Annotated in this window: 47 protein-coding genes and 2 pseudogenes (1 of these 49 cut by a window edge); 27 read left to right on the forward strand and 22 right to left on the reverse strand. The window is 60.9% G+C overall.

Translation table 11 applies throughout. The features are described 5' to 3' along the window. Nucleotides 1-68: 68 nt before the first annotated feature. Together fumC and B2246_RS13565 are read right to left on the reverse strand one after the other, a co-directional pair. Nucleotides 69-1,472: a class II fumarate hydratase gene (gene fumC, locus B2246_RS13560; RefSeq protein WP_286882396.1), complete on the reverse strand. Its 1,404-nt coding sequence runs from the start codon at nucleotides 1,470-1,472 to the stop codon at nucleotides 69-71. A 165-nt stretch (nucleotides 1,473-1,637) separates the two neighbouring features. Continuing rightward, nucleotides 1,638-1,988, reverse strand: coding sequence for a four-helix bundle copper-binding protein (locus tag B2246_RS13565; protein ID WP_008643972.1), 351 nt, complete (start codon nucleotides 1,986-1,988; stop codon nucleotides 1,638-1,640). A 210-nt stretch (nucleotides 1,989-2,198) separates the two neighbouring features. Here B2246_RS13565 and B2246_RS13570 point away from each other — a divergent pair, with 210 nt between their 5' ends. After that, nucleotides 2,199-2,570 carry a hypothetical protein gene (locus B2246_RS13570; RefSeq protein ID WP_008643973.1) on the forward strand — a complete coding sequence of 124 codons (372 nt, stop codon included), beginning with the start codon at nucleotides 2,199-2,201 and terminating at the stop codon, nucleotides 2,568-2,570. A gap of 87 nt (nucleotides 2,571-2,657) precedes the next feature. Here B2246_RS13570 and B2246_RS13575 read toward each other — a convergent pair whose 3' ends face one another. After that, the gene (locus B2246_RS13575; RefSeq protein ID WP_035882878.1) at nucleotides 2,658-4,646 is read right to left on the reverse strand and encodes a sensor domain-containing diguanylate cyclase; all 1,989 of its coding nucleotides are present in this window, start codon (nucleotides 4,644-4,646) and stop codon (nucleotides 2,658-2,660) included. Between the two features lie 18 nt (nucleotides 4,647-4,664). Between B2246_RS13575 and B2246_RS13580 the strand changes: the two genes are divergently transcribed. Beyond that, nucleotides 4,665-6,410: a putative bifunctional diguanylate cyclase/phosphodiesterase gene (locus B2246_RS13580; RefSeq protein ID WP_317915399.1), complete on the forward strand. Its 1,746-nt coding sequence runs from the start codon at nucleotides 4,665-4,667 to the stop codon at nucleotides 6,408-6,410. A gap of 180 nt (nucleotides 6,411-6,590) precedes the next feature. Here the strand turns inward: B2246_RS13580 and B2246_RS13585 are convergent, their stop codons facing one another. Further along, entirely contained in the window at nucleotides 6,591-6,926 is a 336-nt protein-coding gene (locus B2246_RS13585) for a PadR family transcriptional regulator (protein WP_008643977.1), read from the reverse strand. Between the two features lie 536 nt (nucleotides 6,927-7,462). Here B2246_RS13585 and B2246_RS13590 point away from each other — a divergent pair. Next, a complete protein-coding gene (locus B2246_RS13590; RefSeq protein WP_186425751.1) occupies nucleotides 7,463-8,374 on the forward strand; it encodes a DMT family transporter in 912 nt (303 codons plus the stop codon). 13 nt (nucleotides 8,375-8,387) lie between these two features. Here B2246_RS13590 and B2246_RS13595 read toward each other — a convergent pair whose 3' ends face one another. Together B2246_RS13595 and fur are read right to left on the reverse strand one after the other, a co-directional pair. Further along, nucleotides 8,388-8,744 carry a hypothetical protein gene (locus B2246_RS13595; RefSeq protein ID WP_286882392.1) on the reverse strand — a complete coding sequence of 119 codons (357 nt, stop codon included), beginning with the start codon at nucleotides 8,742-8,744 and terminating at the stop codon, nucleotides 8,388-8,390. Nucleotides 8,745-8,864: 120 nt separating this feature from the next. Beyond that, nucleotides 8,865-9,338 (reverse strand): ferric iron uptake transcriptional regulator, encoded by a 474-nt coding sequence (gene fur, locus B2246_RS13600; RefSeq protein ID WP_186425750.1) that lies wholly within the window; start codon nucleotides 9,336-9,338, stop codon nucleotides 8,865-8,867. A 1,196-nt stretch (nucleotides 9,339-10,534) separates the two neighbouring features. Between fur and B2246_RS13605 the strand changes: the two genes are divergently transcribed. Next, nucleotides 10,535-12,238: an AMP-binding protein gene (locus B2246_RS13605; RefSeq protein WP_008643985.1), complete on the forward strand. Its 1,704-nt coding sequence runs from the start codon at nucleotides 10,535-10,537 to the stop codon at nucleotides 12,236-12,238. Nucleotides 12,239-12,417: 179 nt separating this feature from the next. Beyond that, a complete protein-coding gene (locus tag B2246_RS13610; protein ID WP_035882875.1) occupies nucleotides 12,418-13,155 on the forward strand; it encodes an IclR family transcriptional regulator in 738 nt (245 codons plus the stop codon). Between the two features lie 28 nt (nucleotides 13,156-13,183). On the opposite strand, the gene B2246_RS13615 is transcribed toward B2246_RS13610, so the two are convergent. Beyond that, on the reverse strand, nucleotides 13,184-14,131 hold the full coding sequence (locus B2246_RS13615; RefSeq protein ID WP_286882391.1) for an HpcH/HpaI aldolase/citrate lyase family protein: 948 nt from the start codon (nucleotides 14,129-14,131) through the stop codon (nucleotides 13,184-13,186). A 198-nt stretch (nucleotides 14,132-14,329) separates the two neighbouring features. Between B2246_RS13615 and B2246_RS13620 the strand changes: the two genes are divergently transcribed. The 8 genes from B2246_RS13620 (at nucleotide 14,330) to mprA (B2246_RS13655) (ending at nucleotide 23,385) form a co-directional block, all read left to right on the forward strand. Beyond that, the gene (locus B2246_RS13620; RefSeq protein ID WP_286882390.1) at nucleotides 14,330-15,712 is read left to right on the forward strand and encodes an MmgE/PrpD family protein; all 1,383 of its coding nucleotides are present in this window, start codon (nucleotides 14,330-14,332) and stop codon (nucleotides 15,710-15,712) included. Further along, nucleotides 15,709-16,245: a MaoC family dehydratase gene (locus B2246_RS13625; protein ID WP_051705400.1), complete on the forward strand. Its 537-nt coding sequence runs from the start codon at nucleotides 15,709-15,711 to the stop codon at nucleotides 16,243-16,245. The genes B2246_RS13620 and B2246_RS13625 overlap by 4 nt, the downstream gene beginning before the upstream one ends. A 26-nt stretch (nucleotides 16,246-16,271) precedes the next feature. Then, complete coding sequence (locus B2246_RS13630) at nucleotides 16,272-17,486, forward strand: acyl-CoA dehydrogenase family protein (RefSeq protein ID WP_234707005.1); 1,215 nt, start codon at nucleotides 16,272-16,274, stop codon at nucleotides 17,484-17,486. Beyond that, the gene (locus tag B2246_RS13635; RefSeq protein WP_286882389.1) at nucleotides 17,483-17,968 is read left to right on the forward strand and encodes a MaoC family dehydratase; all 486 of its coding nucleotides are present in this window, start codon (nucleotides 17,483-17,485) and stop codon (nucleotides 17,966-17,968) included. The genes B2246_RS13630 and B2246_RS13635 overlap by 4 nt, the downstream gene beginning before the upstream one ends. Further along, nucleotides 17,965-19,206, forward strand: coding sequence for a CaiB/BaiF CoA transferase family protein (locus B2246_RS13640; RefSeq protein WP_286882388.1), 1,242 nt, complete (start codon nucleotides 17,965-17,967; stop codon nucleotides 19,204-19,206). The genes B2246_RS13635 and B2246_RS13640 overlap by 4 nt, the downstream gene beginning before the upstream one ends. A 43-nt stretch (nucleotides 19,207-19,249) precedes the next feature. Then, nucleotides 19,250-20,161: an HpcH/HpaI aldolase/citrate lyase family protein gene (locus B2246_RS13645; protein WP_186425747.1), complete on the forward strand. Its 912-nt coding sequence runs from the start codon at nucleotides 19,250-19,252 to the stop codon at nucleotides 20,159-20,161. 119 nt (nucleotides 20,162-20,280) lie between these two features. Continuing rightward, nucleotides 20,281-21,318, forward strand: coding sequence for a Bug family tripartite tricarboxylate transporter substrate binding protein (locus tag B2246_RS13650; protein WP_035882871.1), 1,038 nt, complete (start codon nucleotides 20,281-20,283; stop codon nucleotides 21,316-21,318). A 366-nt stretch (nucleotides 21,319-21,684) separates the two neighbouring features. Beyond that, nucleotides 21,685-23,385, forward strand: coding sequence for an MprA protease, GlyGly-CTERM protein-sorting domain-containing form (gene mprA / locus B2246_RS13655; protein WP_286882387.1), 1,701 nt, complete (start codon nucleotides 21,685-21,687; stop codon nucleotides 23,383-23,385). Nucleotides 23,386-23,641: 256 nt separating this feature from the next. Here the strand turns inward: mprA (B2246_RS13655) and B2246_RS13660 are convergent, their stop codons facing one another. The 7 genes from B2246_RS13660 to kdsA all read right to left on the reverse strand — a co-directional run bounded on the left by B2246_RS13660 (nucleotide 23,642) and on the right by kdsA (nucleotide 31,919). Continuing rightward, nucleotides 23,642-23,905: a hypothetical protein gene (locus B2246_RS13660; protein WP_035882868.1), complete on the reverse strand. Its 264-nt coding sequence runs from the start codon at nucleotides 23,903-23,905 to the stop codon at nucleotides 23,642-23,644. A 215-nt stretch (nucleotides 23,906-24,120) separates the two neighbouring features. Further along, a complete protein-coding gene (locus B2246_RS13665; RefSeq protein WP_051705398.1) occupies nucleotides 24,121-24,732 on the reverse strand; it encodes a hypothetical protein in 612 nt (203 codons plus the stop codon). Nucleotides 24,733-25,844: 1,112 nt separating this feature from the next. Then, nucleotides 25,845-27,230: a capsule biosynthesis protein gene (locus tag B2246_RS13670; protein ID WP_186424690.1), complete on the reverse strand. Its 1,386-nt coding sequence runs from the start codon at nucleotides 27,228-27,230 to the stop codon at nucleotides 25,845-25,847. Between the two features lie 5 nt (nucleotides 27,231-27,235). After that, entirely contained in the window at nucleotides 27,236-29,284 is a 2,049-nt protein-coding gene (locus tag B2246_RS13675; RefSeq protein WP_286882386.1) for a capsular polysaccharide biosynthesis protein, read from the reverse strand. A 50-nt stretch (nucleotides 29,285-29,334) separates the two neighbouring features. After that, entirely contained in the window at nucleotides 29,335-30,297 is a 963-nt protein-coding gene (locus B2246_RS13680; RefSeq protein ID WP_286882385.1) for a KpsF/GutQ family sugar-phosphate isomerase, read from the reverse strand. A 39-nt stretch (nucleotides 30,298-30,336) separates the two neighbouring features. Continuing rightward, on the reverse strand, nucleotides 30,337-31,080 hold the full coding sequence (gene kdsB / locus B2246_RS13685; RefSeq protein ID WP_035882860.1) for a 3-deoxy-manno-octulosonate cytidylyltransferase: 744 nt from the start codon (nucleotides 31,078-31,080) through the stop codon (nucleotides 30,337-30,339). Further along, a complete protein-coding gene (gene kdsA, locus B2246_RS13690; protein ID WP_286882468.1) occupies nucleotides 31,080-31,919 on the reverse strand; it encodes a 3-deoxy-8-phosphooctulonate synthase in 840 nt (279 codons plus the stop codon). Before kdsA ends, kdsB begins: the two co-directional genes overlap by 1 nt. Nucleotides 31,920-32,498: 579 nt before the next feature. Here kdsA and B2246_RS13695 point away from each other — a divergent pair. The 9 genes and pseudogenes from B2246_RS13695 to B2246_RS13735 all read left to right on the forward strand — a co-directional run. Further along, a complete protein-coding gene (locus tag B2246_RS13695; RefSeq protein WP_051705396.1) occupies nucleotides 32,499-33,287 on the forward strand; it encodes an ABC transporter permease in 789 nt (262 codons plus the stop codon). Beyond that, a complete protein-coding gene (locus B2246_RS13700; protein WP_035882857.1) occupies nucleotides 33,284-33,949 on the forward strand; it encodes an ABC transporter ATP-binding protein in 666 nt (221 codons plus the stop codon). The genes B2246_RS13695 and B2246_RS13700 overlap by 4 nt, the downstream gene beginning before the upstream one ends. Continuing rightward, nucleotides 33,946-35,052, forward strand: coding sequence for a chain-length determining protein (locus tag B2246_RS13705; RefSeq protein ID WP_286882384.1), 1,107 nt, complete (start codon nucleotides 33,946-33,948; stop codon nucleotides 35,050-35,052). The genes B2246_RS13700 and B2246_RS13705 overlap by 4 nt, the downstream gene beginning before the upstream one ends. 10 nt (nucleotides 35,053-35,062) lie before the next feature. After that, a complete protein-coding gene (locus tag B2246_RS13710) occupies nucleotides 35,063-36,883 on the forward strand; it encodes a polysaccharide biosynthesis/export family protein (RefSeq protein WP_286882383.1) in 1,821 nt (606 codons plus the stop codon). Between the two features lie 22 nt (nucleotides 36,884-36,905). Next, nucleotides 36,906-37,883, forward strand: coding sequence for a glycosyltransferase family 4 protein (locus tag B2246_RS13715; protein ID WP_286882382.1), 978 nt, complete (start codon nucleotides 36,906-36,908; stop codon nucleotides 37,881-37,883). Then, a complete protein-coding gene (locus B2246_RS13720) occupies nucleotides 37,865-39,409 on the forward strand; it encodes a capsular polysaccharide biosynthesis protein (RefSeq protein WP_286882381.1) in 1,545 nt (514 codons plus the stop codon). Before B2246_RS13715 ends, B2246_RS13720 begins: the two co-directional genes overlap by 19 nt. 55 nt (nucleotides 39,410-39,464) lie before the next feature. Further along, nucleotides 39,465-40,148 (forward strand): CatB-related O-acetyltransferase, encoded by a 684-nt coding sequence (locus B2246_RS13725; protein ID WP_286882380.1) that lies wholly within the window; start codon nucleotides 39,465-39,467, stop codon nucleotides 40,146-40,148. Then, complete coding sequence (locus tag B2246_RS13730; protein ID WP_286882378.1) at nucleotides 40,145-41,278, forward strand: right-handed parallel beta-helix repeat-containing protein; 1,134 nt, start codon at nucleotides 40,145-40,147, stop codon at nucleotides 41,276-41,278. The genes B2246_RS13725 and B2246_RS13730 overlap by 4 nt, the downstream gene beginning before the upstream one ends. Before the next feature lie 26 nt (nucleotides 41,279-41,304). Continuing rightward, a pseudogene (locus tag B2246_RS13735) lies at nucleotides 41,305-41,430 on the forward strand (IS66 family transposase); the annotation flags it as partial. Nucleotides 41,431-41,552: 122 nt separating this feature from the next. Here B2246_RS13735 and B2246_RS13740 read toward each other — a convergent pair. The 3 genes from B2246_RS13740 to B2246_RS13750 form a co-directional block, all read right to left on the reverse strand. After that, nucleotides 41,553-43,898 carry an ATP-binding protein gene (locus tag B2246_RS13740; protein WP_286882377.1) on the reverse strand — a complete coding sequence of 782 codons (2,346 nt, stop codon included), beginning with the start codon at nucleotides 43,896-43,898 and terminating at the stop codon, nucleotides 41,553-41,555. Between the two features lie 186 nt (nucleotides 43,899-44,084). Continuing rightward, nucleotides 44,085-44,450 (reverse strand): hypothetical protein, encoded by a 366-nt coding sequence (locus B2246_RS13745; protein ID WP_186424698.1) that lies wholly within the window; start codon nucleotides 44,448-44,450, stop codon nucleotides 44,085-44,087. A gap of 61 nt (nucleotides 44,451-44,511) precedes the next feature. After that, the gene (locus B2246_RS13750; protein ID WP_349676973.1) at nucleotides 44,512-44,925 is read right to left on the reverse strand and encodes a helix-turn-helix transcriptional regulator; all 414 of its coding nucleotides are present in this window, start codon (nucleotides 44,923-44,925) and stop codon (nucleotides 44,512-44,514) included. 580 nt (nucleotides 44,926-45,505) lie between these two features. Between B2246_RS13750 and B2246_RS13755 the strand changes: the two genes are divergently transcribed. Together B2246_RS13755 and mprA (B2246_RS13760) are read left to right on the forward strand one after the other, a co-directional pair. Beyond that, nucleotides 45,506-46,594 carry a porin gene (locus tag B2246_RS13755; protein WP_186424700.1) on the forward strand — a complete coding sequence of 363 codons (1,089 nt, stop codon included), beginning with the start codon at nucleotides 45,506-45,508 and terminating at the stop codon, nucleotides 46,592-46,594. A 203-nt stretch (nucleotides 46,595-46,797) separates the two neighbouring features. Continuing rightward, nucleotides 46,798-48,876, forward strand: coding sequence for an MprA protease, GlyGly-CTERM protein-sorting domain-containing form (gene mprA / locus B2246_RS13760; protein ID WP_186424701.1), 2,079 nt, complete (start codon nucleotides 46,798-46,800; stop codon nucleotides 48,874-48,876). A 179-nt stretch (nucleotides 48,877-49,055) separates the two neighbouring features. Here the strand turns inward: mprA (B2246_RS13760) and B2246_RS13765 are convergent, their stop codons facing one another. Then, the gene (locus B2246_RS13765; RefSeq protein ID WP_286882375.1) at nucleotides 49,056-49,439 is read right to left on the reverse strand and encodes a hypothetical protein; all 384 of its coding nucleotides are present in this window, start codon (nucleotides 49,437-49,439) and stop codon (nucleotides 49,056-49,058) included. 94 nt (nucleotides 49,440-49,533) lie between these two features. On the opposite strand from B2246_RS13765, the gene B2246_RS13770 reads away from it, so the two are divergent. Beyond that, nucleotides 49,534-50,052 carry a hypothetical protein gene (locus tag B2246_RS13770; RefSeq protein ID WP_234707001.1) on the forward strand — a complete coding sequence of 173 codons (519 nt, stop codon included), beginning with the start codon at nucleotides 49,534-49,536 and terminating at the stop codon, nucleotides 50,050-50,052. Between the two features lie 212 nt (nucleotides 50,053-50,264). Here B2246_RS13770 and B2246_RS13775 read toward each other — a convergent pair. Together B2246_RS13775 and B2246_RS13780 are read right to left on the reverse strand one after the other, a co-directional pair. After that, a pseudogene (locus B2246_RS13775) lies at nucleotides 50,265-50,431 on the reverse strand (IS6 family transposase); the annotation flags it as partial. 289 nt (nucleotides 50,432-50,720) lie between these two features. Next, nucleotides 50,721-51,506 (reverse strand): hypothetical protein, encoded by a 786-nt coding sequence (locus tag B2246_RS13780; protein ID WP_080709731.1) that lies wholly within the window; start codon nucleotides 51,504-51,506, stop codon nucleotides 50,721-50,723. A gap of 742 nt (nucleotides 51,507-52,248) precedes the next feature. Here B2246_RS13780 and B2246_RS13785 point away from each other — a divergent pair. Together B2246_RS13785 and B2246_RS13790 are read left to right on the forward strand one after the other, a co-directional pair. Then, the gene (locus tag B2246_RS13785; protein ID WP_186424703.1) at nucleotides 52,249-52,881 is read left to right on the forward strand and encodes a response regulator transcription factor; all 633 of its coding nucleotides are present in this window, start codon (nucleotides 52,249-52,251) and stop codon (nucleotides 52,879-52,881) included. A gap of 14 nt (nucleotides 52,882-52,895) precedes the next feature. Next, on the forward strand, nucleotides 52,896-53,570 hold the full coding sequence (locus B2246_RS13790; protein WP_035882848.1) for an Hpt domain-containing protein: 675 nt from the start codon (nucleotides 52,896-52,898) through the stop codon (nucleotides 53,568-53,570). A gap of 32 nt (nucleotides 53,571-53,602) precedes the next feature. On the opposite strand, the gene B2246_RS13795 is transcribed toward B2246_RS13790, so the two are convergent. Together B2246_RS13795 and B2246_RS13800 are read right to left on the reverse strand one after the other, a co-directional pair. Beyond that, nucleotides 53,603-55,543, reverse strand: a complete 1,941-nt coding sequence (locus B2246_RS13795; protein WP_286882374.1) for a tetratricopeptide repeat protein — start codon at nucleotides 55,541-55,543, stop codon at nucleotides 53,603-53,605. Then, nucleotides 55,509-57,671: the 3' portion of an ATP-binding protein gene (locus B2246_RS13800; protein WP_286882373.1), read on the reverse strand. The gene runs 1,443 nt beyond the window's last position; the window shows 2,163 of its 3,606 coding nt (coding positions 1,444-3,606); the start codon falls outside the window, past its right edge; the stop codon is at nucleotides 55,509-55,511. The genes B2246_RS13795 and B2246_RS13800 overlap by 35 nt, the downstream gene beginning before the upstream one ends.

Below are 57,671 nucleotides of genomic sequence, written 5' to 3' on the forward strand. Positions count from 1 at the left end.
ATGCATTCACTGGCCTGGCCTTTTCGTTTCCACCATCTCGATGGCGCGTTCGCTTTCCTGATCGGCTCTCAGACTTCCTTCGTCATTGCCTTGAAGTCGATCCATTGATCGAATTGTTCGTTGGTGACGTGGCCCGATGCGATGGCGGCCTCGCGCAACGAGAGGTTCTTCTTGACCGCGAGCTTCGCGATCTCGGCAGCCTTGTCGTAGCCGATATGCGGGTTGAGCGCGGTCACCGACATCAACGAGCGCTCAAGCAGTTCCTGAATGCGCGCGCGATCGGGTTCCACGCCTTCGACCATATGTTCGGCGAAGCTCGATGCAGCGTCGGCCAGCAGTGTGACGGACTGCATCAGGCTGTAGATGATCACTGGCTTGTACGCATTGAGTTCCAGCGTGCCGAGGCTGTTTGCCAGTGTCACCGTCGTGTGATTGCCGATGACGCGGCAACAGACCATCGCCAAGGCCTCAGCCTGCGTCGGATTGACCTTGCCGGGCATGATCGACGAGCCGGGCTCGTTGGCGGGCAATTGCAGTTCGGCAAAGCCGGCACGGGGCCCCGAGCCCAGCAGCATGAAATCGCGGGCGATCTTCAGGAATGACGAAGCCGTGGTGTTCAGCGCGCCGGACAGGTCGGCCAGCGCATCGTGGGCGGCTTGCAGCGCGTAGCGGTTTGGCGCAGGCTCGAACGGCAGGCTGGTGTAGTTGGCCAGCGCGCGGGCAAAGGCGACGGCGAATCCCGGCGGCGCGTTGAGTCCGGTGCCGACTGCCGTGCCACCCTGCGGCACCGGCATCGCGCGCAGCATGGCCTGTTGCAGGCGCGACTGGGCATCGGCCACCTGCGTCATGTAGCCGGAGAATTCCTGGCCCAGCGTCAGCGGCACGGCGTCCTGCAGATGGGTGCGGCCGACCTTTACGATATCGTCGAACGCCTCGACCTTCTTCGCGAAAGTCTGCTGGATTTTTTCCAGCGAAGGCAGCAGCGTCTGCTGGATCGCGCGCGTGGCCGCGATGTGCATCGCCGTCGGAAAGCTGTCGTTGGAAGACTGGCTGCAGTTGACGTGGTCGTTCGGATGCACCGGCTTCTTGCTGCCGACCTCGCCGCCCAGGAGCTGGATGGCCCGGTTGGAGATGACCTCATTCAGGTTCATGTTGGTCTGGGTGCCGGAGCCCGTCTGCCAAACGGAGAGCGGAAACTCGCCCGGCCATTTGCCGGCGATCACTTCCTCGGCGGCACGTTCGATGGCATCGGCCAGATCGGGCTTGAGCACGCCGAGTTCCCGGTTGGCGCGGGCCGCGCACAGTTTCAGTATTGCGAACGCCTCGATCAACGCCGGCGGCATTTTTTCGCTGCCGATTCGGAAATTCTGACGCGATCGCTCGGTCTGGGCACCCCAGAGATGATCCTCTGGGACGGCGACGTCTCCAAGGCTGTCTTTCTCGATGCGGGTGGCGGACGACTTCTCGGACATGGACGGACTCCTTCAGGAAAGGGATCGCAGCAAGTGCTGAGTACGATCTGCAAGAATAGCCGCCTGGTGTGATATCCGCCGTGTACTGGAACAAAGTCCCTGCCGCCGGTGCGTGCATGGATGCACGCCGGCGGCGGTTGCCTGGTCAGGTTGGGACGGGGCGCTTCAGGCAGTCATCTTCAGGCACATCTCCATGCAGGCGGCGCAGGCCTTGGCGCATTCCTGGCAATGCCAATGGTCATAGCGCTCGCATTCCTCCTTGCACCACTTGCACACTTCGGCACAGTCTTCGCAGACCAGAGGCGCGAACTCGCTGTTGCGCAGCATGTAGGACGCGGCCAGGTTGGCGATGCCTGCGCAATCCATATCGAGCGCAATGCAGCGCGTCATCTTCTTCGTGTCGGGCTCCTCCAGGCAAGCGGCCGCGCACTTGAGGCATGCGGCGGCGGCGGCATTGCAGGCTGCGATACAGTCGGCGTAACGGGAGAAATTCTCCTGCACGGTGGGTCGAATCATCGGTGTCCTCCTTGGGGGGTAGGTGGTAGGCAACCGTTATCCACAATAGCAGGCGTATCGTGGTCGTGCCGGACACGCGTACTGGTCTACAATGGCACGCCCGTGCCATGCGCTGGCGGAGTCTGGATGAATCCTTTGACTGGGGTTTGGCCGACGAAGCGCGCAGAAGGCAGTGGTAGACGAAAACAGGCAGTCAGAAAGGACAGCATCATGGGTGAGGCAAAACGGCGGGGAACGCCCGAGGAACGGGCACAACAGGCGCGTGCGCGCGTCGATGCACTGCGGCCGGCACAACTGGTCTGCGGGGCCTGCAAGACGTCGTTCACCAATTTCGATGCCATCCCGGCGCCGGGATTGCACGGCATCGACGCGGTATTCGGCGGTCAATGCCCGAACTGCGGCAACGACGTGGTCGTGTTCAAGGGCGAGTCTAAGGCCGTGGCCGAGGCCATGCTGGCCTACGAGAGGATGATGGGCGAGAACGCGAAGCTCGGCTACCAGTCGGCGGACGGCCGCCATGTGCCGTTCGACGCGGATGCGCCCCAGGCGTCGGACGCTTCCGACGAATCTACGAAGCACTGAGCAGCGGCCCCAGCTCTGGCTCCAGCGCTAGCGTCACCGGCCAGCCAATTCTGACACTGTCAGGCGGCTTTCAGCGCCGAAAGTGGGTCAGGCCCCAGCGTCTGCCAGCAGTTCCGCAGGGCCGATTTCATAGCGGCCCCGGCCCAGGGCCTTGGCGCGATACAGCAGCACATCGGCCTGCCGCATCAGCGTTTCCTCGCTGATCGGCGTGCCCTTGTAGAGCGCCACGCCGATGCTCACGTCGACGTCGGCCAGTATTCCATCGAAATAGAAGTGCCGACCGACCGATTCCAGGATCGCGCTGGCAATTCGCTGCGCCGTGGCTGGCGTGCCGATGTCCTCGAGAATCACCGCGAATTCGTCCCCGCCGATGCGCGCGACATGATCGCTCTCGCGCACACAGCGCCGCAGACGCAGCGCGAATGCCTGCAGCAGGAGATCGCCGGTGGCATGGCCGTGGATGTCGTTGACGGCCTTGAAGCGATCCATGTCCAGATAGAGCAGGGCCATCAGTTGCTGCTCGGCACGGCTCAGCGTCATTGCGTCCCGCAAATGGCTTTCGAAGGCGTTGCGGTTCTGGAGTTGGGTCAGGTGGTCCGTTCGCGAGATATGCGACAGCCGCAGATTCTCCACCTTGCGCCGCGTGATGTCCTCCACGTGAATGTGTACGCCCACCACCTGCCGGCCATCCTCGCCCCATTCCGGGCGATAGTTCATTTCCATCCAGTGATGATGCGGGTAGTGATACTCGGCCTCGAAGCTGACTTCCTCGCCCCGCAGTGCGCGCTGCAGGAAGGGCTGGGCGCGTGCGTAGCGTTCCTCGCCCAGCACTTCGCGCACGGTCTTGCCCTGGATTTCATCCAGCGACATACCGAATACTCGTTCGTAGGCGATGTTGTTGAAGACGTAGCGCTCGTCGCTGTCGATGAAGGCCAGCAGTGCCGGGAGCGTGTCGGTAACCGCGCGCAACCGCCGTTCGCTGCGTGCCAGTTGCAGTCCGCGCTGGCGCATGTCACGCATCAGGCGGATGAAGGCGCCGGTGACATCGCCGATCTCGTCGCGGTGCGGTCGCTTTGGCAAGCGCTGAAATGCATCCAGGTCGTTCGCGCTCGCCTGCACCACCTGATGCAGGCGCGAAAGCGGCGTCAGTAACTGACGCACCGCCAGCCAGATCAGCAGCGCCACCACCGACAAGGCGATGGCCGACATCATCAGGAATCGCCGCTGCATCTGGCGCAGCGGCGCGTAGGCTTCCTGCGCCGGCATCACGGCCACGAGTTCCCAGCCTGTGCTTGCCATCAGCCGGCGGGCGATCACGGGTCGGGTCGGCGTGAGAAATTCCAGTGGCGCGCTGTGATCGTCCACGCCGCAGGTCTCGCCAATGGCGCGGGCGGGCTTGCGCGCCATGGTGGGGTCCGGATGCTGGACATAGACGGGTTCGCTGCCGGCCGACACCAGACAGTAGAAGCCCGTGGTGCCCAGCCGGTTGTTGGCGATTTCCACCAGGAAGTTCGAGTTGGCAAGGTTGAGCCAGCCCCCCGCGACGCCCAGGAACTCACCGGACGACGAGAGCACCGGTACCGCCACCAGGACACCCACATAGCCGCCGACGCGGGAGCGGATCGGCGCGGCAACCACGACATTGCGCGTGCGAATGGCCTCAAGGAAGTAGGCGCGGTCACCCACTTCGACGGGCTTGCCGTCCATGGTGAGGACTGTGCCAGCCGCGTCGACGACCATCACGGCATTGAACGCCTCGGGCATCGGTATCGTGCGGTCGATTGCCTGCTGTAGCGCCGCCCGTACGGCATCGTGTGGCTGGTCATGCGCGGAAGCGAGCGTGTCGCGCAGTTGCGGTGCCAGGTGAGAGAGCAGCTCGATGCGGTCGTCCATCGCGGTGTCGAGCTGGTCCACCGACAGCTTGACGATGGAGTCCTGCTGGTTCTGCAGCGCGTCTTCGAGATCGAGATGGGCGAAGTAGAGCGAGCCGATGACGATGCCTCCGCCGAGAATGGCGGCAAGCACCGTGGTGATCAGCGCAATGCGTACCTTGAGCGACGGCAGTAACCGGGGCATGTGAGTGTCACGGAGTCGATGTGGCATCGAAAGCCTGTGAGTTCGCTGGAGCCAGCGCGTCGCGCATGTCTGGTTGCTGGCGAACGTAAGTTATCACGTTCGCCTGATGATGAAAGCCCGGAGAAATCGGGTTTGACAGCCTGCGTTCCATGCGTCTCTTGTCATCGGAAGCGAACCGGCCGCTACTGTGCGGGCGCAGGCACACAAGGTATAGTGCGCCAGACACGGTGTTCTTCGGGTGTCCTTCGCCAGGGAAAGGGCCCACAACGCCTCCACTGCTGTTTCATTCCTTCGTTCATGCAACCGCTCCTGTCACCGCTCGTCTGGCTTCCGCTGCTACTCGCGACGGCTGCTGTCATGCTGGCGGGATGGCTCGCAGGCCGTCTTCGGCGCGAGCGCCAGGAGGCGCGCAAGCAAGCGACGCTCGCGGATGCCTATATCAGCCACATGGCGAAGCACGATGCGCTGACGGGGCTGCCAAACCGGTCGGAACTGCATGAGCGATGCGAAGTACTGCTCGCGGAAGCGCGCCGTCGTGGCAGCGGTGTGGCGCTGCTGTTGCTTGACCTCGACCATTTCAAACATATCAATGAAACGCTCGGCCATCCCGTGGGGGATGACCTGCTGAGGACCATTGCCGACCGCATTCGCGGCGCGGTGCGGCCCCGCGATGTGGTGGCGCGCATGGGCGGCGACGAATTTGCCGTGGCGCTTGGCGACTTGCGCTTCGATGGCGAAGCCGAGCTGGTGGCCGCCAAGATTCTTGCGCGCGTGTCCGAGGACCTGCCACTGGCGGGCGAACATGTTCGCGTCACGCCCTCGCTCGGCATGGCGATCTTTCCCCAGGATGGCAATTCGCTGACGGACCTGATGAAATCGGCCGACGCGGCGATGTATGCCGCCAAGCATGGCGGGCGCGCCCAACTGCGGCGTTTTGCCAGCGAGATGGCGGAGGCATCGCGGACGCGCTTCACGATCGAGGGGTTGCTCCGTCGCGCGCTGGCCAAGGGGGAGTTCCGGTTGCGCTACCAGCCGATCGTCGACGTTTCCAGGCTGGCGCTGCTCGGGGTCGAGGCCCTGATCGCCTGGGAGACCCCCGAGCGCGGCGTGATGCAGCCGTCTGAGTTCATCCCGATCGCCGAGCAGTGCGGGCTCGTCAGCGAGCTTGGCGAGTGGGCGTTGGGCAAGGCTTGCCAGGATATCCAGTCGGTGCGTCAGGAACTGGGGTGCGATATCGATGTCGCGGTCAATATTTCGCCGCTGCAATTGCGTCAGGCAAGTTTCCCGGCGGCCGTCGCGCAGGCGTTGCGCGCTTCCGGGCTGCCGGCCGCCAGTCTGACCATCGAGGTGACCGAGGGCATTCTCGTCGACGGCAGCGAGACCACCGTCGAGACGCTCCGGCAGGTGCGCCAGCTGGGCGTGGGGATTTCGATCGACGACTTCGGTACGGGCTACTCCGGGCTGGGCTATCTGACCCGCCTGCCAATCAGCAAGCTCAAGATCGACAAGTCGTTTGTCGATGATCTCGCCGTGCCAGGACACGACCGGGCGGTGGCCGCGGCCATCGTCGCGCTCGGGCGCCAGTTGCATCTGCAGGTGGTGGCCGAGGGCGTGGAGACAAAAGCGCAGTTCGATTTCCTGCGCGCCGAAGGGTGCGATGCCGTGCAGGGCTACCTGTTCAGCCAGCCGGTTGGACTGGATACGCTGCGTCAGATCCTGCGTGGCGATAGCAGTCTGGCCAATGCGGACGTGCTTGCGGCCTGACATGGCGGCATGACGTCTGGCACGCCGCGGGCGTCCGCAGAAACGGGTACGCAACGTTACGCACGCATCGGGTGGATACGCGGTGGCTGAGACGTTCGATCCCACCCAAACAAACAAACCGGCAGGCCGCTGGCGCGGCGTGCCGGTTTCGTCATTCAAGCGTGGCTTGGGAATCAGGAATCAGGTGTGGGAAACGGTCGCCGGTGCCATGGCGACGGTCTCGGCGACGGGATTGTGGAGTCGGCGATACAACTCGTCGATCCGTGTGCGGCTGGTGGCCAACTCTTCACGCCCCAGTTCGGTGAGCAGGTAAACCCGCCCGATACCGTCGCGCAGGACGCTTTCGAGATAACCCTCCATCTGCAGCGCACGCAGCAGAGGTCGTACGGAGCCGATGTCTACCTGGAATCCGTAATCCATGAGCATTTCCGCAAGCATCGCCACGGTGGCGGGCACCTCCATGGCGAATTGCATGACGTAGACGCGGGCGAGCAAGCCGAGGAACTGTCGTTTCATGTCGCTGGCAACGCTGTAAGGGGGCTGATGGTTGACGCGGGAACGCAACGTGCACCATACGCCAGTTGCTGTATGTGGCCCTGCTGTGACATACGATACAACTTTTCGTCGCGACAAAAAAAGAAGCCGCCAGGATTGCCTGGCGGCTTGTCGGGAATGCGTCGGAGGGGTCAATTAACTCTGGCGCAGTACAGATTTTAAAGGAATCGAATACGCGATGTCACGCCCTGTGCTAGTGCCCCCTACATTTGAGGGGTGATTACGAAAGGAAATCGAAAGTAACTTGCGGCGGAAGCGCAACAATCGCCGCATTTCTGCCCTTTACGATGCGATTTCGATGATTTTGCGGCGCAGCAAAGACATCCCCTCGTCCAGCAGGGGAATGTCCGAATCCAGCGTGCTGCTTGCCAGTTTCAGCGCTTTAATACCTTCCCGTGGAGCCGTTGCTCCGCGCCGCATCGACCAATGTGCTGATTTTGTCGCATATCAGCAACGGTCTGATGTTTTTCGGTTTGATCATTGCATTTCATAAACCAATGAGACCCGCTGACCTGATCCGTCTTCTACTGCTGTCGGCCATTTGGGGCGCCAGCTTCTTGTTTATCCGCATTGGTGCCCCCGTGCTCGGGCCGCTGCCGACGGCATTCTTCCGGGTGCTGATCGGTGCCGTGACGCTTGCCGCCTGCCTTCCGATGCTCGGGCTCAAATGGGACATGCAGGGCAAGTGGCGTGCCGTGATCATCCTCGGCATCATCAACTCGGGCATTCCTTTCGTGATGTATGCCATCGCTGCGCTCTGGTTGCCAGCCGGGTACTCGGCGATCTTTAACGCGATGACACCGCTGATGGGGGTGCTGATCGGCTCGCTGTTCTTTGCCGAAAAGCTGACGCGTGCCAAGGCGGCTGGTGTCCTGATGGGGCTGGCGGGTGTCGGCGTGCTGACGCGGACGGGGCCGGTGGTGTTCTCGCACGAGGTGTTGCTCGGCGCGCTGGCTTGCCTGGTGGCAACGTCATGCTACGGACTGGCGGGCTTCCTGACGCGCCGGTGGATCACTGCTCGAGGCGGTCTGGACAGTCGCCTGGTCGCTGCCGGCAGCCTGGTGGGCGCAACGTTGTTCCTGCTGCCTTTCAGCGCGGTCGCGCTGTGGCGAGAGAACACGCTGCCGGCTGCGGGCCCTGGCGTCTGGGCGGCGATGCTCGCGGTCGGGATGTTCTGTACCGCGATCGCCTACGTGCTGTACTTCCGGCTGATTGCCGACCTGGGTCCGGTCAAATCGCTGACCGTGACCTTCCTGATCCCGCCGTTCGGCATCGTTTGGGGCTGGATGTTCCTCGGGGAATCGCTGTCATGGGCCCACGCCGCCGGGATGGCGCTGATTGGCGTGGCGGTCTGGCTGGTATTGCGACCCGCCGCGCCGGCAGTGGCGCCGGCGCCGGCCCGGTCGTGATCGTCACGCTGGATCAGCGGCGGTAGTAGTCGTCGTGATGGTGCCAGGCGTGGTACTCGCGGCGGTCATACCAGCGGCGGCCGTCCCAATAACGATCCCCGTGCCAGCCGACGACAACTGCCGGCGCCACATAGACCGGCGGGCCAGGGCGGTAGACGACCGGAGGGGGCGGCGCTATATAGGCGGGCGGTGGGGGTGCCACCACCACGGGCGCGGGAGCTACAACGACGGGTGCGGGAGCGACCACCACCGGCGCGGGCACGCCGAGACTGACGCCGATATCGATGCGAGCCATTGCGGAGGCGGAGGCAGCGAGCGCGGCTGCGCCAGCGAGGAAAATCGAAAAGTAGAGAGGACGCTTGTTGTTCATGGTCTTCAGCCTTCACCAGAAGGCGTGAGTTGCTACACCTCAACTCTACCCATGTGGCGTATTACCATTCGCGCGTGTTTGTAACGGAAACTGGCTATTCTGTAAGCAACATCCGGGGTTTCAGCGCCCCGCGCCGATGTCTGCTTCCACTGCTCCAATGCGTGACTGCTGGCAATCGGGGCAGAGTCCATACAGCACCAGCATGTGCTCGCGCAGCACGAAATCATTGCGCGCCGCCACCTGTTTCTGGCGTTGCTCGATCGCCTCGTCACGAAACTCCTCGACGCGGCCGCATTCCAGACAGATCAGATGGTCGTGATGACCGCCCTCGTTGAGCTCGAAGACAGCATGATCGGATTCAAAGCTGTGGCGTAACAGGATGTCCGCCTGCACGAGCTGGTTGAGCACCCGATAGACCGTCGACAGCCCGGCATCGATGCCCAGTTCAAGCATGGTCCGATAGACGTCTTCCGCGCTCAGGTGGCGGCGTTCGCTTGCGCGGAATACTTCAAGCACGTGCATGCGCGGAGACGTGGCCCTCAGGCCAGCGCGCTTGAGTGGGACTACATCGGCATTCACGTTGGAGGTCATCATGCGGATCTCGCCCGCGAGCGGGCGGTGCAATGGAACCAGGCGAGGGCCTGGAATGGAACGGGAAAGAAGAGGTCAGGCGGAAGACGCCCGGTCCGGCGCGTGTTGCATCGTCCCGGGCGGCGCGCCGTGCCTGGACGGCGCGCGGAATAAAAAGGTGGCCTGGCTTGTTGCTGGATGACGCGATCGGGAAAACGGGGTCTGGTTGTTTTCCCGATCTTCCTGCAACTGGCTACTACCAAACGCTCCGTGTTTCGGAGCGGTCCCCACAAAAGTCGGTATCGGGCGTCGCGAGCCTGGTTTCAGCCGAAGACGACGCTCTGAAATCTTGTACTGTCCGGTCCCGGCGACTCGCCGCGCGTCAGACAGTGATCGGATAGTAAATGGGAATCGATCTCATTACAAGGGATTTTTTCGATCGGGGTTTGCGGTCCGATAGGTAGGGCCGGTATCAAGCAGCGGATTCGCCGACACTCGCCCCACTGCGGCATTGCCGCTTGTCGTGCCGTTTCCGACTGTCCGAACGTGTTCAGACCGAACATGCTCCGGCCTTCTGGCTGCTAGCGCACAGATCTTGCCATTCGAGCGAGCGTAGTAATGGCAATACTTGCCGGGTTCCTGGGCAAGAGCCCGCTCTGCATGCTTGCCATGCCGCTATCGAATCCGCGTTGATGGCGGGGCGGCAAAGCGCAGTGCGCCGTCGTCCTGACATTCGTAGGATGCGCTGTGGGTGACAATCTCAAATCGGCTTGCGCCGCTCTCATATCCGCCAGTGTCATCATCTTTGCCTATGCAAAGGTCTCGAACACCGAGGTAACTTCCGTGCTTGCCCAATTGTTCCACGTGGTCGCCGAGCCGTTGCGCTGGCTCCTCTAGAGCGGCCGTCCCCGGGGCGGACGCATAGTAGAGAATGCATCCCTGGACTGGATCCCGGGCCAAGTTCATCGACGCGACCGCAGTCGGAAGCCGAAGCAAGTTCTGGCTAGTTCATTCCCGCCAGACACGCTGGTATTCCCCGGCTGCCAGCGCCAACCCCCGAACCTATACTTCAACGTTGTTGCAGCGCGACTTCATGCCAGTCGCCCACGCGTGGCGGCGGGGTACTGCTGGGTGTTGGCTGGAATGCCGCGCACCGTTCAATGTATTGGTAATTCGTTGTCCATTCGAGAGCGCTCTACCGCGCCAACCAGGAGACAAGGATGAAAGACGGGGCATCAGGAGCTGCGGCATTCGTCGCCGCACGGGATTTTCTGCTGCGACATCGCGCGGACTACGAACGCGCATACGGGGAATTTGCCTGGCCGCAGCTCGGCGAATTCAACTGGGCGCTCGATTACTTCGACGTCATGGCTCGGGGAAACGACAATCCCGCACTCTGGATTGTGGACAGCCCCGATGATGCGGGCGCGCCATTGTCTTTCAGGGAGATGTCGGAACGGTCTTCTCGCATGGCCAACTACCTGCGTGGCGTAGGTGTCTCGCGCGGCGACCGGCTCCTCCTGATGCTGCCCAATCGGGTCGAGTTGTGGGACGTCATGCTGGCGGCGATGAAGCTCGGTGCCGTCGTGCTGCCTGCCACGACCCAGCTATCTCCCGACGATGTTCGTGATCGCGTGCAACTCGGCGAGGCGCGGTTCGTCGTGGTTGACGGTGCGGAGCTGGGCAAATTCGACGGCGTTGACGCGAGTGTCACCCGTATCGCGGTGGGCGAGCGTGTCGCCGGGTGGCATCACATCGGCGACGCGTATCAGGCGTCGCCAACCTTCGTCCCGGACGGGGTGACTCGCGCGACGGATCTGCTGCTCCTGTATTTCACGTCGGGCACGACATCGAAACCGAAGCTGGTCGAACACACGCATCAGAGCTATCCAGTTGGCCACTTGTCGACGATGTACTGGATTGGGCTGCAGCCCGGAGACATCCACTGGAACATCAGTTCCCCGGGATGGGCCAAGCACGCATGGAGTTGCTTCTTCGCGCCTTGGAATGCCCAGGCGTGCGTCTTCATCTACAACTTCGCCCGCTTTGTTCCGAGGGATGCGCTGGACGTGCTCGTGAAACGCAACGTAACCACGCTCTGCGCCCCGCCCACGGTATGGCGAATGCTCGTGCAGGAGCCATTGGCTTCGTATGCGGTAAAGCTGCGCGAGATCGTCGGGGCAGGAGAACCGCTCAACCCGGAAATCATCGAGCGGGTGCAGAGCGCGTGGGGCATCACCATTCGCGACGGATTCGGGCAGACCGAGACTACCTGCCAGATCGGCAACCCGCCGGGTCAGCCCGTCGTGCCCGGCTCGATGGGCAGGCCGCTTCCCGGGTACCGTGTCGATCTGGTGGATCCGGATGATCATCTCGCAAACGAAGGCGAGATCGTCCTCTCGCTGGCCAGCCGCCCGCTTGGATTGATGGCGGGCTATTCGAACAACGAGAAGGCGACTGCGGAAGCCATGCGCAATGGCTTCTATCACACGTCCGATATCGCGATGCGCCGGGACGACGGGTACCTTGTCTACGTGGGTCGTGCGGACGATGTCTTCAAGGCATCGGACTACCGGCTGAGTCCATTCGAACTGGAGAGCGTCCTGATCGAACACGAAGCCATTGGCGAGGCCGCCGTTGTGCCGAGCCCAGACCCGGTGAAGCTGTATGTACCAAAGGCCTATGTCACGGTTCGCCAGGGCTACGAGGCGGGCCCCGAACTGGCCAGGGCAGTATTCCGCTTTTCGAGAGAGAAGCTTGCCCCGTACAAGCGGATTCGCAGGCTGCAGTTCAGCGAGCTACCCAAGACGATCTCCGGAAAGATCCGGCGCGTTGACCTCCGCCGCCGCGAGATGGAGCGCGAGGATCAGTCGTCGAGGATGCCCGGGGAATACTGGGAAGAAGATTTCCCCGACTTGCGTTGACTGATGTTGACTGATGGCGTGGCAAGACCCGCGGAGGGCGGATCAGGAACCGCACTCCGCTAGCCGAACTTGCGATTTCGTGCCGACGGCAGGCACCCGGCGCGGTCTGGTTTTCCCGGTTCCATCACCCCTGATCCGGGCTTAAACTTGACGCCTCGCTGATATCACGGGGCGCTCAGATGGATAACAGGACGGTCAAATCCGCGGATCGTGTGTTCGACCTGCTGGAGTTGTTTGAACGCGTGCGCCGGCCGCTGCGCGTTGGCGAGATTGCCGAGCGTCTTGGCGTTCCCCAGTCCAGTGTTTCCATGCTGCTGCGAACGATGGTGGCGCGCGGCTATATGGAGTTCGACGCGCAGATGCGCAGCTACTGCCCCTCCGTCCGGGTGGCATTCATGTGCGGATGGACCACGCGAAAGCAGGGCGCCGGCGCCTCCGTCCACGACGCGATGCAGCGGCTATCGAGCGAGACCGGCGAGACGGTGCTGCTGGGGCGCCAGAGCGGCAATATGCTGCAGTACCTCTCCGTTATCGAATCCAGCCAGGGGCTCCGCCTGTCGGTATCGTCCGGCACCATCCGGCCGATGCATCGCACCGCCATCGGCATCATGCTGATGAGCCGGATGGAAGACGAACAGATCGGACGGATGCTGCGCCGATTCAATGCCGAGGTTCCTGCTGGCGAGTCAGCCGTGCGGCCCGCCGAGATCATGCGTGCCATCGAGCAGGCACGTCGGCAGGGGTACTACGAATCGGCCAGTCTTGCCTCCCCGGGGGCCGGCGTGATCGCCACGCTTGTGGCGACGCCGATACGAGGACAGTGGCTCGGCATCGGCACCGGTGGCCCGGTGGCGCGGCTGCACGCGCGGCGCAAGAAGCTGCTGGCCGCCGTGCTCGCGGTGGCGCAGGACTGCTGAGCGCCGCTGTCCGGGAAGAATCAACCAGTTAGCCGGGCAACTGCTGACTGCGTGTCTGAATCGCATCCAGCTTGGTCAGTAGTCGCGTCGCCTGTTCCAGATGCAGGCGCTCGACCATGCGTCCATCCAGATTGATGACACCCGCCGCTTCGTGTTCGGGACGCGCGAAGGCGGCCACGATCGCGCGCGCATCGGCAATCGCGGCGTCTGACGGCGTGAACGCCCGGTTGGCGGGCTCGACTTGCGAAGGGTGGATCAGCGTCTTGCCGTCGAAACCCATCCGCACTGACTGCAGCACCTCGTTGTCGAAGCCCGCGCGGTCGCCGAAGTCGTTCCACACGCCATCCAGCACCTCGATGCCATATCGCTTGGCCGCGAGCACGATGGACATCAGCCACGGCACCAGATACATGCGATTGTCGCCGGGATAGACGCCGGTTTCCTTCGCGATGTCGTTGGTACCGACGACCAGGCACGCGAGCGAGACCCGGCTGTCCTTGCCGGCACGCAGAATGTCGTCGACATGATGGATGGCGCAGGCGGTCTCCATCATGGCCCACAGCCGGGGCGCGGGGCCGTCCACAAGCTTGCCGACCGCGGTGGCGAATGTCTCCAGATCTGCACCGGTGTCGACCTTCGGCAACAAGACGGCATCCGCGCGGCACGTGGCGGCCGCGCGAAGATCCGCGTCGAATTCGGGCGTTCCCAGTGCATTCACTCGAATCACGGTCTCGTGCACTGCAAATGGCTGCGCCGCGAACGCGGCGATCAGGTTCTCGCGGGCCTGGGCCTTCATGGCGGGCGCCACGGCGTCCTCCAGATCGAACACGATGACATCGCAAGGCAGGTTGCGGACCTTCTCGATGGCGCGTGGATTGCTCGCGGGCACATAGAGCACGGAGCGGCGAGGCGTGGTGGTGTTCATGGTCATGGGGTAGTGAGTGATGAAGAACGGCGCAGGCATCAAGGATGACACGGAGGCCGCAACCAGGCTTGCGATCGCAATCGAACGCTGATGCAAGTTTCCGCCGCGGGATTGTCGTGGCTCATCACATATGTGATGGATCGGCGCAATCCGGAACCATCACATATGTGATGCCACGCCCGCGGCCAATTGCCAATACTCAAGCCCATCGACAACAACCCAGCGCCCGCCACCACGGGTCGCCTCCGAGTGGAAACTGACAACACCATCGATAAAGCCACTGCTGGCAGCGGCACTGGCACTGGCTTTACCCAGGCAATGGCCACCTGGATCAGCACGGTCGACGATGCGGAGATCGGCGAGCCAGCTTTCGAGTGGGCACGACATGCCATGCTCGACTGGGTCGCGGTCACCATCGCCGCTGCCAGTGAGCCGCTCGTGGAAATGCTCACGGCAGAGTACGCCAGCCAGGCCGCACTGCCTTGCGCGCTGCTGGGCAGTTCGCGCCGCGCGGAGATGGCGCAGGCCGCGCTGATCAATGGCTCGGCCGGCCACGCCCTCGACTTCGATGACGTTGCTTCGGCGATGCATGGCCACCCGACCGTACCCGTGGCGCCCGCGGCGCTGGCAATGGCGCAGGCCACCCGCGCCAGTGGCAAGGACCTGCTGCGCGCGCTCGTGGTGGGGCACGAAGTGGAAAGTAGGATTGGTGAGATCGTGGGCACGGAACAGTATCAGCTGGGCCTGCATCCCACCGGCACAACGGGCACGCTAGGCGCGGCCGCAGCGTGTGCCAGGCTGAGTGGATTGGATCCGACCACCACGGCGCACACGCTGGGACTGGCCGCGACACAGGCCGCGGGGCTCAAGTGCATGTTCGGCACGATGGCCAAGCCGCTGCACGCGGGCAAGGCGGCCATGAACGGCGTGATGGCCGCCCGGCTGGCAGCACGTGGTTTTACCGCCAATCCGAACGGCATTGAATGTTCGCAGGGCTTCGGTAGCACGCAGTCGCATGCCGCACCGGTGTTTCCGGATGCGTTCGAACGGCGGACGAGCATGGCCATCGAACGCACGCTGTTCAAGTTCCATGCCTCCTGCTACCTCACGCACTCGACCATCGAGGCTGTGCGTGCCGCGTGCCGTGAGCATCAGATCGATCTGGATGCACTGGAGGCAATGACCATCTTCGTGGCCGGCCCACATCGCGGCGTGTGCGACATCGCCAATCCGCAGTCCGGCCTGGAGATCAAGTTCGCGATCCAGCATCTCGCGGCGCTGGCCATGGATGGTGCGCCCACCGCTTCGCTCGCGTTGTACTCACCCGAAACCGCGTGCGCGCCGCGCTACGTCAAGGCACGGAAGCGGATCGCGCTGGAGGTGGTGCAGGGCCCGGATCGTAATGCTGCCACCGTGCAGATCGTGACGCGCGACGGCCGCACGATTCGCGCGCAAGCCAACGTCGCGGTCCCGGCCACCGATCTCGCATTGCAGTGGCAACTCCTGGTCGACAAGGCGCGCGCCATCGTCGTGCCGCGCGTGGGCGCGGCGAAATTCGCAAAGCTGGTGTCCGCGATCGAGTCGCTGGACCGGCTCCCTTCCGTTGAACCCTTGTTCGAGGCGATCCAATGACCTCCACTCAATCAAAAGCCGGTCTCGCGACTGAGAACCCCGTCGACCCGGTTGTCGCACGCCTGAGGCGGGACGCCCAGCTACGCGTCCGCGGCAACCGCTACGAGGACTTCGAACCAGGCCTGCGCTTTGCGCACCACTGGGGCCGTACGGTAACGGCGGCGGACAACACCATGTTCTCGGTGCTGACGTTGCACTACAACCCGCAGTACACCAATGACGCGGTGGCGCAGGCCAACGGTTATGCGGGCGTGCCACTCAATCCGCTGCTGGTGTTCAACACGGTCTTCGGCCTCTCGGTGGAAGACCTGTCCGAAGGCGGTGGCCCATTTCTGGGCGTGGATGAGCTGGCGTACCTCAAGCCGGTCTATCCCGGCGAGACGCTCTACGCCAGTTCGGAGGTCGTGTCACGCCGGCCCGCCAGCAATCGGCCCGGCTACGGCATCGTGACATGGCACACGCACGGCACCAATCAGCAAGGCGAAACAGTCATCGAGTTCAAACGATCCAATCTGGTCAGGATGAGGGGATAAGCATGTCGGGAGATGGTCTGGGATACATGACAGAAGAGCGCCGCATGATCCGCGATGCGGCGCGTGAGTTCACGATGAAGGAAGTGCTGCCGGTGGCCAATGCGCTGGACGGCCCGGATGCGGAGATTCCAATGTCCCTGCGCGACAAGCTCGCGGAGATGGGGTACTTCGGCATCACCATTCCGGAGGCCTACGGCGGCCTTGGGCTTGGCATCTTCGAGTACTGCCTGATCTGCGAGCAGCTGTCGCGCGGCTGGATGTCGGTGGCATCGATCGTCGCACGGGCGCAGGGCGGGTGGATCATGAAGTCGATGCCGGAAGACATGCGGAAAGCGTACCTGCCCCGTGTGGTGCGCGGCGAGTTCCTCAATGCCAGCGCGCTGTCCGAGCCGGACACGGGCTCCGATCTGGCCTCGATCTCGTGCCGCGCAGTACTGGAAGGCGACGAGTGGGTTCTGACGGGCAACAAGTACTGGTGCACGTTCGCCGACGGCGCCGACTACCTGATCCTGTTCGCGCGCACCTCCGCACCCCCGGCGCCCGACAAGCGCTGGGAAGGGATCTCGTGCTTCATGATCGAGAAACCGCGTGGAAGCTTTCCGCCGGGGATGACCGGCTCTCCGATCCCGAAGATCGGGTACTTCGGCTGGAAGACCTTCGAGCTCGCGCTTGATGGCGTGCGCGTGCCAAAACGTAACCTGATGGGGCCAGAAGGCAAGGCATTCCTCATCATGGCGAAAGGTCTTGAAGGCGCGCGCGCTCACACCGCTGCGCGGGCCATCGGGCTGGCGCAAGGGGCGCTGGAAGACGCGATCGCCTATTCGCTGGAGCGTCGTCAGTTCGGCATGCCGATCGCCGAGTACCAGGCCATCCGCTTCAAGATCGCCACCATGGCCACCGAAATCGAAGCCGCGCGGCAGTTGCTCTACTTCGTCTGCAACGAGATCGACAGTGGGCGGCGCTGCGACAAGGAGGCGTCGATGGTGAAGTACTTTGCCTCCGAGATGGCCGAGCGCGTGACGTCCACCGCGCTACAGATCTTCGGTGGCGCGGGTTACACGAAGCTGTTCCCTGTGGAGCGTTACTGGCGCGATGCGCGGCTGACCAAGATCTTCGAGGGAACTTCGGAGATCCAGCAGCGGATCATTGCAAACAGCCTGCTCGGCAAATCGGAGGTGGAAGCCATGATCGCCAGCCGCGCCTATAGCGGTCAGGTCCGACACGGAAAGGAGGCAGCATGAAGCTCGCGGCGCTCACCAGTCCAGATGGTTACTTCGAACACTTCGAGCCCGGTATGTTGATCCGCCATGCCCGTGGCAAGACGGTGACGGAGATGGACAACGTCATGCTGACCAACATGGTCATGAACACGGCAGAGGGACATTTCAACGAGGACGCCATGCGGCGCGCCGGGGGCATCTTCACGCAGCGCGTGGTATTCGGCGGGATCAACCTGTCGATGGTGCTGGGCCTGGCCGCGCAGGACACCGCCGAGCACTGCCTGATGGAACTGACGCTGGACAAGATCCGCCTGTCGCATCCGGTGTTCCACGGCGACACGCTCTACGCGTTCACCGAGGTGGTCGGACGGGAGGCTGCCGATCGCGAAGACGCCGGCATCGTTCACTTTCGTCACTACGGCATCAATCAGGACGACAAGCTGTGCGTGCAGACCGAGCGAAAGGCGCTGATCAAACGCAAGAGCCACTGGGGTGAGAAATGAGTGGCGAGTCCGGCGCGACTGGAGCACTCAACGGCCTGCTTGTGCTGGACCTGACGCAGATGCTGGCTGGTCCATATTGCTCGATGATGCTGGCCGACCAGGGCGCGCGCGTCATCAAGATCGAGCCGCCGGGCGGCGACAACACCCGGCGCAATGGTCCACACCTCGACGGCGCGGTGAAAATGGAATCGGGTGGGTTTGGTGCCTACTTCGGTTCCATCAACCGCAACAAGGAATCGCTGGTGCTCGATCTGAAGCAACCGGCGGGGCGCGAGACATTGCTGCGCCTGGTGCGCAGCGCGGACGTGCTGGTCGAGAACTACCGCGCCGGCGTAATGGAGCGCTTCGGTTTGGGCTACGAGCGTCTGGCCCGGGAGAACCCAAGGCTGGTCTACGCGGCACTCCGTGGCTTCGGCGATCCGCGCAGCGGTGAGAGTGCCTATTCCGGATGGCCGGCCTATGACCCGGTGGCGCAGGCGATGGGCGGCATCATGGGTATCACAGGTCCGCAGCGTGGCGGGCCACCCACCAAGATTGGCCCGGGAGTTGGCGACATCGTGCCCGCGATGTTCCTGGCCTACGGCATCACCGCCGCATGCTGGCACGCCCAGCGCACCGGGCGTGGCCAGTTCGTCGATGTGGCGATGACCGATGCCGTGCTGGCCGTGTGCGAACGCATGGTGTTCCAGTTCAGCGTCACAGGAAAGGTACCCGGGCCGGAGGGCAATGGTCACCCATTGCTCTGTCCGTTCGGCATCTTTCCCGCCAGCGACGGCCATGTGAGCCTGGGCGTCCCAAACGATCGTTTCTGGAAGCTCCTGGTGGAGCGGATGGGTAATCCCGCATGGGCCGATGATCCCAGGTTCTCCAGCAACGAACTGCGCGTGTCGCATCGGCAGGAGGTGGAGCAGGCCGTCGGCGACTGGACGCGACTTCATACCAAGCATGCACTCGCGGACTTGCTTGGAGGGGATGTGCCGTTCGGCCCGGTCTTCGATGCCGCGGACATCTTCGACGACTCGCACTTCCGCACCCGAGAGATGTTGGTCGAGGTCGACCAGCCAGGCGCGACACGTGGGCTGACCATCGCCGGCAGTCCGGTTCGCATGAGCAAGACGCCGGGCGGCGTGCGGCGTCGCGCGCCCATGATCGGCGAGCACACCGACCGCACGCTCGCCGACCTCGGCTTCGATACCGGAGAGATCGCCACGCTGCGTGCGGGCGGCGTGGTGCAGTAGGTACGCAAGACAAAACTATTACCACTAGCAGGAGACACTCATCATGCAGGAACGAACCAAGCGGCTCCGCCGCTGCCAGCTATCCGTGCCGGGCTCGAGCGAGAAGATGATGACGAAGGCCGCCGCAATGGGCGTGGACTTCGTCTTTCTCGACCTGGAGGACGCGGTGGCGCCGAGCGAAAAGCGTCCGGCCCGGCGCAAGATCATTGATGCGCTCAATGGTCTCGACTGGGGCCGTACCACGCGTTGTGTGCGGGTCAACGACCTGACCACCGAGTACGCCTACGAGGACATCATCGAAGTTGTGGAAGGCGCCGGCCGCAATCTCGACGTGATCATGCTGCCCAAGGCGATGTCCGCCGCCGATGTGCAGTTCGTCGACAAGCTGCTGTCGATGATGGAAAAGAAACTTGGGCTGCCGCACCGTATTGGCATCGATGTGCTGATCGAAGAGGTGGAAGCGATGATGAACGTGGAGGCCATCGCAGCTTCCACGCCCCGGCTGGAATGCCTGATCTTCGGCATGGGCGACTACTCGGCCAGCCAGGGTGTGTCCATGCGCGATATCGGTGGCAGCGGCGGTTATCCCGGCGATATCTGGCACTACCAGCGCCAGCGGCTGACCATCGCCGCGCGCGCGAACAAGCTGGACGCCGTCGACGGTCCGTTTGCTGATTTCCGCAGCCCCGAAACATATCGGGAGGAAGCACGCCGGGCCATGATCCTTGGCATGGTGGGCAAGTGGGCGATCCATCCCTCACAGGTGGCGCTAGCGCAAGAGGTGTTCTCCCCGATCGCCGACGACGTCGCGCGCGCTCGCGACATGATGCGTGCCTACGAAGAGGCCCTGGCGCAGGGACTGGGCGCGGTTCAGTACGAAGGCAAGATGATCGACATCGCTTCGGTTCGCATCGTCAGGAACCTCGTGCAACGCGCGGACCTGATCGGCATGTAGCCGGCCGCATCTCCGCCCGGCCGTGGCAGATCGCCGTGGCCGACAGGAGCGCCGGTGTGTCGTCCACCTATCGCTACCGGCGCCTACCTGAAGTTGCTGACGTTTCAGGGAGACCATCCATGCACACTCCATCTCGCGCAGACAGTCGCGTGCACACACATGTCGTCGATGAGCGGCGGCGCCGGCTGCTGGGTGCCGCCGCTGCCTCGGCGGCACTGCCATGGCTATCGCCGAATCGTGCGTTCGCCGAAAACTGGCCCTCGCGCCCAATTCGCATCATCGCCGCGCAAGCGCCCGGCTCCTCAAACGACAGCACGTCGCGTGCGTTTGCGGAGTTTTTCTCATCCAGGCTGAATGTGCCGGTTGTCGTGGAGAACAAGCCCGGCGGCATCGGCATGATCGCTGCTGAAGCCGTGGCGCGATCCAAGCCAGACGGCTACACGCTGTTGTGCACCCTGCACAGTCAACTGGCGCAGGCACCTGTGCTGCTGAAGAAGCCGCCGATCGACCCATCGCGCGATCTCACGCCCGTGGCATCCATCAGCACTGGCGTGGGTGTGATGGTCGCCACGAAAGGATTGCAGGCGAACTCGTTCAAGGAGCTGATCGCGCTGGCGAAGAAGCGGCCGGTCAGCGTGGGCAACTATGGCATCGGCTCGGGATGGCAGTTGATGGTCACCCAACTGAAGAAGCTGACCGGCGCCCAACTCGACATCATCAATTACAAGGGCACCGGCGCGATGATCGGTGACCTGCTGGCTGGTCATATCGACATCGGCGCCGGATCATTGCTGGGCATGTCAGGCGGTCTGGCCGCAGGTGGCCTCAAGCCGCTGCTGATCATCTCCGGTCCGCGCTCCCCAAAGCTGCCGGGCGTGCCGACCTGGGTGGATGAAGGCATCAACGATCCGATCTTCGCGAACCTGGCGGAGTGCAACATGCTGCTCGGTCCCGCCGGGTTGCCCAAGGACGTGGTCGACCGCCTGGCGATGCTCGTGCGGCAGTCGATGACGGAATCGGAGGCGGTCAGGAACGTTCGGGAACAACTCGGCAGCCAGGATACGCCCCTGACCGGTGATGCGCTGCGGCAATTTATCGCCGCTTCCTGGCCGACCTATCAGTCCGTCACGAAGGCGGTGGGATTGAAGATGGAGTGATGTTTGGTGAGTTCCGGGGCATGCCTTCCCCTTGCGATTGACGAAAATGTAATCTCGTTGAAATCGGCCAGAAACTTCCGGTCTGATATGTTCAAGACGCGGTTTCGCCAGTTCCCCAATTGGCGCCGCAACTCCCCTTCCCCGCCCAGTGTTCGCTGGGCGGTCTTTTCATGCCGACAATGCGCGCATCTCCGCGCCAGTTCCTCCCATTGATGGCATGTCACGATCCCCGGCGAGGAAGTTTCCGTATCTTGATTCAGAAACGCCCGGTGTGAGGCGCGGGGGCGGCTGTGTAAGGTGATGCGATGCCGTGCGTCGTATTCGCGTAAAGATTAACCGGCATCGCGTCCCCACACAGGAATCCAGATGCCGCTCACCTTGTCAAAGGCTTGCCCCCGATCGCTCCAGCTCGCCCTGATGATTGTCGCTGGCGTCGCACTGTCTGGCGTTGCCTTTCCGGCAGCCGCTGGCGCGAGCGTTGCGACCTACACCGGCAACTACATCGTGCGTTGGCGCGATGGTAGTACCACGATCGATGCCGCAGGAGACACCGCACGCATACGCCGCGTCGAATCGAATACCGGGCTCGGCATCGCCGTCAAGCGCCCGATGAGCGGAACGATGCAATTGCTGGCAATCCAGGACAGCCGTGGCGAAGGCCCTGAGGCCGTTGCGAAGCGCTTGCGAAATGACCCACGCGTTGCCGATGCCGTACCGGACCGGTGGCTGCGGCTACACGACACCGTTCCTAACGATCCGGATTTCAGCTATCAGTTGCCCTACATGGGCGCACCAGCTAACTCGGCCGGTGGCGTCAACCTGCCGCGCGCATGGGATCGCTCGCGTGGCGCGAGCCGCGTCGTGGTGGCAGTCGTTGACACTGGCTACCTGCCGCATCCAGACCTTGCCGGGCGACTCGTTGCGGGATACGACTTCATCACGCCCACTGACGTATCGCAGGACGGAGACGGCCGCGATGCCGACCCGACCGATCCGGGGGACTACGTGCCGAGCGGCACCACCTGCCCGGACGGTAGCGGCGCATCCAATAGCACCTGGCACGGCACGCGCGTGGCAAGCGTCATCGGCGCAATCACCAACAATGGGCAAGGTATTGCTGGGGTCGACTGGAATGCGCGTATTCAACCAGTAAGGGTATCCGGCCGCTGTGGTGCCTTGCTTTCCGACACTATCGACGGCATGCGCTGGGCAGGCGGGCTTAGCGTGCCCAACGTGCCGCCAAATCCTACACCCGCACGCGTGGTCAACATCAGCCTTGGTGGAGGAACGTGCTCGAGCTTCGAGCAACAGGCCATCAACGATCTGAATGCCGCTGGCGTGATCGTGGTGGCGGCGGCGGGCAACTCCTCGGGCGCCGTCGAGTCCCCGGCCGATTGCACTGGCGTGATCGCGGTAACGGCACACGCCAACGACGGGGAGAACGCGAGCTATGCCAATGTCGGGCCGGAGGTGGCAATCAGCGCGCCAGGCGGAGGCTGTGGCACCTCCAGGCTCAGCGTGTCGGGCGGCGTTGCCACATGTGCGTCACCCGCCGGCATGTCGTACATCGCCACACTGAGCAACAGCGGTGCGGCTGGGCCCACAGCATATTCGGTCGTCGGCTCTCAAGGCACAAGTTTCGCCGCACCCATCGTGTCAGGGGTGGTGTCGATGATGCTGGCGCAGAATCCGGCGCTGACCCCAGCGCTAGTCACTTCGGTGCTGGAGGCAACAGCGCGTCCGCATCCCGCCAATACGTACTGCGCAACAGGCAACAATGTCGGCGATTGTGGCGCGGGGTTGCTTGATGCCGACGCGGCGCTGGCAGCGGCGCCCAAAGCTTCGGCGGCGACGTCGACAACCCAGCCACCGGCGCCCCCCACCGGCGGTGGCGGCAGCAGCAACGGGGGTGGTGGTGGCAACAGCAACGGCAATGGGGCAGGTGGCGGAGGTGGCGGAGGTGGCGGTGCATTTGCGCCGTGGAGTGCCGCCGCGCTACTGATGATTGGATTAGCGGGATTTGCGCAGCGCCGATGTGCGTGGCGCGCGGGTCGGGGCGCCACGTGAGGGCGGTCGCAGTAAGAAGATCGTCGGGCCCGCGCTCATCGGCGAACAGAGGAATGCATTCGGATTCTTCCATGGCATCAACCGGACGTGTCCGATTGATGCGCTCATTGCCAAAACGGATACTTGACGTTGCCGGCGGGTTACCCGACCCGCTGGAAGATTCGTTGAATTGACCCCAACGATCTTTTCCCGCTACGCCCATCTCGAAGATGGGCGTCTTTTTTTGCGCTTGCAGCGTGCGCCTTCTGTGAAGGATCTACTTCTTGTCGATCCCGTTACTGCACGTGGAGCATTGATTCGTCTGTGCTGGTGCTACAAAGTATCCAAGCTGTTCCGGTGTGAGCGGTTCGGCAGCAACTCTTCCCTGTTCGGAGAGAATGTCGATGGCATCCAGAATCATGATGGTTCGCACATTAAGTGCCCTGGCCAGCTGACAAGCAGCGAAGCGTTGGCCCGGACGCCGGTTCAGATACAGGAAAACCCTCTCGTACAGGCTGCGTTGATGGGTTCTCGTGGTCATTCCGTGCTCCTGAGGCAGCTCATATGAGGGAACGCATTCGGTGAATGGAGCCTTGCATTGTAGGAATGAGTACTGACGGTGAATTCAGGAGTATTCACAATGTGCTGACGTACTTGTCCTAATTGCAACCATGCTGCGCTGAACCCAACAAGCTCGGTTCGGAAAGGGCGATCTGGCGAAAACAAATAATGCAGCGACGTTCGCGTGGACCCCGATCACCATACCTTGAACTTCAGTTGCAGCGACAGGGAGCCGACGTTCTTGTCTCCCAATGGCGGCACGAGAACAAGGTTGAACCCGAACCTGCCATAGGCGTAGCTGAGTGTCGGCAGAATCATCGGAACCCAGCTACCGTGGTTGAGTTTGGGGTATCCACGTATCACACCCAAGGCAGCGCCGAGCTGAGTAGGGCCGAGGGTGATCGGTTGCCAGCTGACGCCGCCATAGGTGGATTGCTTCCGCACGCTGTTCACGTATGTCCCGGCGATAATCCCGGTGTCTTCGTTGAAGCGCCACTCTGCCCCGAATCCGAGATTCAGTGGATTGCGTTCCTCAATTTTGGTGAAATGCAGCGAGATGAATCCCGGATTGATCCAGAATTGCTTTTGGAAACTGCGACTTGCTTTATCCGCATCCAAATCCGTGGTCGCTGCGTTCGTGCTTACTTCTGCGGTCAGTTCCGCGTTCTGCTCTGTGCTGGTCTCGGCCGCCGATACCGCTGTTGCCGCGCATCCAGTAGCAAGCGTGACGAATACGGGAAGTATGAAAGCGACGAGGGAAATACGGGCGCACGATACCCGCTCGACCTGAGACGACAGGTTAAGCATGATGGCTATTCCGATAGTGAATTGCGAGAAATCCGGGCATCACGTCGACTCGCCTGGCATCCATGGCGTGTCGCGTTAGTTGCCCTTCATGTAGTCATGCAGACTGATTGGAAATCTATGGCGGTTCGCGCATGAAATGCCCCCGGCGTGGTAGCGGTCGTTCTGATCCGAACCATGCGGATAAGCATTAATGACTCGGAATATTCCGAATTCTAGATCTGAAATTTCCGAATAGAGATCTAGCTATCACAATTTGTCACAAGCCAGCTAATCGTATTGGTGCGTGACGATCGGCTGACGGATCATCGCGAGAGTGCGATGGCGAGCACCACTGCTTGCGGTAGATACAACTCCACCGGGAAGTCGGCAAATCAGAGAGGGGAATGACGCGCGAGGTGTCGAATGGTGCAATCGGCTGTACGAGGGATGACTCAGCCGTGGATCCGGCATGCGCCTGCTCAGGAGAGCAGGCGCACCAGATAGGTCCGTGAAGGTGAGCAGGGACCGGTCCAATCAGAGGCGAGAGGAAAGCTCGACTCTTACGTCATGATCGCTGATTTTCCTGGTTTCTGGCGTACGCTGCTTCAGATTGGCTTCAGTGAAAATTCTTGGATAGCCTGGCCAGCATCGGTGCGCTTGCCTCGTCCATGTCATCGCACGGAAGTATGCCTGCTGACAACTGTGCGTCAGCGTCTGGTCTCGGCATGACGAGAGCGTCTGGCCTACTTCCAAAAAAAAAGCCGCTCCGGGAGGAAGCGGCCATACGGGGAAGTGCGAATACTGGGGTCAAAGCAGTATCAACACGAGGGATAACCAACGGACAACATCCCTTGTCCTCCATTTTTCATGCGGAGACGGAATTGAGGTCAAGGAAATTTCATTTTTTTTGCGAGGGATTTCTGATTGCTTGTGGACGAGTTCATGCGAGAACGCCAAAGCCAGCGTCATGAGTTTGTGTGGCGATGGCGTCTTGAAGTTGCAATTGCCCAGAGGAGGTGATGCTCAGTCCGTTGCTAACGCCATCGCATGCCGGCTGCGCTGGTTCATGCAGCTTTGGCATCAGTCTTATTGGGCCTCTCCCGCTGGAAAACCTGACAGCGCCTTATCCAGGGCTACGAGTCGTAATCCGAGAATGGTTTTCGCGGCAAGGGATTCTGCGGCAACGGTTCGGCGCCCGTGACCAGCCTGCTCGCGATCGCCCCGAAGCGTTGTATTCCGTGGATCGAGGCTCGCAGCAGGCGACCGGTCATTTCGACGAGAGCCCTTGCGGCGCAGCGAATGCCGCGCATCCCTTGATTGGGCACGGTCTTTCCTCCGGTGTAGAAGGACGCGTTGACTTGGGACTGGTGAATGACATAGTGCTTCCAGCGGATCCAGTCCAGCCGGTTCGCCGGTTGGGCGAACGTCCAAAATTCGTCGAGCGTTCCTTGCCAGGTCATGCGGGTGTGCCCGTAGAAGGAACGGCCGAGAGTCATGACGGGGACGCCGTGGTGCAGAGCTTGTACTCCCATGGTCGAATTAACTGTGACCACCCCGCTGCTACGTCGCAACAGAGACGGCAAACGCGGATCATGGACATATACGACCCTGTCAGCCACTGCGAACCGATCGCTGATAGCAGCAATCGCTGCTGCATAGTCACGATGCCCCCTATCCATGGGGTGATGCTTAATGACCAGCAGCGAGTCCGACGGAGCGAATCTCGAGAACGAGAAGACGGTCCATTCGATAACGTCCTCCATTCGACGCCACGGACTGCGACTGCGGATCTGGCTATCGTTATAAACCTGCAGAGCCAGCAGATAGAACCGCGGATGCCCAGGCATAAGCAGCCGCGCCACCTGGCGTCTTTCGCGGAGTCGGTACCAGGGCTTGCGGTAAGCCGCCCGGATCCAGCAAACCAGTTCTCGCAGCCGGAACGGCTTATGGTGCCGGTAGGCTGGGTAGCGTCCCGCCGCGGCCCATCCCGCCGCGAAGTAGCGCAAGGCATGTCGCGCCATCTTCCAATAGGCACCGGGATACTGACGTAGCCCCTCTGGCGCCGGAAGCAGCGGTACCGTGTCCAGAGGGATACGGGCCAGCGGGGAATCGGCGTTAACCCCTCCGAGTTCCAGAGTGATGAAGTCAGGGCGAAGGTAGCCTTCTTCGAAGGCCCAGAAGTCGAGCCCGAGTTCCTGAGCGATCCCGGCAGCGATCCTGTGATGACGCCGTGAACTTCCGAAAACGACGATGGCCTCCACGCGCGTCCGAATCAGCAGTTTCCGCAACCAGTCGCTCCAGGCCACCATCGGCTGCGTAAAGTGGAGCAGCCGTTCACCGTAGTAGTAGAGGTCATCCCCGCCGTTGAGGTTAACCTTCCAGACTTCAGTCCCCTGCTGAGTCAGGTCTTCTCGCAGCTGAGCAAAGAACGGCCCGACAGGCCCTTGCAGAAGCAGGACTCTGGCATAGACGCCAAGCCGACCGACAACACCGTCAGCCGCGTATGCATGACCTTTCATCGAAATCAGACGTACCTGCCATGCTGCAGGACGGAGCGGGCCAGATGGCCAGCCTTGCGCCCCTGCCTGACGAGCCAGGACTCGCTTGTCGCACCGAGCCTTGCACGCTTGCGCCTCGCAAGCCAGTCGACGACGTCCTCCACCGAGCAGAATCCCTCCACACCCGGCAAGCGGTAGCGCGGATACAGGCACAGCGCGACAAACACCAGCGCGTCCAACGTCAGACGCCGCTGTCTGCGCGGCAAAGGAAAGTGATCCGTGGTCAAGCCCCAGCCGGCGTAGAACGGCGCGCCATAGCAATGCACGGCCTTCCCTCGCAATAGGGCCTCAAAGCCGGACAGTGACGTCATGACATGTACCTCGTCGGCCAGGACCAAGCAGGCGCCGAGACTAGCCTCAGTGATGATCTGATCAGCCAGTATCTCGGAGGCCGGCTTTAGCGAGCCAATGCGGTTCCCAGCCTCGACGTCAGGATGACTCTTGTAAATCACCCATGCATCCGGATTTGCACGGCGTGTCGCGGCGAGTAAGGCATCGTTGCCCTTCACCAGAGTCGAGCCATTACGGACAGAGGCATCGTCCTCGACTTGCCCGATCACCAGGATGATTCGTTTTCCCAACGCTTGTGCGGGCAGGACTGGAATAGTCGAATGCCCAAGGTTGTATTTGTCGATGCCATTGCGGACAAGCGTTTCGCGTAGCCGTCGGCCACGCCCGGCATCGTCCGGATTCACTGTGCGCGTAGAGAGCAGTTGTTCCAGCTTGCTGGCCGACTTTGGGTCGTAGTGAACGCCATCTGGATCGACGGCAAGCGAAAGTGGGGCATGGAGGTCAGAGCCAAGCCCTGCAGAACGCACGAACCCGTCCTCCATCTGCAGAACGGTCAGTCCACGAGCCCGCGCGCGGGCTATCAAGCCAGCATGACGATCGCCCCAGATGGCGATTGTCGTATCCTGAGGCAGCCGGTTCAGCTTGTCCGGACTGAGGTGGCGCAGGCTCCTGATCGTGCTCGCTGAGAGGAAGGGCATGACTGTGGCCCGCTTCCAAAGCGACATGCCGACGCAGTATGTAGGCGCCTTTCCTTCCTGCCCGATTGCCTTGTTGCGGGCCAGCCAATCGATGACATCGAAGATCGATGCGGACTGCCCCGTGACTGGATGAATGTAGCGCGTATATTGGATGTAGGCGGCGACGAATAGGTCAACTACGTTTCGTTGCCTCCCACGCCGCAGTGCGAGGCGAGCCGCTTCCGGATGTACGTCATGAGTGAGGCCCCAGCCCGCATACCAGGGCAGACCAAAGCAGGTCACCGGCTTACCGAGCATCAATGCTTCGAATCCCATTTGGGAAGTTGCCACGTAGACGTGATCCATCTGCGCGAGCAGCGAGAGAGGGCAGCATTCCTGCGCCAGCAAGCGGACGCGGCTATCCAACTGCCATCGCTCGTAATGCCCGCGCCGCCTGCCGGAGAGAACGTCCGGATGGGTCTTGATCCATATCTCGGCATCCGGATGCTCGGCAAGCGCGGCCGCGATCATCCGCGCAAATGTGTCCGCGCTTGCACCACCACGTAACAAAGACAGATCGCCTTCCGTCTGGTCCACGACCAGCACACGAGGCTTGCCCGGCGTGCTCGCGGGAAGGTGCAGCTCGCCCATGTGGTTGTACTTGGTAAGCCTGTGCTGCAGCACCAACTGCATCGCCCGGGCACCGGCATCCCGCTCGGCCGCCGACGCGTCTCCCTGCGCGATGTACTGCTCCAGGCGGGATGGACGGCGAGCATCGTAGTAAATGCCCAGATCATCTACCACCAGCGAGAGAAGACCCTGTCTGCTCCGTCCCGGATGAATGGAACGCAGAAAGCCGTCCTCCACAGACAGGAATGGCAAGTGCCGCCGCGCGGCCCACGCGCGGGCCTTGATGCTGGATGGTTTATCGCCCCAGCCGAGCACGGCATCGACATGTTGCCGGGGGCGAAAGGCGACGCCCTCGTGAAAAAACCTGCGAAGCCCGGGCGTGCGCCACAGGCCCGGAGTGACCACCGCGAATACCATGCGAATCCTGAGCGAAACCTGGAATCAAACCGTCATCGATATGCTGATCTCTAGTGCACGCCGGGTGCCTCTTCCGCGTTATGCATTTGGAAGATGCCGATGACCCGACCATCAATGTCCTGCACAACCAATGCGCCAATCTTCTCCTGGCGCAACAGCGCCTCCGCGTCACCAACGCGCGCATCCGGCGAGATTGCCTTTGGCCTTGTCGACATCAAGTCTTCCGCGAGGATGGAGCGATAGTCATGTACGGTGTCGAATCCGCGGCGGATATCGCCGTCGGTAATGATGCCGAGCAAGCGGTCTCCCTGCATGACCAAGGCCAGCCCCATGCGACCCCGATTGACGACATGGACCACGTCCTTGAAGCACGTCTGTGCGGTGCATACGGGCAGCGCACCCTTATGCATGACGTCCGCCACTCGCATAAGCAGGCTCCGTCCGAGGCTGCCGCCAGGGTGAAACCGCGCGAAGTCCTCCGGCTGAAATCCGCGTTTGGAGGCCAGCACGACAGCCAGCGCGTCTCCCATAACCAGCGCGGCCGTAGTGGAACTGGTTGGCGCCAGGTTGTTGTTGCATGCTTCACGCTCGACGCTAATGTCGAGAATCGTATCTGCCGACTTCCCCAGCGTCGAGGCAGGCTTACCGGTCATGGCGATGACGTAGTTGTTCTGATGTTTGAGGAACGGCAGCAAGCGCACCAATTCCTCCGTCTCGCCGCTGTTGGAGATCATCAGCACGACGTCAGTCGGGCGAATCATGCCTAGGTCCCCGTGAAAGGCCTCTCCAGCGTGTACGGAGAAAGCCGGGGTGCCCGTCGACGCCATGGTGGCCGCAATCTTCCGGCCAATCAGGCCGGACTTCCCCATGCCGACAACGACCAATCTGCCTTTCATGTTGAGGATGCACTTCACGGTGCGCCCAAAATCCTCGCTCACGCGTGCGTTCATCGCCTCCAGCGCGCGGATTTCCGTGGCTACCACTTGCTTTGCAAGGGAAATTGACTCTGGCATGTTCCGTTTGTCCTTTTGTCTGTAAGTCTTCAGCTGCCGTCAAACAGCGGGAGCAAGAATGGCCCGGACACGCTCCAGGCAAGCGGGGGTATCGACACCAGTCCCGGTGGGTGGCACCACCTGCATCCGTATGCGGAAACCTGCCGCAAGCAGCCTCAACTGCTCCAGGCGCTCTGCCTGTTCCGCCATCGGCTGGGGCATGCTTCCGTAGACCTCGAGCACCCTTTTCCGAAACGCGTAGACACCCGAATGCTTGTAGTAGCGTGCAGACGCGCCATCGCGAGGGAAGGGGATCAATGAGCGACTGAAGTACAGGGCATCACCTTCGTTCGACATCACCACCTTCACGGCATTCTCGTCGCGGGCTTCCTCCAGCGAGAACTCATGGCAAAGCGTGCCCACGTCGGAAGTCGGATCGGCGAGCATCAGGTTTGCCAGCAACTCGATGTCAGCAGGACGTACCAGCGGCTCGTCACCCTGCAAGTTGATGTAGAGGTCGGCGTGCACCATGCGCATGACTTCGCAAAGGCGGTCTGTTCCAGACTGGTGCCCGGCGGCCGTCATCAGACAGCTCCCACCGAATGCCAGCACCGCCGACTCGATGCGCGCGTCATCCGTGGCAACCACCACGGCACCTACGCCGCGCACCGAACGGGCACGCTCGTAGACGTGCTGAATCATCGGCTTGCCGGCAATGTCCAACAGCGGCTTGCCAGGCAAGCGCGTCGAGCCGTAGCGCGCGGGAATGATGATGACAACGCTCTCGCCATCCTGCCGTGTCATCAGGCGAGCTCCATTGCCGGCAGCGATTTCACAACATCGTCGAGCATCTTCACCTGGGTGAGGAAAGGCTCCAGTTGGCTCAGTGGCAGTGCACTCGGACCATCGCATAGCGCTCGATCCGGGTCGGGATGCGCTTCCAGAAAGAGACCGGCAATGCCGACGGCAACGCCGGCACGGGCGAGTTCCACCACCTGAGTCCGACGCCCGCCAGAAGCCGCATTGCCGGCGTCTCGTTGCTGCAGACTGTGTGTCACGTCAAAGACAATTGGGAGATCTCCTGTCGCCCGGCGCATGACGCTGAAGCCAAGCATATCGACCACGAGGTTGTCGTAGCCGAAACACGTACCGCGGTCACAGAGCAGAAGGTTATCGTTGCCAGCCTCGCGGAATTTTTCGACGATGTGCTGAATCTGCGTCGGGCTCATGAACTGCGGCTTCTTGATATTGATGGGCCGGCCAGTGCGAGCTAGCGATACAACGAGGTCCGTCTGCCTTGCCAGGAAGGCGGGAAGCTGCAGCACGTCAGCCACCTCTGCGACCGGGGCAGCTTGCCATGGCTCATGGACATCTGTAAGCACGGGCACATCGAACGCGGCCTTTACGTCCTGGAGAATGCGCAGCCCTTCTTCCAGTCCAGGCCCACGATAGGAATGAATCGATGAGCGGTTCGCCTTATCGAAGCTGGCCTTGAAGATGTAAGGAATCCCCAGGCGGGAGGTGACGTCCACGTAGGCGGCGCAGGCTTGCATTGCCAAGTCGCGGGATTCCAGCACATTGATGCCGCCAAAGAGAACAAGAGGTGCGCCGTTACGCACGGAGAGGTTTTTTATCGTAGCCATCAGCAGTTTGTTGCACAGCCACGAGCCGTCAACCGTAGGGGCTGTGGTCGGCTTGTCCAGATGAATGAATTGAATCGACTCGTCGTGGTTGGCTGTCTTGGAATACAAGGTTGACGGTATTCTAGGAAGTGCAGGTTCTTCAGATTCCCCGAAACTTCCTAATCCCCCGCGCGCCAACTCTGAATCCACCCTGTCCACAGTCGGACCCCGTTGGGGTGCGCACGGACTGCCTGACCCCACTGCAGTGATTAGGAGTCTTCCTCATGATCTTCGGATACTTCTCACTGCGTGCTGCGCGTCGGAACGCTAATGTTCCAATCAATGTCCGATCGCTTCTCGGCTTCCAACCACAGGGAAGCGCTTGAGTTTCCGCGATCCGGGCGCGTAGAGAGTGCCCGGCAGGGTTCTTCTCGATCAACAACTTCAGATACCGCTGTCGTCCTCGGAATTGCCTGTCCCGTGCAGGTGTCGGTCTGGCAGGTGGGCTGTACGAACTTCACCACGCAAGACCATGGCTGTTCTGTTTTTCTTCTCGTGTCCCCTGCGACGGGCGGTCTTCATTTCTCCGCGAGGTCGGTGATGACGCTGACCATCCCCGCACCGCTGCGTGTCACGCTCACAGTCTGGCGCGCGCTTTTCTTGCGCGAAGCCGTGACGCGTGTATCGCTTGAGCGGGCGGGCTCGCTCTGGATCTTGCTGGAATCCGCCGAGCACATCGCCTTTCTGATGATCCTGCACGGCATCCTGCAGCATCGCCTGATCCCCGGCGCTAACCCGCCGCTTTTCATCGGACTCGGCATTCTTCCGTACTACATGTTCCGTCGTATCGCTCTGCGCGGTATCGACGCCGTGACATCGAATCGGGCCCTTTTTCACTACAGGCAGGTGAAGGCGTTCGATGTGGTGCTGGTGCGGTCCTTGCTCGAGGCCTTTGTGTACTTCATCGTCAGCGGCGTATTAATCCTGGCGTGCTGGCTCTATGGCATGGACGTGGAGCCGACAAGCCCGCTGCTGGTCATGCTTGGCTTCTTCCTGCTATGGGCTTTCTCAACCGGAATCTCGCTCATTCTTTCCGCAGGTAGCACGATCGTTCCAGAGATCGGGCAGATCGCGAAGATCGTCTCAATGTGGCTGTTCTACATCTCTGGCGTGATGTACCCCATCTTCATCGTGCCCGAGCCGTACAGAAGCTGGCTCCTCTACAACCCCATCGTCCATGCGCTTGAAATCATGCGGATTGGATACTTCCCGGCGTACCACGCTTATGAGGGAATCAGCATTTCCTATCTAAGCCTGATCTCGGCTGCGTTGGTGACTTTTGGCCTGCTGTTGCACGTTCGCTTTCGGCGGGAACTGGAGTCGCGATGATCGAGCTACGACAGGTCTGGAAGCGCTACAGCGGACATCACAGTCGCAACTGGGTGCTTCGGGATATCAACCTCTGTATCCGCCAAGGCGATCGCGTCGGCCTGATTGGCCGCAACGGCGCTGGCAAGTCAACCCTCCTTAACCTGATCGGGGGGATGGATCATCCGAGCCGCGGCAAGATTCGCCGCGACGGCAAGCTTTCATGGACCCTTGGCCTGAGCGGAGGCTTCCAGGGTGCGCTCTCCGGAGAGCAGAACGCTCGCTTCGTGTTCCGCATCCACGGCGTGCCGGACCAGGAGATCGCCGAGCGCACGAACTTCGTGCATGTCTTCTCCGAGTTGGGCGACTACTTCTTCGCGCCAATGAAAACCTACTCGTCCGGGATGCGCTCGCGGCTTGCCTTCGCTCTTTCACTGGCTTTCCGATTCGACACCTACCTCGTCGACGAGCTCATCGCCGTTGGCGATGAGAAATTCAAGAAAAAGTCGAAGAAGGCATTCGAGGATCTCATAGCCTCCGCGGGGCTGATCATGGTCAGCCACGACGAGGGAACGCTGAAGAATTTTTGTGAGAAGGGAATCCTCATGAGCAACGGCGCCGCCTATTGGTTCGACGACATTGCAGACGCCCTCTCCGAGTACAAGAAAAGTATAAACGCATGAAAACGTTGTCCGGCGTTGCCAGCGCGGCCCGCCGCTCCCCTCTTTTAGCCGCCTTCGTATTGTTCAGTCTGATCTCTGGACTGTACTGGGGCGTGATCGCATCGGACCGCTATGTCTCTGAGGCCCACATCTACCTGCAGAAGACCAACGCCATGCAGCAAAGCTCGGCCGATCTGATATCGCTCCTGGCTGGCTCCGGTGGCAATCGCGATCTGCTCCTGCTGCGTGACCACCTGCTTTCCATCGATATGATGAAGCTGTTGGACAAGGACTTGCATCTGCGCGAACACTTCAGCGACAGGCGCCGCGATTTGCTCTCGCGGCTATGGTCCATGGACGCGCCAGACGAACGATTTCAGCGCTACTACCTTTCCCGCATCGACGTCACCTACGACGACTATGCACAAGTGCTGACGATCACCGCACAGGCCTATAGCCCGGAAATGGCGCGTGCGATCGCGCAGAAGATGGTGACCGAGGGCGAGAAGTATATGAATGCGCTCGATCACAAGACCGCGCATGACCAGGTCTCTTACATCGAGCAGCAAGTCTCGGCGTTGGGTGTCCGCATGGTCGCGGCGCGCAAGGCCGTTCTGGCCTATCAGGATGCGCATGGCCTGGTGTCGCCCGGCAATGCCGTGGAAAGCGTCTCGGCCATCGCGAGTCGACTGGACGCCGAACTCTCTGACCTGATGACCAAGCGCGCAGCGTTGGCTGGCTACCTGACTCCCGCTGCGCCGGACATCGTGCAACTCGACAGCCAGATTGCCGCGGTGAAATCCCAACTACAAGCCGAACGCCAGCGCATGGCCGCCAAGCGCGGTGGTGGGCTTAACGCTGTGGCAGAAGAGCAGGGCCGCCTGGAGGCCGAGGCTGCGTTGGCCGACGATATGTACAAGACGGCGTTAGTGGCACTTGAGACAGCGCGCGTGGAGTCGACCCGCAAGATCAAATCCGTTGCAGTCCTGCAATCGGCCAACCTCCCGGTCTATCCCCTCGAGCCGCGGCGCATCTACAACATCCTTCTCTCTCTGCTGGCCGCCGCAATGCTAACAGGCGTCCTGCACCTGCTTGTCGCCATCATTCGCGACCATCGCGATTGACTGACCTGATATGAAACGAATTACCTGCTGCCTCGTCGCCGCGTCTCTGCTCTTCTCATGGACAGCGCACGCGCAGACGTCCAACGTTCCGCTATCCATGCTGCCCAATGCACTGCTCGGACTAACGTCCGGCTCGGACAGCAGTCCCTCGACTGACGCCGCCACTGGCCAAGGTGCTGCGGCACCTGCCTGGCAAAGCAGCCAACCGAGTATCTCCGGCCTGCAATCTCCGATGATCACGGGCGGCACGCCTTTGCCAGGTACCGGTCAGATCCAGCCGCCGTTGCCGAACATCGGTGCACAGGCATATATCCCTGCCCAGCGGCTGGTCGATTACGATGCCAACCAGAAGAGCGAGGTCTTCGGCACTCAGCTATTTACCGGCGCATTCGCCCGCAGCGCGCCATCCACCTTCAATCCTGACTACGCCGTTGCCATCGGTGACGGCGTGCGCGTCAGGATCTGGGGCGGGTTCGACTTTGATAGCGTACTTACCGTCGATTCGCAGGGCATGATCTTCCTGCCTCATTGCGGACCGATGCGTGTTGCTGGCATTCACAACCGCGACCTGCAAGCGGCGGTCACCGGCGCGTTGCGCAAGGTCTTCAGTAGCAATGTTTCGATCTACGCGAGTCTCGCCTCGGCACAGCCCGTCCGCGTGCTGGTCTCCGGCTTCGTCCGCCATCCCGGCATGTACGAAGGAACGGGGAACGACAATGTGCTGCGCTATCTGGACATGGCCGGTGGCGTCGATCCGGACCGGGGTTCCTTTCTGGACATACAGGTCAAGCGTGGAGCCACCATACGCTACAAAGTCGATCTCTATCGCTTCTTGTTGAATGGCGACCTACCGAGTACGCCCCTGACAGATGGCGACGTGATCTTCGTTGGCCAGCGGAAGAACACAGTGATGGTCGGCGGCCTGGCGGCGAGCGCCAAGCGTTTTGAGTTCAATGGCACCACCACGTTGGCCCAGATCGCAGCCGCTGCGCGGCCGGATGCCACCTCTACCAATGTGCGCGTCACGCGTGGATCGGGCACGGTGCAGGACGTTGAGTACTATCCACTCAGCAATGCGCCAGATGTCACGCTGACGAATGGCGATCTCGTTGAGTTCACAGCTGACAAACGGCCCGGCACGATTACGGTGCGGGTGGAAGGCGAGCACTTGGGTCCGCAGGAGTATGTCGTGCCTTATGGCACCAAGCTGGGCGACCTGCTTGGTCGCGTGGAGATGACATCCAACTCGCTGCCAGAGAGCACGCAACTCTTTCGTCAGAGCGTGAAGGATCGGCAGGCGAAGATGCTCGATACCTCGCTCACGCAGTTGCAGAACAGCGTGCTGACCGCACGTTCCGGAACTAACGAGGAATCCCAGCTGCGCCAGCGTGAGGCTGCCCTGGTTCTGCAATGGGTGGACCGCGCGCGCCACATTGATCCCTCCGGTCAAGCCGTCATCGGCCACGGCGAGGAACGCAGCGCCCTGCTGCTGGAGAACGGTGACCGACTGAGGATCCCCACTCGCAACGACCTGGTGTTGATTGGCGGTGAAGTCCTATTCCCGAACTCGTTCGTATTCAAACCTGGTGCCAATGTCCAGCGCTACATTCAGCAGGCAGGCGGATACACGCAGAACGCTGACAGTTCACGCGTCATCATTGCCCATCTTGACGGCACGTTTATCGATGCGCGCCAGGACGATACCGTGATGCCAGGTGACCAGATCATGATCCTGCCCAAGGTGGACTTCAAGACGATGCAGTTTGCCAAGGACGTTTTCTCTATTCTTTACCAGATCGCCATCGCGGCGAAGGTGGCAATAGGTCTCTGACATGCTCCTTGTAAACCACGTAATGTCGAACAATGTCGCGAGCGGAATTTTCTCGGACATCATCTCGTACTACCGCAGCTTCGCGCCGCCCGGTATCGAGCACGTGGCATCAGCCAGTGCGACGCTCGGCGGAATGATCCGGCACTATCACCGGCCAAATCTGGAATCCCGCCTCTCAGGCCCGTGTGTGGTCACAGTTCACCACGATCTGCGCGACGACGATCCTTCGCTCACGGTCCAGCACTTTACTGACCGCTACCGGGAGGCAAATCGCGTGATCTGCCTCAATACGCTACAGCGGGACTACCTGGCGGCGGAGGGCATTACCAATACCGTCGTCATTCCCCATGGTTACCACGCAAGGTATATCCGTGCGCGTGGCGATGCCACTGACATACCCTACCGTGAGAATACCGGTAGCGGTAAGAACGGCCGTGTGGTGATAGGCGTGTTCTCGCGTCGCTATCCGAGAAAGGTCAAGGGCGAGGGCTACATCTACGAGCTTGCCCAGCGCCTCGATCCAGCCCGTTTCGAATTCGTTTTGATTGGCAAAGGCCGCACCTACGATGCCGCGGTGCTGGAGCGGTTCGGCTTCGACGTGACCGCGTACGAGACCTTGCCCTACAAAACAGTCGCCTCTGCCTACCGGACCGTGGACGCCCTGCTGATGTCCTCCTGGTTCGAAGGCGGCCCCGCAAATATTCCGGAGGCCGTTGGCGGCGCAGTACCTGTGCTGTGTAACCCGATTGGCATGGCCAAGGATATGGTCGTCGACAGGGAAAACGGGCTTCATCTTTCCATGGACGCCGGGTCCGATGCCGAGCAGATCTCTGCGTGGCTTCTTGATCCAGCTTCCCGTGCGGACCTGCGTGAAGGTGCCAAGCGCAATGCCGGCAATGCCATTACCTGGGCCATCCACGCCTCCCGAGTGGTCGACGTCTATCGGGAGGTACTCAACGAGACTCTTGGAAATATCCTGACATGGCAAAACGCGTCCTGATCGCAGATCGTCTGCACATCACCGATCGGAACTTCAAGAGCCTGATCACCTATCTCCGCCGCGCAGGCTACGAGATGCATGCGATCGAGCACCCGGAAGGCCTGCTTACCGCATTCGGCCACTACGAAGATCGCGAGGAGATTGCGCCCTATCTCGAGCGCATGGCCGACTGGAGCGAGGCGCAGTTGCGCGCGCTCAGTATTAATGGCTTCAATGCTTTCTCGATCGCCAGAGCCGAACTGATGAGCCGGCTGGCGCCGTTGCCGCACTGGACGGATACCGAGCACTATGGTGTCGATGGCGACGACCTTCTGGCGCGGCTATACCAGACTGACCGGGCCGCCCTGTTGGAGAACTTCGCTGCAACCTGGTACTGGATGGACCGGTGGCTGGAGATCATGCGGAGCCTACCTCCCATGAATATTGCCCTGGTTTTCTCCGGCAGCCTCATCTATGCACGGACATTCTCGTGCATCATGCAGCGCCGTCAAGGGCAGCTCTACGTTTGCGAGAGTTTCTTCACAGGGCAAGACTATTACCTGGAGGCGCGCCACAGCCCGCTGCCCAATGACTCACTGCTCGGCGCCCCGGGGCTGTATGGCTCGATCGAGATCGCCACGCAAGGCGGCAAGCGTCGCGGCGACCGCGCAGCGCTAATGGAGCGGCTAGACAGGCGCTCCAACAAGAATGTCAAGCAGCCTGAGCACGACGGTGAGCCCTTGTTCCAGAACGGCGAGAAGCAGGTGGTAATCCTGGGGCAGGTCGTCAATGATTTCTCCCTGCTTAACCACGGCGAAACAGGTTTCCACAGCATCGCCTTTTATCGCAACTGCATTCGCGCTTTGCTGCGCGATACCAGTGCGAACATTGTTTTCAAAGCCCATCCGTGGGAGCAAAAGAAAGCGAATGTCAGCCGGGCGCTGACACGCGAGTTGATCGAAGCCGAGTTCCCCGACCACGAGGAACGTCTGCGTATTGTCGAAGACTACTCTCTTGAACACCTGCTGGGCTCCGCGGATTTCGTCATCGGTGTCAATTCACAGGGGTTGCTGGAAGCGGCCCTGGCGGGCATCAAGCCAATCCAGGTTGGAAAGGCCTTCTTTGGTCGCAAGGGCTTTACCCTGGATGACCTTACCGTCTCCCAGATTGTCGAGACGGTCAACAGTCTGCCTGGTAGCTATCTCTCCTTGCCCGAGTACGCCGCGCTCGAAGACTTTTTCTTGAAGGCACTAAATACCTGGCTGGTTCCTGAAGTCGAGAAGGAAGGGATTGAGCGCCTGATCCGGATCCTTGGCCCTTTGCCGAAGGCTGCGGCTGTACCGGTCAAGCCGGCCAGCAAGCCCGCGACGGCATCGGCGCCTAAAAAAGCGCCGGCGACGGAACTGCTCATCCCGGACAACCCAGTTGTTTCGCGGGAATCGGCGACAACCAGAAAGCTCAGGAAGTTTCGCCAGAACCCTTATGCCTTCTTCCGCGACGCAAACTCGCCACTACTGCGCTCAGTAGCCCGACTGATTGCACATTGAGTGAGGGGTAGCCATGCGCGAGTGGCTCCGATCCGCCATTTACAAAGGAAGAATCATGCCGACAGAGAACGAAGCTGAGCAACAGCGTGCCGACAACCGTAAGCGCTGCGCCGAGCTCGGCGGCCGCATCGCTCCTACAGCCCAAGTCAGCAGTGCGGTGAGCTTCGACGACCCAATTGATATTGGAGATGGCGCAGTGGTCTATGCGCCGGCATTTATTGGCGGGTTCACCTACGTCAATGTAGGTGCTGTCGTCTTTCCCCACGTCCGCATCGGCAAATTCTGCTCGATCGGGCGTAACGTGCAGATCGGGGCGGCACGCCATCCCGTGGAATTCCTGAGTTCGCACCCTTTCCAATTCTCGCCAGCGCTTTTCAATCGCGTGCAGGGCTATCCAGCCTTGCAGACCGAGAAGTGGCGCTTTCACGAGCCCACCACAGTTGGCAACGACGTTTGGCTCGGGACCAACTGCGTAATAGTGGCCGGCGTCAAGATTGGAGATGGGGCAGTTGTGGGCGCTGGTGCCGTGGTGACGAAGGATGTCGCCCCTTATGAAATCGTCGGAGGCGTTCCAGCGCGGCGAATCCGACTTCGCTTTGATGAAGACAAAGTGTCGCGCTTGCTCAAGACGCGCTGGTGGGATCTTCCCCTTGATTCATTGAAGAATATTCCGTTCGGCAATATCGATCAGGCCATTACATCCATTGAAGCCATCCGAAGCAGCAAGGAAAACGCATGAAACACCCGCTATCAAGAACATTCGGTTCCATTCTTATCGCCACAATTGTTCCGAGCGGTCTGGCTTTCGCCGACGACTGCACACTGCCCGCGCTGGACAAGGACGTCACATTACGCGCGGAGTGCATCTATCACAGCGGAATGCAGATCACCCGGCCTGTCCGCGTAGATTGCAATGGGGCAACTCTGGAAGGTGACAACTCGCGGGCAACCGGCATTCTGATCGACTCCAGGGGGGAAAGCCTGCAAGGCGTAGAGATTCGAAACTGCCGGGTGCACGGCTTTACCAAGCTCGGCATTGGCATCGGCTGGTCGGTACCGGACGGCAAAAAGCGAGAGATCGTCGGTGGAGACGACCCGCAACGCTACGTTTCCCGCACGCCTTCCGGCACCCACCTGATCGGCAACACGATTGAGGATATCGGCGGAGTGGGGATCTACATCGATGATCATGCCACTGGCACTGTCATCGATAACACTACGGTGCAGCGCGTCAGTGGCGCAGGAATCTACCTTGAACACGATTCCAGCGGCACCTCCATCGTTCGCTCCCGAATCCTGCAAAGCGGATGGGATGGTGCCAGGCCAATGCAACCTGGCATCGCGATCGATGCTTCGGCTGACAATCGCATCGAAGCATCGACTATCTCTGGCAACGGCCTGGGGGGCGTGTTCCTCTACCGGAACTGCCAGGAACGCGGTCTGACAGATCCTGAGTCAGTACCTCGTGCGCACGGGGCCAATGGCAATCGCATCCAGGGGAACAAAATAGACGGCCGTGTGGGTGTCTGGGTAGGTTCGCGCATGAGCCGGAATATGCGCAGCATGCAATGCGGCAGGACCCCCTACTACAAGAACGCCGACATGGACGTTGTACTCGACGAGGCCCGAGGCAATTATGTCAGCGGTAATACGTTCGGTGGTCCTGCAAACTGGGGGATGATCGTGGAGGACGATGACACCGTTGTCGAACATAACGCATTCGTTGGCCCCTTCGCCAATGGTTCCTTGCTTGTCGGCACGAAGTACCGCAATCAGGTGCTGAACCTGCCAGTTCGCGGGACAGTGCTCCGGGACAATCGCACCCCCGAGAAGCAAACACCACATTGGGAGTTCGGCAGTACTCAATAGGGTGGCGTGGTGTCGGGATCTAGCCTTGGTTCATCTCGAACAATCCGTGCGAGAACGCGGTTCGCCCTCTCGTCCTCGGGCGCAAAGGCCGGCTGGTTGCGGCCATTGTCGCTGGTGCCGATGCCAGTGCGAACCTCTACTTGCTGGTAGAGCGGAATCTTCGAATGACAGCGTCCGAGTGCGGCGTCCCGACATGGTGGAGTGTCGGGCAATGGAGGGCGCCGCTCGCACGCTGGGGCCGGGGCAGGCTATCCCTTAGGCCACCGAACGGGAATCACCGAAGCACCCACCGCTCGATGCAAGTGCGTAGCTCCGGGAGCTTGAGCGGCTTGAGCAGGAAATCATCCATGCCAGCGTCACGGCCGCGCTTCCTTTGTTCATCTGAGGCATCGGCGCTCAAGGCTACGACGGGCAGCCGCTGCGCCTGGCCCGCTTCGGATGCGCGGATTGCACTGGTGAGTTCGTAGCCATCCATGTAGGGCATGTGGCAGTCGGTCAGAATCATCCCGTATCGCTTTTCGTGAAGTGCGGCCAGGGCCTCCCTTCCATCTGACACCACTTCGCAGGTCAGCCCAAGCTTCTCAATCTGCCTGCGGATGACGATCTGAAACGGCCCGTGATCTTCGGCGACCAGTATCGGCAAGGTTGTGAGTCCTGCCAGCGAACCTGAAGAAAGCGGGGCGTCCTGATCTTGAGTGCGAATGGGGTGCCCATCGCGTTGGACTATGGCGATGCATGCCGCGCGAAACTCGCTCCACCAGATTGGCGGGCCGGAAAGGCCGCCTTCATTCCTGCCGTAGCGTATGGCGGATACCCCGGCAGGCAGCTTGTCTGCGGCGGCATCATCGGCCACCGCGATATCCGGGGGGGATGGAGCATCGAGGGAGGCAAGCTCCATGCCGAGTGCCACCGCATGTTCGCGAAATACCGCCGCGTCGCCCGCGCGCGATACGTCGATCGCCACGCGCTTGCCTTCAAGCTCGGCAATTTGTGTGCGACGTTCGACGACAGGCAGCGTTAGCTCAACACGGAACGTGCTGCCTTCACCGGGGATGCTCGACAAAGAGATGGTGCCGCCCATTGCCTGCGCCAGCCGAGAGCAGATTGACAATCCCAGCCCGCTGCCCCCGAAACGTCGCGTTGTCGATAGGTCAGCCTGAACGAAAGCCTTGAAGAGCGCGGATTGCTTCTCCGCCGGTATGCCGATGCCGGTGTCGCTGACCTCGATGCGGAACGTCTGTGTCGCGGGATGATCGGCGATCAATGTCAGGCGAACGACTATGCTGCCCTGAAGGGTGAACTTCGCCGCGTTGCCGACGAGGTTGAGCACGATCTGTCTTAGTCTTACCGCATCGCCGAGGAGTGTTTCGGCTACGCCAGATTCAGCGTAGTACTCGAGTACCACGCCTTTTTCCAGGACCTGGCGCGCCTGGATGCGCAGAACATCCTCGATGATCAGTCGCAGGTCAATCGGCGCCTGTTCAAGCTTCATCTCTCCTGCTTCGATCCGCGAAAAATCAAGGATATCGCCGAGAATCTCAAGGAGAAGCTTGGCCGAATGATCGGCCAGATCCAGTTCTTCGCGCTGGCGGGCGGAGAGTTCGCTTTCGCGCAGCAGGTCCAGCGAGGCAATGACCGTGGCCAGCGGCGTGCGAATTTCATGACTCATTGCGGCCAGGAAACGGGACTTGGCTTGAGTGGCAGCTTCAGCCTCGCGGCGGGCGGTCGCTAGCAGCGTGTTATAGCGCTGCATGTCGGTGACGTCCATCCCATAGCCATACCAGACTGTTGCGCCGTCGGCCCCGTTTCTTGGGTTGCCGGTGGCGATATGCGCCCAGCGATTGTCTGTTTTGACTAGCAGTGTGACATCCATCGGCTTCTGGGCGGAGATGGATTGCTCCACTTCGGCAATCATCCGTTCTTTCTCAGAATCATCGAGGTTGGGGAAAACGCCGCCACCTTCGCGCATCAGTGTCTCGGCAGTCCAACTGAACAGGGTACTTTGGAGCCCCTCCACCCAGGGAAACCAAATATGTCCGTTTGACTCGCGGCGCAATTGAAAGAATGTTACTGACAGCGCTCCGGTGATATCGGCCATGGCTGCGGAAGTCTGATCGACGCGATGCTGCGCTGCCACCTGTTCGCTGATATCCGTCAGTATTATCGCGATACCCGAGAACGCGCCATCTTCAGAGCCGCATTGTTTAGCGGTTACCTTGAATGTGCGTACGGATTGCTCCGGAATTCCGAGGGTGATGAGATCGGAGCGATTGTCGGCGTCCATTCTGAGCAGGGTGAGTTCCAGCAGACCACCCAGATCACGGAAGCGGCTTGTTGTGTGACTGTGGACCAATGGTTTCCCGACGAGATCGTCGGTACTGACGCCGCACAGCATTGCGTAAGGTTCGCTGACCTTGAGGATGCGGTGCTCGTGGCTCACCACCAGGACCGGATTGGGCGAGGAGTCCAGCAACGACTGAAAAAGGGCCTGCGCCGCCTGGAGTTCTGCCACCTCGGCTCTTGCCTGTCTGGCGTTGCGCCAGTAGTGCGCCGCCACGAGCATCATTACTGCCAGCAGGGCAAACGGAATAACGAGATAGGCCGCCGAAAGATGGAGCATGGTGCGTCACGAAGTCCCGGGCAGTGTCGATACGACAACCACCGTCCCCGACGATTGGAGGGCGGCACTTCATGATGCTAGTTGAAAATCAAGAATTACAAAAGTGACAGATATGCAACATGCTCGCGAGTTGATCGGCAAGCCATGTGCTTCTGCTTTCTGACAGGGTCCGGGTGGACCACAGCATCAGTGGTGTGACTGACCTGGCGCAGGCATGCCGCGAAGGAACGCGCCGGACTCCGCTCTCGAATCCGTCAGGCTATGGGCCATCAAGCGCAGTGTCATCGCAATGCTGTCGCGATGCGGAACATGGGGGTGCAATCGCTCGGACTCATACAGGAGTACTGCGGCGAAATCATTGATCACATTCTGGTCATACTCAGCCTGCACGCGAACATGGGTTTCAAGCATCCAGCTCAGGCCCTGGACAAAACCGATGACGAGCTCCAGATCGTCCGAGTTAGGCCCGGTCTTCTGCATCCGACTCAGGCGATCAATCTCGGATTCAAGGGCGGCAATTCGATGTTCGAGCGCTTCTATTCGCGAAGTCATGGAAATTCCGGTTGAGGCACGGTGATGCGGCGAGGTTGAGAAGGGTTATGACACGAGCAACTCAGTCGCCAAGGCGAACCAGACTGCCAATCTGCTCGGGGGCGATGCCGAGCGCAGTCGCCAGCTTCTCGATCGACGACCGGCGCAACGCTTCGCTGTTCTCAAGTTGGGCGTAGGCTTGCTGGCTTACTCCCAGACGTTCCGCAACCACCTTCTGTGTGTGGCCTAGATGCTCGCGCCACGCGCGGACCGGTGTGATGTCATTCGCGAGCACCCTTCGGGATACCACGTCGGGCACAAGATTCCGGTCGACTCCCAACTGGACCGCATAGCTGGCGTAGGGGATGACGACGAAGACTGGATGACCGCGATGATCATCAATGATCTGGAGGAGATTCGACGTATCCATTGCTATCGACGACGAGGGCGGTGGAAGCGGCGAAGACTTCGAATCATCGCAGGCGTCGCGTTCCATGGAGCAGCCCATTTTTTACGAAGCACCTATCAGCTTGATCAGCTCGTACGGAGTTTCGGATGGGATGGTTATCCCAAAAGCGAACTGATCGTTAAGCGTGGATTAAGTCTAACGACCAAAGGGAACGCTGATCTAGGAAGAAGGCCGATTCGTCGTCGGAAAATTCCGATTTCAACGCAACAAGCATCGAAGGCGTGAATGAGCGCACGCGTGCGTGCAGACATCATGCGACGAGTGGCGAAACCGTTCAAGCTGGGTGAACTACAGTCGCGAGGAATCTCATTTCTGAGCAGAAACCGTACTCAGTTCACAACACTATCGGTTTGCCATGGTCTCGTGCACATAACGCGAATTTCCTAAATATGACAGGAAGTTTCTTATAAGGCCACGGGAAATCTCGCATCCTGTCTTTTTGATGATCGTAGATGATTGTTTTAGAAGGATAAAATGGAAGTCAATGGAAAGACGAGAAAGTGTCGAGCCGGCCTTTTAGCTATTTCTTGTCAATGGTGATCCAAAGATAATCCGTACCGTTGCATGTTCACCTTGTGACGTTAATCCACGGAAGAAGGAATTCAGTATGAAAATCAAGATGCTCACCGTTGCGGTCGCTGCCTTGGCGTCTACAGGTGCCTTTGCACAGACCAGTGTGACGATGTACGGCGTGGCGGACGTCGGCGTCGAGTACCTGAGCCACGCTGGCGGCGATCACAGCACGGTTCGCATGTCGTCCGGCAACCTCTCGGGCTCCCGCTGGGGCCTGCGCGGTACGGAAGATCTGGGTGGTGGCCTGAAAGGTATCTTCACCCTGGAAAGTGGCATCAACATCGACACGGGCGGCTCCGCCGACTCGAGCCGCATGTTTAACCGCCAGGCATTCGTCGGTTTGCAAAAAGATGGCTTCGGCACGGTGACGCTGGGTCGTCAGCAGACGCTGCTGTATGACTTCGGTCTGAACTATGATCCGATGGCCATCGGGACGCGTTACTCGATCATCGGACAAGACGGTGCGTTTGCAAGCCGTGCCGACAATGCGATCAAGTATGTCGGTACGTTCGGCGCCTTCACGGTTTCCGGCCTGTACAGCTTCCGCTTCAACGGCCAGGAAGTACCGGGTCAGAACAACCAGGGTGCCGAGTATTCGTTCGGCCTGAACTATGCCACTGGGCCGCTGTCGGTTGGCGCCGTGTATGACCAGCAGCGTCTGGGCTTTGCCGGTGGTGACTCGGGCTCGAAGATTCAGCGCGCAACGCTTGCTGGTACGTATGCGTTTGGTTCCGCCAAGGTGTATGGTGGCTGGCGTTGGGCGAACGAGACCGGCGTAGCGGCTCCGAACCTGACTGGCAACCTGGCTGTGCCGGGTAACCAGCTCCGCTCGAACTTGTTCTGGGCGGGTCTGGGCTATCAGATGACGCCGGCGCTGTCGCTGACTGGCGCAGTCTATTACCAGGGTGTTCACGAGACTTCGGCAGATCCGTGGTCGCTGGTTGCTTCGGCTGACTACGCGCTGTCGAAGCGCACCGATCTCTATTTGAACATGGCCTACGCCATCAACAAGAAGGACAAGGATCGCGGTGTGGTGTCGGCGGTTGGCGTGAGCAATGCCGATCAGCCGATCAATGGTCAGAACCAGTTCGGCGCCGTTGTCGGCATCCGTCACAAGTTCTGATGACGTGATCGTGTACTGAAGATCGTGGAGTGCCCGGACGGGTACTCCACATCTGCCAGATCGGAAAGGCCACGGCATATGCCGTGGCCTTTTTGCATGAATGCCCGTGAGGAGGCTCCACGGTAATAAATTGTGATATTGCGGCACGCATTCGGACATGTCTGCATTAGGATTCGGAAAATTCCTAATTCGGAAATTTCCCTATGCCAACCGCAATCCCTGAATCCGAGTTCGGACCGCCGCGAGTGTGGATCGCGCGGAGGCGGTGGTCGTTGGCGATGGCGTTCCCTTTGGTTGCCGTCATGTTCGGCGCCGTCTCACCTGCCCATGCGCAGAAGCGGAATCCGTCCGAGGTGCCATCGGCGCCGGTCGTGCAGTTGATCGTCAAGGAGTCCGGCGCGATCAGATCAGCCGCGGCCATTAATGGCCGCGGCGATGAGATGCGACGCATCCAGCAGTGGTCGGCAGCGGCGCTGCAACCGTTGACGTCCAAACGGGTCATGAGCGGAGGGGCTCGCATACTTCGGCTGAGCACGCCGCTGACGGCAAGTGACGCCGCCGCGGTGGCACAGCGGCTCAGGGCCACGGGCGCATTCGACTATGTCGACGTCGACTACCGCATTCACGTGGCTGGCGTGGCAGCCAACGACACCTACCTGTCGCAGCAATGGAACCTGTCACCGGCCACGTCGTCGCGCGGCGGGGCGGATGTCCTGGCTGCTTGGCAGCGCATGCCGACTGGTGGCAGCGTGACCGTGGCTGTCGTCGACACTGGTATTACCGCTCACGAGGACCTGGATGCCTCTCGTCTTGCCGCGGGCTACGACTTTCTGATCGCTGAGACATTGACGACGACAGCCGATGCAAAGACTGGAAAGTTCCTGCCGACAGGCTTCGTGAAGAACGATGGCATCGCCGACCGGGATACCGACCCTTCCGATCCGGGAGACTGGGTGACCGCGGACGATGCGACAAACTACCCCGATCTTTGTGGTCCTGCCGTTCCAAGCAGTTGGCATGGCACCTATGTGAGCGGCATCATCGCCGCCACGCGCGGCAATGGCTTGGGCATCGCAGGTATTACGCCGTTTGCCAGGATCTCGAATGCGCGGGTGCTGGGCCGATGCGGTGGCGTGACTTCGGATCTCATTGACGCAATGCGCTGGGCAGCGGGTATTGCGGTCCCCGGCGTCCCACTGAATGCTGAGCCAGCGAAGGTCATCAACCTGAGCCTGGGCGGTTACAGCCCATGTGGTCCGGCGTTGCAGCAGGCAGTCAACGATGTTCGCACGCGCGGCGTGGTGATCGTGGCGGCAACGGGAAATGATGCGGCCATGGGCGCGGGTGCTCCCGCGAATTGCTCTGGGGTCATTGGGGTAACCGCGCACACGCCCGAGGGCGACAGCGCGGACTATGCCAACGTCGGTACCGGAACCATGCTGAGCGCGCCGGGCGGGGGGAGGGGCGTGCTGATGACGGGCAGTCAGTTGAGCGTATTGTCGACGGTGAATCTGGGCACGACCACACCAACCGGATCGGGATATGGGCTCAAAACCGGCACCAGCATCGCGGCACCTCATGTGACCGGCGTTGCCGCAATGCTGCTGTCGGAGAATGCTTCGTTGACGCCGGACGACATCGCATCATTGCTTACGCAATCGGCACGCCCGTTTCCTGCCGGATCCTGGTGCCAGAGCCGTCCAGGTACGTGCGGAGCAGGCATGCTCGATGCGGATTCCGCGCTTGCGCTACTGTCTGGGCAGCCAGTCGTGCATGTCGCGGCAAGTGCTGACACCGTGCAACCCGGAGCAACACTCACCCTTTACGCGAAGGGAGCACCAGGCTTCAAAGTGAGCGGGGCCACTATCCAGTGGTCGCAAACGGCGGGCCAGGCGGTGTCAATCACACCAGTGCCTTCGGATAGCAGCAGCGCGACGGCGGTACTGCCAACTGTCGGTACATACAGCTTTGTCGCGACGATCCGCAATGACGCAGGTAGTGTGGCGACCGATACGGTGACTGTTGCTGCGACCGACCCTGCATCCGTGTCGCCGGGCAATGGTGCAACCGGCGGCGTCTCGTCAGGTGGGAGCGATTCTGTTGGCCCTCCGCCGGCGGCGGGTGGAGGTGCGGGTGGCACGGCCTCTCAGACAGGGGGGTCAGGCGGCGGCGGTGCGATCTCCCCAGTCTTGGCATTGCTGCTGCTGTTTGCTGGCGGCCTGGGCTATGGCCTAAGGAGGAGCTGGAGCGGATCTGTCACGTTGGCAAGGCCAGGCCAATGAAGGAGGCAGACGTAAGTTGCCGCATGAAGCGGTCGCTCACGCCTCCCGCGCGCATTGGCCTCGCTATGCCAACGCGACAACGCCGTTGTCGATCATCTTCTGCGTCATGAGACAAGGCAACGCTCCACAAGGCAATGCTCATCAGCCATGTGACGATGACACGGTTTAGTTAGCCGCACTTATTGCTTTGTCGGTTGCCCATACGCGACGTGTTGACCATCGGCACCTTGAACCAAGTAGGCGATTGTTCTTTGATAAACATTACTGCCAGACACTGGGACAAAGACGATTGCGGCCAATCCCGAGTAAACCATGCCCGCGGGCATAGGGCATGAGGTACCTGCGGCAGCGCTGATTGACATGTTGTAGAGGTTCTGGTTGGTGCCCGGAGTCGCCAAATGCAGTGTTCCGCTGACATCGCAACCACTCAAGGTTCCCGTCAATGCTCCCGCGCTGTCAATCGTGAGCGATACGCTCGTTTGCGACCACGTTCCTGTGACGCTGTTTTGGGTCACACTCAATGCGTTCGCTACGTCGTAGCCCCAGAGAATGCTCTGGGTCATTCCGTTCGCCAGATATGTGCCCGAGAACGTTTGCCCTTGTACATATGTCCCGCTTCCAGAATTCACCGGGTACGCAGACACCAGAGAGAACTGCTTGCCCGACACCATCGACCACGAAGCGCCTAATGTTGAAATGGAACCGATCAGTTCTGATGTCACAAATGATGCGGACGAGTTCAGCGAATATATGTTCAACGAAGGATCGATAAAGGCAAGCGCGCGGCCAAGACCCGAATTGGCGCTCCATACGCCAACGGGACCGGTTCCTGTTGCGGCCGTGGATCCCAGTTGCGGATCGGCCAAGTTTGGCAACGCTTCGCCCACAGGGGTTGGACTTGGAGACGATGCAGGGTCTGGGGATGGGCTTGGAGATGATGCGGGCGTCGGGCTTGGAGTTGGCGACGATGCTGGCGCCGGAGCGGGTGTGTTCGATGCCTGCTGCGCAGTATCGGAATCGCCTCCACCACCGCAGCCGGTTAGAAGTGCTGAGGCAATTGCTGAAATGAGTGCCGCTTTCTTTTGCATCTTCTCTCTCTCCTCAAAATGGCAGTCGCCATTCTTCCTGTTTAATCACTCGCACGAGCAACGTTCTGCATGTCTGGAAGTCTTTTAGGCACCGATGCGAGGTAGGGTTATGATTTCTCCTAGGCCTGAGACACACCGTGCAGTAAGCCACTCATAACGTTATCGTTGTGGCGGCGAGAAATGCAGTCAATAGTAGGTTCCGGCGCACCTCTACATTTACTTGATGTGAGTCAATAATTCTGTCGTGTTGGCAAGGCATGGCCGATGAAGGAGGGGGATATAAGTTGCCGCCTCATGCGTGGTCGGACTTTGGGTGACGTCGGTGAATTCGCACCAAGCCGAGAAGCGAGCGGCGAGGTGTTTGCAGTAGAGGGATGCGCGCAACAGGTACCGTTTCAGCGCGAAGTGCTGGCGGATCGCTCGAAGCACGAGAGGAAGGTCTGAGTGCGCCTCGGATCGCGAATGCCTTAGGTGCGCCGCATGCGTTCGCACCTGCGCCGGATGGTCTGATAGCTGACGGGCACACCGCGCTCGAAGCGCACTTATCGATGCCGAACTGGCCCAACTGGGGACGGAAATGCCGCCGCAAGGCCAGGCGATGATGACTGCGGGGAATCGGTGGTTGCGGTAGAGCGATATCGTTTTTATCCTGGTGTCCTACGCCTTCTCGTCAACGTGATCGTGTCGCCGGAGGGCATAGCGTGGCTCTAGAACCGGTCCGGAGCCTGCCAGACAAGGAACACACCGGGGGGCGCGTCAGACAGCGGTCGCCTGGAATGCGGCAAGATCTGCCTGAAACGCTTTCATGGCTTCGCTCTGGAGCAAGGCTTGGTCTTGCGGAAACGGGGCGTCGAAGTCAAAGGCCGCCGTGCTGTAGGTGACCTGCATGGAAGCCAGCGCTTCGGCTAGTGCCCGGGCTTCCGGCGACCGGTGCATCCGTAGCTGCCAGATCGCGGTGTCCAGTGGACTGTCCAATACATTGGGCGTTGGCGGGCAGATAGCGGTAATGAGTTTACGGGCGAGCCGGAACGCCACTACATAGGCACAAACCGCTGCCTGTCGCCAACTCGCTTCGGTTGTGGCGTTGGCGAGCATTGACACGGAAGCGGTCAGATCGGCCAGCACTGTTGGCGACCCGGCAAGCGCAGCGTCGGGATGGGCAGTTGGGCCCACATCGATCAGCAACGACGGCGGCACGACCCGCTCGAAGCTAGTGCCTAGTGCGCGGTGTACGACGCGCGTCAATTGCGCGCACCGGAAAATGTCTGCCGCAAGGTGGAAGCAAAGCGCGGCGCGTTCCTTGTCGAAAAAGATCACTCTCGCATAGGCGGTATGGGCATTTGATCGGTCCAGAACCTCGATCGCCACCTTCGCACGCCCAAGCCATTCGTCGTTATAGTGCAGCGCGGCGGAAAGCTCCTCGAGATCGTAGTTCACGTTGCTCGGGCGGATCATTCGCGCTGTGCCTTGGGTGCCTGTGCCTGGGCTGGGCGTCGCTGGGTTGCCTGGAGTGGAATGAAGCTGCTTGATTCCAGTGGCCATGCGTCTTTCCCCCCTTTGTTGCCCGTTGATTCAAAATGCAAATGCCAGATCACGCACGTGTCGCCGGACATGTGAGTGCAGGGCAAGTATCGACGCTCGCCATGATCGACTGGGCAGGGAAACATCGGAAAATAAGAGCGGAATATTCCTAAATGAAAACTGCTCGGCGCAAGCGGCGGGCGTGCCATTGTCGCGAGTAAGCTGCGGTTGATCTGGGGCCTGATGGATATGATCGCTCCAGCACATGTCATGGCGTTACGACACGGGTTGTGGAGGGTACCTATCTTGCGAAGGGACGAAATCTCGATGCGGAGAATTCGAGCAGGATTTCAAGAACGATCGGATCGTTCAGCGAGCCATACCGTCTCGACAGAGAATTGGTGTTTATTGAATCATGGCGCCATATCACTGCATGTCGCCATGGTTTTCATCGCTTCCTGTTTCATCGCCGCAATCAGCCTCGTCGTTCTTGTTGCCTGCATCTTTCTATTGGTGTCGTACGATTAAGTCCAGCCCCCCGCCCGCGCCGGCCATCATTCCGCCTTTCGAGGCGCGTGGCCACGGAATGCTGCGATGCAGCAATGCACATGAATCGAAAACTCGGAGTTATCCTAGTGCAAATGCGGAATCTTCTCGATGCGGCCATAGCGTATGGCAATGACAATAATCCATAGGGAAGCTACGAATTTTCCCGTGGTTCTATCAGTCATCGAACCACCTTACAGGTATGGAGAAGTCAAAGATGATTACCGTCCTCATTGTCGACGATCACCCGGCAGTCCGACTCGTTATCAAGACGCAGCTATCGCAAGTGCTCGGCGTTTCATCCGTGCTGGAAGCCGACAACGGCCAGGCGGCGATCGACGTTGTGCGGCAGTGCAGGCCCGATCTGGTTATCCTCGATCTCGATATTCCGAAGATCAACGGGCTTGAGGTGATTCCTCGCCTGAAGGCCATCCAGCCCAATATCCGGGTGCTCGTGATTTCGGGGCAGGATCCGATGACCTTTGCGCCTCGCGCCATGCAGGTGGGCGCAAAGGGCTTCGTCAGCAAGATGCAGGACATGACGGACATCATGCGCTGTGTGGAATCTGTCCTTGCGGGCTATACGCTCTTTCCCGCCGAGGTGGTTGAATCCGGTGCCGTGCCCGGCAAGGCCCGCGAAGATAGCGAACTGCTGCAGCAACTGACTGACAAGGAGATTCAGATCATGCAGATGCTGAGCAAGGGAATGTCCAACAAGGCGATTGGAGACTCGCTCTTCATCAGTAACAAGACCGTGAGTAGCCACAAGACGCGCATCATGGAAAAGTTACACGTCACGACGTTGCTGGAACTGATCGATTTTGCGCGGCGCTGCAATATTGCACCTTGAGATGAGGTGTCGCTATGTCACGGGTGATCATCTCAGGTGAGGAATGGAGTGGCGCGGAGCGCGAAGAACTCGCTGCAAGTCTGACGTCACTGGGGCTATTCACAGAAGCGGCAAGCGCCGTGGCATCCACCGATGCCGCGGACGTCGTCGTCGTTCGGTGGCCACTATCAGCGGCATCGCAGGCTTCGCTGTCCAATCATTCACCTCCGTGCTTGCGACTGCTGATGTGTGATGCCGGCAGTATTCCGGCGGAGTTGCCCCAGTCGATCGATGCGGTGCTTCCCCTCCGCGCAGACACGGTGACGATTGCGGAAACGTTCGCTGGCCTTGGCTTCGTGCCATTCTCGGCGGCCGACGCCGCACGCCTGTGGCCAGCACTCGATGCCCTGACCGGGGGCGACGCCGATATTCGTACGGAGCTGGTGCAAAGCCTTGTCCTTACCAATACCGAGGACCTCGCGGCACTTTTGGCCGCTTGCGATGCTCGCGATTGGGATCAGGCGCGGGCCATGGCGCACAGGATCAAGGGAACTGCCCGGATGCTGGATTGCCACGCTACGGTGGCGGTCTGCCAGGCCATTGAATCCGCTTCGATCCGGCAAGACGGTGATACGGTCACCGCTCTGGTGCCATTGCTGACACAGGCGATTCAACGCCTTCTCGCGGCGCTGGCCACCGTACCGGACTGAGCCGTACCGCGCGGCCACGCTGACACGCGAACTCAGTTGGCGCCCGCCGGTGGAGTGCCGCCCGCCAGCGCTAGCAGATCGGCACGCACCCGTTCCAGGACGGGTTGCCAGTCGCGATACGTCTCCTGCCGATAGAGTCTTGTGGTTGGATACCACGGGCTGTCCGACCGACCCAGCAGCCATTGCCAGGAAGCGTTCACATCGAGCATCACCCAAGTCGGTCTGCCGAGGGCGCCTGCCAGGTGCGCGACGGACGTGCACACTGTTATCACGAGATCAAGACTGGAAATCAGTGCGGCGGTGTCGTCGTAGCTTCGCAGTTCCGCGGTGTGATCACGGATATCGAAATCGGGGACGCTTGCCAGTTCCGCCGCTCCATCGATCTGCAGGCTGTGAAATTCGATGCCAGGAAGGTCGCGGAACGCCTCGGCCAGTTCGGCGATGGGCACCGCGCGAAGCGGATTGCGCTGGTGGCCACGGCTGCCGCTCCAGACCACGCCGACGTTGAGCTTGCCAGACGCCGACAGGCGTTGCGCCCACGCGCTTGCGGCGGCAGCATCCGCCCGCAGATATGGCACATCGGCGGGCAACGTATCCAGCTCGGTGCCAAGTCTTAGAGGCGCGCTACAAAGCGGCAGGTGATAGTCGAAGCGGGGCAGACTGGGAGTGTCATGCGGGATGACCTCCGGGATCACGTCCGCAAGACTGCGCGAGAACAAGGTATGAAGCTTCGAGAAGCAGCAGTAGTGCAACTGTCCACCTTGCTGTCTGACGAGCGCCGCAATCCTGGGCACGAAGCGGACAAACTGCATTGCGTCACCGAAACCCTGTTCGCCCCACAGAAACAGCGTCTTGCCAGCGAGGGGTTCGCCGCACCAGATCGGTGCCTTCAGATCGGGGAATGATCCCTCCAGTTCTGGCGAAGCCCAGCGGTGTTCGAAGTTGATCAGGCCATTGCGATAGTCGCCGTGCAGCATTTGCAGCATGGCGAGATTCCAGATGATGCCCCCCGAAACTGGCGCCTGCATCGCTGCCTTCTCCATCAGGGCCAGCGCATCTGCCCATTGGCCAAGCTCCTTGAGCGCATTTGACTGCGCTTGCAAGGCGAGCGGCATCGTTGGGGCCAGGGCGCAGGCGCGCCGGGCCGCCAACGCGGCGTCATCCGGGCGGCGCAGTTTCAGCAAGGCATCCGACAGGTTGATCCACGCTAGGGGATTGGAAGGCTTCAGCTCGATGGCCCGACCGATCTGTGCCATGGCTTCTTCGGTCCGGCCGGATTGCAGATATGCGGCGCCGATGTTGTTGCAGAGATTGTCGAGGTCAGGATCTAGCGCATGTGCTTTGGCATATGCGTCCAGTGCCTGCTCGTGGAAGCCGCTGTGATGCAGGGTGAGGCCGAGTTGAAACCAGGACGTCGCTGCTTCAGGTGCGCGTTCACAAAGATGCCTGGCAATGTCCGCACCGCGCGTCAGGTCGCCCGTCGCCGCAAGTGCTTCGCACCAATCGGACAATTCAGCTTCATCAAGTGCTTCCGGGCCCGTTTGCTGAAACCAGTCTACGGCCGACTTCGCATCTCCGGCGCACAGGGCCAGATGAGCCACGCCCGCCAGTGCCCGCGAATGATTCGGGACCGTGGCAAGTACCTGTTCAAGTGCAGTCTTTGCGCTCGCCGTGTCGCCGAGTTCAACGTCCAGCGCGGCCTGCGCAACGATCGCATCCAGGGACTCCGGCGTTCTCTTCAGCCAGTCTCGTATCAAATGCGCGGCCTGCAGCAGCGCCCCTTCGCGAATCCATGTGTGAACCTGTCCCAGGGCGTCGTGCCCGGGGCGGGGAGCTTCCGGTGCAGTCGATGTCATGGCTAAGAGGTGATTCGTTCGATGATGGTCAGCAAGCTGGGTGTCATTTCCGATGGACAGGGCGCGCGAATGGTGATTGGAATCATGCCGCGAGTGCCGTTTTGCCGCAAGGCGCAAGCGCAAGCCCTGACAACCCGGGCAGCCCCGGGTGCGCGCGACGGCTGACGGTTGTCGCCAGCGTTGTTTCCAGCGTGGCCATGTCGACAGGTTTGATCATCACGGCATCCATCCCACATTCGATTGCGTGCGCGCGGATCTCCGGTTGTGCGCTGGCCGTATAGCCCAGGATTGGCAGCGTGCGATACGGCAGATCACTCGAGCGGATCGTTCGTGTCAGCGTGGGGCCATCCATGTTGGGCATGGAGTAGTCGCAGATGATCAGATCGAAGCTAGCGTCCGCTAGCTTCTCAAGCGCCTCGCATCCGTCACTCGCGGTGACCGCGCAGTGGCCGAGTTTCTCCAGCTGCCGCTGCAGCAGGATGCGGTTTGGCGCATGATCATCGACGATGAGGACATGCAGTGTATTGCCGGGTTTTGTGGAGGGCTGAATTCTCTGGTCCGATTGCGGGACCGGCGCGATTTCGGCGACGATCGGTAACTCGATCGTCGCGGTGACCGTCGTGCCTTTGCCCACCTCGCTAGTGATGCCGATTGTGCCGTGCATCTTGGTCACCAGCCGTTGGCAAATGGACAGGCCCAATCCCGTGCCTCCAGCGGAACGCTTGGTGTCGCCAATCTGCGTGAATGGCTGGAATAGTTTCTTCAATCCACCTTCGGGAATCCCGGTGCCGGTATCGCTGACCGAGAACGTCAGGCTTTGACGATCTGGCGTGAGATTGGTGGCACCGAGTCGGATCACCACCGAGCCACGATCGGTGAAACGCACCGCGTTCGACACGAGATTATTGAGGACTTGCTTGAAACGAAGCGGGTCAACCATGTGGCAAGGGGCCACGGCATCATCGACGATGGCTTCAAGTTGGACGCCCTTGCGCGCCGCTGCCAGTCCGAAGAGGCTCGTGACGTCGCCGACGAGCTGGCGCAGTGGCGCCGGCTGAGGTGTCAGCACGAACTTGCCGGCTTCCATCTTCGACGCGTCGAGGATGTCATTGATCAGCCCGATCAGCGATTTTGCGGACTCCTGCGCGGTTTCCACCTGAAGGCGGTCGTCGTCAGGCAGGCGCTTGTCCTGAAGCGTGAGTTCCAGCATACCCAGGATGGCGTTCATCGGTGTGCGGATCTCGTGACTGATGGACGCCAGGAACGCGCTCTTTGCACGATTGGCGGCCTCGGCGCGGTCCTTGGCGGAAGCCAGTTCGGTGACCATCTGCTGGCGTTCGGTCATGTCGATCCATCCGCCAATGATGCCCACCACGCCGCCCGTGGCATTTCGAAGCGGTTCCACCCAGTTCAGCACGATGCGTTCTTTGCCCTCGATCATGAGGGTTCGGTCGAGCGTGGCCGCCTCGCCAGTCGCCAGAACCTTGCGATAGGTCTGCAGGCTCAAAGGGATGTCGCCAAGCTTTAGCGGCATTTGATCAATCGTGCGCCCACGCATCTGCTTGCGGCCACAGCCGAGGGCACGCTCGAACGCTGCATTGCAGGTCATGAGCCTGAGGTCGGCATCGCGCAGATAGATCGGTTGCGGAATGGCATCGAGGATGGAAGTCTGAAAGGCAAGTTGCTCATGGAGGACGGTTTCCATGCGGCGGCGGCGCTGGATTTGCTGTCGCAGTGATTGCGACCACAGCAGCGAGATCGCCAGCAACACCAGGCCGGCGGCCAAGCTGAACCACGCCCAGGAGGGCAAAGTCTCCGTGCTACTTGCAATGCTTTGGGGCTCGGACCAGCGCAGACGCAAGGCGTTGATGTCCTCCCGCGACAGGCTGAGCAACGCCTTGTTCAGAATGGCCAGCAACATCGGCTCGTCTGCGGGAACGCCAATACCAACATTGAGTGGCGTGCCACTGATGGGCGCGACAATCCGAAGCACTTCGGGATATGACTCGCGTATCAGGTAGTTGGCGGTCAGCATGTTGCCCAGCGTGGCGTCGGCGATGCCGGTGGCAACCATACGGTAGGCGTCACGATAGGACGCGGCCTTGACAACCTGGAGCGGCACGGTTGCGCGAAGCCGGTCAATGATAGGGTTCGGCAACACGACGGCAACGCGCTTGCCGGCAAGATCCAGGATGTTGTTGATCCCGCGTTGCCGAACGTGCGCCACGATGGCCCAGTACCCCTG

The organism is Cupriavidus sp. UBA2010 (assembly GCF_002335265.1).
Taxonomy (GTDB): domain Bacteria; phylum Pseudomonadota; class Gammaproteobacteria; order Burkholderiales; family Burkholderiaceae; genus Cupriavidus; species Cupriavidus metallidurans.

What these genes read in the sequence shown, in the direction of transcription:
- fumC (WP_286882396.1), bottom strand. Translation starts at nt 1,472, where the DNA reads ATGTCCGAGAAGTCGTCCGCCACCCGCATCGAGAAAGACAGCCTTGGA.
- B2246_RS13565 (WP_008643972.1), bottom strand. Translation starts at nt 1,988, where the DNA reads ATGATTCGACCCACCGTGCAGGAGAATTTCTCCCGTTACGCCGACTGT.
- B2246_RS13570 (WP_008643973.1), top strand. Translation starts at nt 2,199, where the DNA reads ATGGGTGAGGCAAAACGGCGGGGAACGCCCGAGGAACGGGCACAACAG.
- B2246_RS13575 (WP_035882878.1), bottom strand. Translation starts at nt 4,646, where the DNA reads ATGCCCCGGTTACTGCCGTCGCTCAAGGTACGCATTGCGCTGATCACC.
- B2246_RS13580 (WP_317915399.1), top strand. Translation starts at nt 4,665, where the DNA reads ATGTGGCATCGAAAGCCTGTGAGTTCGCTGGAGCCAGCGCGTCGCGCA.
- B2246_RS13585 (WP_008643977.1), bottom strand. Translation starts at nt 6,926, where the DNA reads ATGAAACGACAGTTCCTCGGCTTGCTCGCCCGCGTCTACGTCATGCAA.
- B2246_RS13590 (WP_186425751.1), top strand. Translation starts at nt 7,463, where the DNA reads ATGAGACCCGCTGACCTGATCCGTCTTCTACTGCTGTCGGCCATTTGG.
- B2246_RS13595 (WP_286882392.1), bottom strand. Translation starts at nt 8,744, where the DNA reads ATGAACAACAAGCGTCCTCTCTACTTTTCGATTTTCCTCGCTGGCGCA.
- fur (WP_186425750.1), bottom strand. Translation starts at nt 9,338, where the DNA reads ATGATGACCTCCAACGTGAATGCCGATGTAGTCCCACTCAAGCGCGCT.
- B2246_RS13605 (WP_008643985.1), top strand. Translation starts at nt 10,535, where the DNA reads ATGAAAGACGGGGCATCAGGAGCTGCGGCATTCGTCGCCGCACGGGAT.
- B2246_RS13610 (WP_035882875.1), top strand. Translation starts at nt 12,418, where the DNA reads ATGGATAACAGGACGGTCAAATCCGCGGATCGTGTGTTCGACCTGCTG.
- B2246_RS13625 (WP_051705400.1), top strand. Translation starts at nt 15,709, where the DNA reads ATGACCTCCACTCAATCAAAAGCCGGTCTCGCGACTGAGAACCCCGTC.
- B2246_RS13630 (WP_234707005.1), top strand. Translation starts at nt 16,272, where the DNA reads ATGACAGAAGAGCGCCGCATGATCCGCGATGCGGCGCGTGAGTTCACG.
- B2246_RS13635 (WP_286882389.1), top strand. Translation starts at nt 17,483, where the DNA reads ATGAAGCTCGCGGCGCTCACCAGTCCAGATGGTTACTTCGAACACTTC.
- B2246_RS13640 (WP_286882388.1), top strand. Translation starts at nt 17,965, where the DNA reads ATGAGTGGCGAGTCCGGCGCGACTGGAGCACTCAACGGCCTGCTTGTG.
- B2246_RS13645 (WP_186425747.1), top strand. Translation starts at nt 19,250, where the DNA reads ATGCAGGAACGAACCAAGCGGCTCCGCCGCTGCCAGCTATCCGTGCCG.
- B2246_RS13650 (WP_035882871.1), top strand. Translation starts at nt 20,281, where the DNA reads ATGCACACTCCATCTCGCGCAGACAGTCGCGTGCACACACATGTCGTC.
- mprA (WP_286882387.1), top strand. Translation starts at nt 21,685, where the DNA reads ATGCCGCTCACCTTGTCAAAGGCTTGCCCCCGATCGCTCCAGCTCGCC.
- B2246_RS13660 (WP_035882868.1), bottom strand. Translation starts at nt 23,905, where the DNA reads ATGACCACGAGAACCCATCAACGCAGCCTGTACGAGAGGGTTTTCCTG.
- B2246_RS13665 (WP_051705398.1), bottom strand. Translation starts at nt 24,732, where the DNA reads ATGCTTAACCTGTCGTCTCAGGTCGAGCGGGTATCGTGCGCCCGTATT.
- B2246_RS13670 (WP_186424690.1), bottom strand. Translation starts at nt 27,230, where the DNA reads ATGAAAGGTCATGCATACGCGGCTGACGGTGTTGTCGGTCGGCTTGGC.
- B2246_RS13675 (WP_286882386.1), bottom strand. Translation starts at nt 29,284, where the DNA reads ATGGTATTCGCGGTGGTCACTCCGGGCCTGTGGCGCACGCCCGGGCTT.
- B2246_RS13680 (WP_286882385.1), bottom strand. Translation starts at nt 30,297, where the DNA reads ATGCCAGAGTCAATTTCCCTTGCAAAGCAAGTGGTAGCCACGGAAATC.
- kdsB (WP_035882860.1), bottom strand. Translation starts at nt 31,080, where the DNA reads ATGACACGGCAGGATGGCGAGAGCGTTGTCATCATCATTCCCGCGCGC.
- kdsA (WP_286882468.1), bottom strand. Translation starts at nt 31,919, where the DNA reads ATGGCTACGATAAAAAACCTCTCCGTGCGTAACGGCGCACCTCTTGTT.
- B2246_RS13695 (WP_051705396.1), top strand. Translation starts at nt 32,499, where the DNA reads ATGACGCTGACCATCCCCGCACCGCTGCGTGTCACGCTCACAGTCTGG.
- B2246_RS13700 (WP_035882857.1), top strand. Translation starts at nt 33,284, where the DNA reads ATGATCGAGCTACGACAGGTCTGGAAGCGCTACAGCGGACATCACAGT.
- B2246_RS13705 (WP_286882384.1), top strand. Translation starts at nt 33,946, where the DNA reads ATGAAAACGTTGTCCGGCGTTGCCAGCGCGGCCCGCCGCTCCCCTCTT.
- B2246_RS13710 (WP_286882383.1), top strand. Translation starts at nt 35,063, where the DNA reads ATGAAACGAATTACCTGCTGCCTCGTCGCCGCGTCTCTGCTCTTCTCA.
- B2246_RS13715 (WP_286882382.1), top strand. Translation starts at nt 36,906, where the DNA reads ATGTCGAACAATGTCGCGAGCGGAATTTTCTCGGACATCATCTCGTAC.
- B2246_RS13720 (WP_286882381.1), top strand. Translation starts at nt 37,865, where the DNA reads ATGGCAAAACGCGTCCTGATCGCAGATCGTCTGCACATCACCGATCGG.
- B2246_RS13725 (WP_286882380.1), top strand. Translation starts at nt 39,465, where the DNA reads ATGCCGACAGAGAACGAAGCTGAGCAACAGCGTGCCGACAACCGTAAG.
- B2246_RS13730 (WP_286882378.1), top strand. Translation starts at nt 40,145, where the DNA reads ATGAAACACCCGCTATCAAGAACATTCGGTTCCATTCTTATCGCCACA.
- B2246_RS13740 (WP_286882377.1), bottom strand. Translation starts at nt 43,898, where the DNA reads ATGCTCCATCTTTCGGCGGCCTATCTCGTTATTCCGTTTGCCCTGCTG.
- B2246_RS13745 (WP_186424698.1), bottom strand. Translation starts at nt 44,450, where the DNA reads ATGACTTCGCGAATAGAAGCGCTCGAACATCGAATTGCCGCCCTTGAA.
- B2246_RS13750 (WP_349676973.1), bottom strand. Translation starts at nt 44,925, where the DNA reads ATGGAACGCGACGCCTGCGATGATTCGAAGTCTTCGCCGCTTCCACCG.
- B2246_RS13755 (WP_186424700.1), top strand. Translation starts at nt 45,506, where the DNA reads ATGAAAATCAAGATGCTCACCGTTGCGGTCGCTGCCTTGGCGTCTACA.
- mprA (WP_186424701.1), top strand. Translation starts at nt 46,798, where the DNA reads ATGCCAACCGCAATCCCTGAATCCGAGTTCGGACCGCCGCGAGTGTGG.
- B2246_RS13765 (WP_286882375.1), bottom strand. Translation starts at nt 49,439, where the DNA reads ATGACCCAGAGCATTCTCTGGGGCTACGACGTAGCGAACGCATTGAGT.
- B2246_RS13780 (WP_080709731.1), bottom strand. Translation starts at nt 51,506, where the DNA reads ATGGCCACTGGAATCAAGCAGCTTCATTCCACTCCAGGCAACCCAGCG.
- B2246_RS13785 (WP_186424703.1), top strand. Translation starts at nt 52,249, where the DNA reads ATGATTACCGTCCTCATTGTCGACGATCACCCGGCAGTCCGACTCGTT.
- B2246_RS13790 (WP_035882848.1), top strand. Translation starts at nt 52,896, where the DNA reads ATGTCACGGGTGATCATCTCAGGTGAGGAATGGAGTGGCGCGGAGCGC.